Source organism: Streptomyces sp. MCA2, assembly GCF_023544705.1.
GTDB lineage: Bacteria > Actinomycetota > Actinomycetes > Streptomycetales > Streptomycetaceae > Streptomyces > Streptomyces decoyicus.
The window spans coordinates 57,672-101,609 of record NZ_JAMJFM010000034.1 but is presented as its reverse complement, the minus strand read 5'-3'; the positions used below and the strand labels follow the sequence as shown (position 1 = coordinate 101,609).

Genomic DNA, 43,938 nt, shown 5'->3' with positions numbered 1-43,938 from the left:
CGCTCCGCGGGAGCGTTCGCGGGATGCTTCGCATCCCGCACAACCGGGCCGCTGCGCGGCCTGGTTGACGTTCCGTTCGCTTCGCTCCCTGAACGACTCCGGGGTGGCCCCAGTGAACGGGGATTACGCTTCGCTTCAGCCCCTGCCGGACGGGTCGCTGCAACTCCCCGCCCAACAGTCCTTCCGGCTTCGCCTCCAGGACCTTCAAAACCCGCTGGCGCGGGCCGGCTGGCTACGGGGGTGGGGGGCGCTCGTTCGTGGCGAGTTCCAGTGTAGTGCATGCATCACGGAGATGCAGCATGTAGCCTTTGTGGAAACAAGGCACACCCTCCAGCAGCCTGGAACGCTCCCTCACCTTTCGAGAGGAACGACCGCAGATGAACGGTCACAGTGAATCTACCGGAGAAAAATCCGTGCTGAGCAGTGATTCCGTGCGCAGGGTGACGCAGTACCAGGCGGCGGGCACCAACGCCCGGTTGAAGCTGTTCGCACTCCTGAAAGCGCAGGGCGTGTCCGTGGCGGAGGCGGATGACCTGGTGGGCATCGCGGACCGGAATTGGTCGCGGCGTGGTGGCCGGTCGGCCGGGGCCGCTGAACTGGCTGTACATATCGCGGACGTGAGGCAGTGTGAGCGGGCCGGACTGGTGCGGTTTGAGGCGTTCGTCCGGGGGACCGGGCTGCTGCGCGCGCACCCGAACACCACCAAGCGGCGCCGGGTGCTGGAGGCGCTGGGTGAGGCCGGCGGTCTGTGCACGGTGCGGACGGTGGAGATGTCCAGCGGTGACGTCATCCTCTGCACGCGCGAGGCCGGGCACTACGACCCGGACGACCTGCCGGGGTTCAAGCGCGGGAAGTCGGATGGGACGCCCGGCGGCTGGCATCTCGCGAGTGGGTCGATCTGGAGTGACGCCGGTGCGGCTTGCTATCCGCACGCGGCCGTCTGGAAAACCACGGGATTTTAGGCATCGGGGAGGCGCGGAAATGTCAGCGATTCCGCTCAAGGAACACCAGGTAGACCAGAAGTCGAGTTTCCGGAAGTGGGTTGGATTCCCTGCAAGATCTTTTGTGCCTCCGGGGGGAGCGCGTGCCACCGGGGTGTCTGCGACCGGGTCTGGGAAGACGATCACGGCCGCTGCGAGCGCGCTGGACTATTTCCCCGAGGGTCGGATTCTGGTGATGGTGCCCACGCTGGACTTGATCGTGCAGAGCGCGCAGTCCTGGCGCCGGGTCGGGCACCGCTCCCCCATGGTCGCGGTGTGCTCGGTGGACAACGACCCGGTGCTGAATGAGCTCGGGGTGCGCACCACCACCAACCCGATCCAGCTCGCCCTGTGGGCCGGCAAAGGGCCGGTCGTCGTGTTCGCCACGTACGCCTCCCTGGTGGACCGTGAGGACCCCACCGACCCTACGGGGCAGCGGAAGGTTCGTGGGCCTGTGGAGACGGCCCTGGCGGGCGGAGAGGGGCTGTACGGCCAGTCGATGGCAGGGTTCGACCTCGCCGTCCTGGACGAGGGGCACATGACGGCCGGGGACATCGGCCGGCCCTGGGCGGCGATCCACGACAACGCCCGCATTCCCGTCGACTTCCGCTTCTACCTCACCGCGACTCCGCGGATCCTGGCCGCACCGCGGCCCCAGCGCGGCCGGGACGGCCAGGAGCTGGTGATCGCCTCGATGGAAGCCGACTCCCGCACCTACGGCACCAGAATCTTCGACCTCGGGCTGGCGGAAGCGGTGGAACGCTCGATCCTTGCCGGTTTCGAGATCGACGTGCTCGAGATCCGCGACCCGGAGCCCATTCTGGGACTGTCCGAGGACGCGCTGCGTGGCCGACGCCTGGCGCTGCTGCAGGCCGCGCTGTTGGAGCACGCCGCCACTCGAAATCTGCACACGGTCATGACCTTTCACCAGCGGGTGGAGGAGGCGCGGGCGTTCGCCGAGCAGATGCCGGCAACCGCCGCCGAGCTGCACGCTGCGGACGCCTCCGCAGCCGCTCTCGCCCACGCGGACGAGCTGCCAGACTCCTCCATCGACGCCGAGCTGTACGAGCTGGAGGACGCCCGGCACGTCCCGCCGGACCGTGTGTGGGCCGACTGGCTGTGCGGCGACCACCCCGTCGCCCACCGGCGGGAGGTCATCGGCCGGTTCGCCAACGGCATCAACGCCGCCGGCAAGCGGGTCCACCGCGCGTTCCTCGCCTCGGTGCGGGCCCTGGGCGTCGGGGTCGACATCACCGGGCTGCGCGGCGTGGAAGCGGTGTGCATCGTCGGTTCCCGCACCTCGCAGGTCGACATCGTGCAGAACATCGGTCGGGCATTGCGCCCGGATCCGGACGGCAGTGTGAAGACCGCGCGGATCATCATTCCGATCTTCCTTGAGCCCGGCGAGGACCCCAAGGACATGGTGGCCTCGGCGAGTTATCAGCCGCTGGTCGACATCCTCCAAGGCCTGCGCTCGCACTCCGAGCGCATGGTCGACCAGCTCGCCTCCCGCGCCCTCGCCCGCGGCACCGAGCACCGGCGTCTCCACGTCCGGCCGGCACCCGGCAGCACAGGGGCAGAGGGGAAGGAAGCGGAGGAGGCCGAGAGCGAGGCGCAGCGGGAGGTGGATCGCGTCGATGCGGTGGTGGTGAACTTCGCCCAGCCCCGCGACGCCGCCGACATCGCCGCCCTCACCCGCTGCCGCGTTATCCGCCCCGAGTCGCTGGTGTGGCTGGAGGGCTACCAGGCCCTGCGCCGCTGGCGCGCCGAGCACGAGATCACCGGCCTGCACGCCGTGGCCTACGACGTCGAGACCACAGCGGGAACCACCGACGCTTTTCCGCTGGGCCGGTGGGTGCACCAGCAGCGGCGGGCACTGCGGGCCGGCGAACTCGACCCCCACCGTAAGGAGCTGCTCGACGAGGCCGGCATGGTGTGGGAACCCGGCGAAGAAGCCTGGGAGACCAAGCTCGCCGCACTCCGCTCCTACCACCGAGCCACCGGGCACCTCGCCCCCCGGCAGGACGCCGTCTGGGGCGAAGGTGAGGCGATGGTGCCCGTCGGGCAGCACATGGCCAACCTCCGCCGGAAGGGCGGCCTCGGGAAGAACGCGGAGCGGGCGGCGCAGCGCGCACAGCAGCTGACCGCGATCGACCCCGACTGGAACTGCCCCTGGCCACTCGACTGGCAACGCCACCACCGCATCCTCGCCCACCTCGCCACCGACGAACCGGGCGGTGTGCTGCCGGCCATTGAGCCCGGCGTGTTCTTCGACGGCGACGACATCGGACGATGGCTCACGCGGCAAAGAGAAGCGAGCACCTGGGCCCAGCTCTCGCCCGAGCAGCGGGAACGGCTGACAACGCTGGGCGTGCAGCCCGCTGAAGCCCCGTCTCCTGCCCCGGCGGCAACACCTGCGGCGAAGGGGCCGGGCAAAGCGCAGCAGGCGTTCCAACGCGGCCTCACAGCCCTCGCACAGTGGGTAGAGCGGGAGGGTGCAGGCCGGCCCGTACCGCGCGGCCATGCTGAGGAGATCGCAGTCGAGGGCGAGACGGAGCCAGTGGTCGTCAAGCTAGGCGTGTGGGTATCGAACACCCGCGCGAGGCGGGACAGGCTCACCGGGGAGCAGTTGGACGCGCTACGGGGGCTCGGCATGGAATGGGCGGCGTAGAGGCAGTTGGAGGCCTGTGCCAGTCGCGCACGCCGGTGAAGCTGTGGAGTGGCAGGTGACGGATCCGTTTTCCCCGAGGCAGGTGGCTGGTGTCGTCCGGCTGGCCCCGCTGACAGGTGAAACGACGTTGTCATTCGTGAACCGGCTGGCCGCTCACTACAGCATCACCGTGACGGGCTTGTTGTCTGCGGTGGCGGGCCCTGGCGTGCGTGGTGTTTGGGGAAAGGGCTGTCTCGTCGGCGAGGTGTTCCTGGCGTCCGCGGTGCGGCGCCGGCTGGCCTCCCTCTGCCAGGTGCCGGAGGCGCATCTGTCCCGCGCGCTGCCTTCCTGGGATGAGGGCACTGACGTGAAGGCGAACGGTGGCCAGCTGAACGTGCGCTTCGCCTCTGGCAGCACAGTTTCTGCCGTCATGCTGGGATGCCGACTGTGTACGGCGGCCCGGACAGGCGCTCCGTGTTCTGCCCGTCTGTACTCCGATCTGCGTTCAAGGATCTGCATCAGGCACCAGTGCTGGTCCCTCGACTCACTGGCGCTGGACAGGGTCACGCTGGTCGAAGGCCAGGTGAGCCTGGCCGGGCTACCGGAGGTGATCCGTGCGCACCAGCGCCTTCTGCCGATGCTGTGCCGTAGGGGCTCGTGCGAGAGCGCTTTTGCCGTGGCCCAGGCGGTCGTTGCCTCCTGGTGGGGCGTCGACCGACGGGACGAAGTGATCTGGCCGGCGCGTCTTGGCCGTGTCTGTGCCGACCTTCCCGAGGGTGAGGTAGCGGTGCTCGCCCGGGACGTGGTGACGTATCCCGAGGCTGTCGCGGTCACGATGGTTCTATGTGACCGGCTGTGGCGACAACGCGTATTAGAGGACACGCATGGTCAGATGCCGCACACGCTGGCCGAGGTTCCCCGTCTGCTGACCGAGCTGGCTCGCCGTCTGGGCCGCCCGTGGCTGGTGGAGCAGCTTGCCTCCTCCAGCGCAGGAGCCTTGTTCGCGTGGGTGCGGGCGTGTGTGCGGCGGGAGCGCGGAGCAGTGCCCGAGGAAGACGTGTGGGCGGTTCCGGTCGCGCATCGGCCTCGTGGGCTTGCGGCGCAGCTGCGGGAGCTGCGTCTCCAGCACGTCGGCGGTGCTCCGGTGGGAGGAGGGCCGTCCCGTGCAGAGCAGGCGTATCAGGTCGGTTTGGCACACGCCCGTTCTTACGCGGCGCGTCACGGGCATCTCGCTGTTCCCAAGTACGGCCGTCACGAGGGTTTTGCTCTGGGAGCGTGGCTGGCCAATCAGAGAACCGGAGTAGCAGCGCTCCCCGTAGAGCGGGCACAGGCGTTGCATCGCATCGATCCCTGGTGGAATGGTCCCTGGCCCATCTTCTGGCGACGGACGTACCACCGCGCCCTGGTACACGTTCGAAAGCATGGCCTCGTCGACGCCACGGCGGGATTCCCTGGCACCAGTCTCGCCTTGGGCGAGTGGCTCTATGAGCAGTGTTCCCGGTACGACGACCTCCACGTGGGCCAGCAACGCCTGCTCGCAGATCTCGGGATCCGGCCCGCGCACGCGCGCTCAGCACGCCCTCGCCGTAACAGCCTTGCTCAGGCCTTCGCGGTCGGCCTGGACTACGCCCGAGCCTTTGCTGCCGTCCACGGCCACCTCGCCACGTCCAAGAGCACGCGGCAGGATGGTTTTCCTCTTGGGCAGTGGCTGATGAGCCAACGCAGCCGGGCCCGTATGGCGGAGATGGAAACCGACCGGAGCCGTGCGCTGTCCGCCATCGACCCGTGGTGGAACCCGCCGTGGCCCATGGCATGGCAACGCGCCTACCAGCACGCCCGCAAGCAGTGCGGCAGCAGTCAGCTGCTGGTGCCGGGGGATGGTTTCGCCGGAGTGGGGGCGTCTGCCGCATCGTGGCTGTACGCGCAGTGCGCCCTATTCGAAGAGCTCCACCCTCGCCAGCAAGATCTACTGCGGGAGATCGGCATCACCGCCGAGGCCACACAAGCAAGGCAGACCGCGCGGTACCGCCCCGCCGGCGCCCGGATCGACTTCGCCGTGGGCTTGGCCCATGCCCGGGACTACGCCGGCGTTCACGGCCACCTGGCGCTGCCGCACCCCGTCCAGCACAACGGGTTCCCTCTGGGCAGGTGGCTCACCAGCAAACGCGGAGAGGCTCGAGCCCACGCGCGCCGCACACCGGCTCCATGGCCGGGCATGCAGGCCCTCGCCGCTCTGGATCCGTGGTGGCTCCCTCCGTGGGCGTTCGCCTGGCAGCGCGACTACCACCGTCTGCGCCTCCTGCTCACCGCCGGCCTCGAACCACCGCCCAGGCTGCGCTCCTGGTTCAGCGAGCAGCTCGCTCAACGCCAGACCCTGTTGCCCGGCCAGCAGCGGCTCCTGCAGGAACTGAGAACCTTCCCGGTCTGACCACGGGTACAGGAGCTCGGCATCGCGACCGCCGTTCACCCGTTCGGGTGGCGGATCCGGATCACGGCGTTCAGCAGCCCGCCATGGACTTGGCTGTTGAGTGTGGAGGGGCACGAGCACAGCAGGCGGGTGCAGCAGGCTGCCGCAGGGGGCGACGGTGCGGGAATCGAGGCCGCGTTCGTCGCGGCCTCCGGGCGGTTGACGCAGTTGCCGTGGGATCAGGCGGCGTCGGTGCGGTTCGAGGACCTGGAGCCGGTATCCGCGTTTCCGGTCGTTCCGGGCCGCCGGTGGGGGCCGGGCTGGTGGTGGTCGGCGACCACCGGACGGCACGTCGTACACGGTTCGGCAGCAATGCGCACCCAGCTGATGGTCCTGGACCGGAATCCGGACGTGACCGGCCTGTCCGCTCGTCCGGTACGGCTGCTGTGGCGGGACGCGGCCGACGGGCGGGTGCGCTCGTGGGTGCCTCAGCTGTTTGCCCGGTATCCCGACGGCGCCGGCCTGCTCGCCGACTGCCCCTCCAGCCCGACTGCCGGTGGAGACGGGGCGCAGCGGGCGCGGATGGTCCTGGAGGCGGTGTGTGCCCGTGTGGGCTGGGCATACCGGCGCCTCGAGCCGCCTCCAGCGGTGGTGGCGGCGAACTTGCGGTGGCTTGCCAGCTACCGCCACCCACGCAATCAGGGCCCACCCGGGCTGCGGGCCGCACTGGCCGAAGCGTTCGCCGGGCCCCGGCCGCTGGCCGACGGCGCAGCCGCGGTGGGTGATCCTCTGCAAGTGCTGCCGGCTGCCTATCACGCGCTGTGGTGCGGGCATCTGACGACGTCTCTTGATGAGCCGCTGCACGAGGAGGCGTTGGTCTGCGCTGATGCAGAACGTGGTGAGGGCGTCGAAGAGCGGCTGGGCGCCGGGGGCGGCCGAGGGAGGGGTGAGCGCAGTGGGCGGCACACACGGTAAGGGCCAGCGGCCGGTGGTGGAGGTCGGCGCGCACGTCGCCTACCGGGGGCAGACCTGGCAGGTCGCCGCCCTGCAGGGCCAGCAGGTCTACCTGCTGCAGGAGGACGGCACCGAAACGAGACTGCTGCTGGGGCGGTTGTTCGCCGACCCGGGCTTCGAAGTAGTGGGCGCGCGGGCGCCGGACGCGGTGCCGCAGTGGGGACTGTTCGAGACCGTTCCGGTGGCGGCCCAGCAGCGGGCGCTGGCCTGGCTGCCCCACATCCGGGAGGTGGAGACCGGGTGGCCGCACCCTGAGGGTGGCCGTGACGGCCAGACGATGCGGCCGGAGTACGACCCCGAGCGGTGGACCCTGGCGCTGCGGGACGCGGCCAAAGCGAAGGAACTGGCGGCGCTCGGCTTCGCTCGGGTGACGCGTACGGCCGTCCTCGAGGACGGCAGCCTAGGCCGGCCGGAGCTGACCATCGCCGTCGACGTCGCCACGCGCTCCATCCTGGCCGCCGTCCTGCGCCCACACAGCACCAAAGCCGTCGATGCCGCCCTCCTCCTGGCGGAAATGGCCGTCCCCCACCCTGCCCGTCCCGGTTGGCCCAAGTCGCTGCATCTGTCGCGGGCCGAAGTGCCGTATCAGCGGATGCTGTCGCTGGACGAACGACTGGAGGGCGCAGCCGCCCGCCCGGTGATCGTGCCCGAGACGATCGTCGTCGACCGCGGGAAGATTTACCTCTCGCAGGGCTTCGTCGCCGCCTGCGAGACGCTCGGGGTGAGCGTGCAGCCCGCTCCACCGAGGCGGCCGCAGGCCAAGGCCGTGGTGGAGCGGACGTTCGGCTCGATCAACGACCTGTTCTGCCAGCACGTCGCCGGCCACACCGGATCCAGCCCCCAGCGCCGCGGCTCCAAGGCAGCGGCCGAGGCCCGGTGGACGATTCCGCAGTTGCAGGACTTCCTCGACGAATGGATCACCTGCGGCTGGCAGAACCGGCCCCATGACGGACTGCGCCACCCCGTCCTGCCCAAAACCGCCCTCACACCGAACCAGATGTGGGCCGCACTGATCACCATCAGCGGCTACGTGCCCGTCCCGCTCACTGAGGCCGACTACCTCGAACTGCTGCCGGTGCGCTGGCAGCCCATCACCGAACGCGGCATCCGCCTCGACTACCGCACCTATAACCATGACATCCTCGACCCCCACCGCAGCGAGCGCTCCCCCGTCGAGGCCAAGGACGGCAAGTGGGAGCTCCACCACAATCCCCACGACGCGCGCCAGATCTGGGTCCGTCTCACCGACGGCCAGCTCCACGAGGTCCCGTGGATCCATCGCGACCACGTCCACCAGCCCTTCAACGACAGCGTCTGGCGCCACATCCAGACCGAGGTCGAACAACGCGGAGACCGCGACCAGCACGAAGCCGACCTCGCCGACGCCCTCGACCAGCTCCTGCGCCGCACCCGCAGCTCTGCCGGGACAGAACACGAAACCGGCCGCCGCGAAAAACGTCGTGCCCGCAGTATGGCCATGCAGTTGCCAGACCTGCCCGGGCAGCGGCGCCCCCTCGACACGGAGACCACACCGGCTCCGGACCCTGACTGGAGCGAGAGCCTCGACGACCTCATCGGTATCGAGGTGGCAGCCGATGCCGGCACGAGCGAGCCGGAGGGCGCGAGCATGCGACTGCCGGCCGAGGCAGGCGGGTACGGACTGTGGGACGCCGAAGCAGAGGCCGAACAATGGTGAACACCCCACCGGACACGGACGAGGCGCCGACCACCAGTTCCCCGCCGACGGACCACTCTCCCGACGCCGCGGCCAGCACCGCCAGCGATGCCCTTGAGGCGCAGCGGCAGTCAGTGACCACCTGGGACGGCTTCCAAGCCTTCGCCACCACACCTGTGGCAGCCCCTCCCCCGCCAGGCGCGCCACCCCGCAGCCTGGAGGAACGCCTGGCCTACCACTCGCGGTTCGTCACCGTGCGCACCCCCGCCATCGACACCCTCGCCAAGAACGTGCGCACCCTGATGATCCTCGGTCGCCACCAGACGGTCACCGCACGGCCGTCGCTGATCGTCACCGGCCCCGCCGGCGCCGGGAAAACCACCGCCCTGCTCCAGGTCGGACGCGCCTGCCACCTCGCCCACACCCGCCGCCACGGCACTGCGGCAGCAGCCGGACAGGCCCCCGTCGCCTACGTCCTGGTCCCGCCCGCCGCCAGCGCCAAAACCCTCGCCATCGAATTCGCCCGCTACCTCGGCATCCCCGTCACCGCAGGCATGTCCCAGGCCCAGATCACAGGCGCCGTCTGCCACACCTACACCGCCGCGGGCGTCCAGCTGGTGATGATCGACGAGATCCACCGGCTCAACCCCCGCACCACCACCGGCGCCCAGAGCGCCGACCTGATCAAAGACCTCACCGAACGCATCGGCGCAACCTTCGTCTACGCCGGCATCGACGTCACCACCACACCCCTGTTCACCGGCGTACGCGGCGCGCAGCTCGCCGGACGCGCCTCCCTCATCGACTGCACCGCCTTCCCCGCCCGCCTCGGCGACGAAGAACCCTTCCGTAACCTCATTACCGCCATGGAGAGCGCACTAGACCTGCGCCACCATCGGCCCGGAGCCCTCCCCCGGCTGGCCCCGTACCTGCACGAGCGCACCGGCGGCCGTATCGGCAGCCTCGCCCGCCTCATCCGCCAGGCCGCGATCACCGCCCTGATCGACGGCACCGAACGGATCACCAAGACCACCCTCGACGCGATCCGCCTCGACCACCTCGCCGAACAGCACTACCGCCCCCACACGCGGCCGCGAAGCCGGAGTACCAGCACGTCGTGAGCCGGTCAGACGTCACGACCCGCGCCGCAGCAGGGGCTCACGCCGCACGGCGCATCGTCGTCGCGGGGGCATGGCTGCGGATCCCGTCAGCCGCTCCGGGCGTGCTCCGTGTACGGCCACTGCCCGGCGAAGCAACCGCCTCCTACACCCAACGCCTCGCCGACACCTACCGGCTGACTTTGCCCCAGCTCCTCGATAGCACCGGTATCACCCTTCACCGCCACGGCACCCTGCCCGCAGCCGAACTCCACCTAAACCACAGCGCGGCCCAGCACCTCGCCGTCCTGGCCCGCACCCCACTCCCCCACCTGACGCGCGCCCTGCCTCACCTCGCCCTGCTCGGCGACGCCCACGGCACCGGGGCAGCCGCGCGCTGGAAGCGGCTCGAGACCGAGCAGCAGCCCGTCCGCGCCTGCACCCTGTGCACCCGCCACCGCAGCCACGACGCCACCGACACCGCCTGGGGCCACCCGGCGCCGCACCGGCTGATGTGCCCACGCCACCAGCAAGCAGCCCCCGACCCACGACTCACCTCCACCGTCCACACCCAAGGCGTGCCCGAACTCGCCGCCGCGCACCACATCCACCAGCGCCTGCTACGACACCCCCGCGCCGCCACCGCCTGGACCACCGCGCGCGCTATCACCACACGCTGGTACGACCACCAGCAACACCTCACCCACCGCTGGCACACCCGCCTCACCCGACTGATCAACGACAGCCCCCACCTGGCCGCCACAAGCAGCGCCTCCCCCGCACTCCTGGCACGCGACCTGGTGACCTACCCGGAAACCGTTGGGCTGGCCCGCACACTCGCCGCGCTCCCGAACCGGCCACGCCACACCACCGACGACGCCCTCAACCTCCTCGCCCATCAACTCGGGCTCCCACACCTGCCCCTCAACGCGAACGATCCCCTCCGCATCTTCCTCACCCACACACGCCACTGACCGCCAAAACGAACCCCAAAGCCCGCAGAGAACACAGCCGCCTATAGACGTGCCACCACACCTACGAGAAACCCAAGATCAATCCCCCATATCTACCGGACCACAGGCCAAGCGCCCGAACAACCAAACCGAACACACCCACCAGCCCACGCCCATCACACCAGAACGCAACCGCTTCAGCCGCCCTGAGTCCCACCCAAAAGACGGAACACCAGACCAGAACAGCCCAACCACCTGAAGATCACTGGCCCGTCACAGCAGCAGGAGGGAGCCTTCGCCGACCCGCTGGTCGTCGCGGGGGTGGTGGCCGCTGCCGTCGACCGGCTGACAGACAACTATTTCGCCGTGGTCCTGCCCGCCAAGAACGCCTGCACAGATGCGGGTTCGGCCCTGCTCGCCGAGGCCGGCACGCTGCTGAGCGCCCAGGAGTTCTCCGACGAGCTGCAGATCATCGACAATGCCCTGGCCGCTCCCGAAGAGGCCGCGCAGCGCGTGCGCAGCCGTCTGCGTTCCCTCGCCCGCCATGGCGGGCGAGCGGCGTGGGACGAAGACGACGAGGAGCTCACCGCGCGGACGGCTGCGGTGCTGCGGGTGGCGCTCGAGGAGTTGTCCGAGCACCTCTGGCAGGACGTCGCCGCCGTGGGTGATGCGCCTCTTGGGCGGGGCGAGGGCCGTGTCCTGGGCTTGTTGCCGCCGATCACCTTTCGCCAGGATCAGCAGTGGCGGCGGCAGATGGCCCGCTGTTTCGACGACCTGGCCGCCGAACTCGCCGAGACGGGCACCGTCCGCCCGGGCTGCACCGGTGAGGAGATGGCCCTGCATCTGGGCATCGACCGGGCCAAGTCGCTGACGCGGGACCGGCCGCGCCTGGTGGCGGAAACGGTGGAGGGTCTGGGTGAGGACCGCCGTGACTTCGACTGGGACTGGTGCTCGACCGTGCTGTTCGAGGACCACGACGTCCTGATGCTCTTCGACGCCTCCCTGGACGGGATCGAGGACAGCGGCAACGAGATCAGCCAGAGCCTCGGACTTGCCAACCTCGCCGCCGCGGACTGGTTCGTGCCCTTCCGTCCCGGCCAGGCCCGCGACCCCGACCGCGGCTTCCGCCATTCCTGACCCCGGCTCGCCACCAGGCCCCGGGCTGTAGAGGGCAGCATGCCGCAGGCCGAGCCTTCCGCAGCAGTGCGGTTCTCCGGCTCAGCTGCAGGGGCCGGGACGGCTACGCTCGGGCTGCTGATGCGACCGGGCGGGGGAAGTGGTGGATCGTGGCCAAACGCGATGTGTGGGTACGCATCGGGGACGACCTGGTGCGTGGCGACACCATCGTGGGCATCAGCGTGAGCGATCCGCCCTACGGCTACGAGACGTTCAAGATCATGCTGAAGGTCACGGGGCACCGCGACCTTGTGTGGCTCGACTCCGGTGTCTACGAGGACGAGGAAGGTGCTGGGCGTGAGCAGGTCAACGCGCTCGCGGATGGCTTTGTCGACACGCTCGCGCGCGGTGCGGCGATGCCGTCCGGCGCCCTGATCCGGCTCGGTTCGGACGAGGACGACTCTGCATGGGTGTTGTCGTCTCTGGGATAGCGGCGAAGGGATCCGGGCGCCCATGGACGCACCCTGCGGCCCGGGCGGGAAAGTGCAGAGGTATGCACTGACAGCAGCCAACCTCAGGAGGCATCCTGGCCCCGCGCGGTCCAACCGGCCTCTCCGGCAGCACAGTTGACGGTTACCGGCTGGTTCGCCTGCGCGGCGTGGCCGGTATGACGTTGTGTGGAGTACGTGATCTTCGACAGCAGCCAGGACAGCGCCCAGTCCGGCTTACCCGCCGTCGCGCCCAGCGCCTGCCGGGTGCCGGAGCCGGGCGCGGTGGAGGCGGAGTTCGCCGGGTCGGACGGCACGCTGGTGCAGCGCCGCTGGACGGAGGCCGCCGTCGCGGTGCGTTTCGAACAGCTCCAGCCGGTCGCTGCGTTCCCGGTGGTGCCCGGTCGGCGATGGGGGCCGGGCTGGTGGTGGTCGGCCACCACCGCCCGGCATGTCATGCACGGCTCGCAGGCGATGTGCACGCAGCTGATGGTCCTGGACCCGCGATCCGCGTGTGGTGGGCCTGTCGGCTCGGCCGGTGCGGCTGATCTGGCGCGATCCGGGCAGCGGGCGGACGCTGACCTGGGTGCCGCAGCTGTTCGCCCGCTACGCCGAGGGCAGCGCCCTGCTCGCCGATTGCCCCGCCGCGGCGGGGCCCGCGGCAGGCCGTGCGGCGCGGGCGGCCGCGGTGCTTGCAGCGGCGTGTGCGGCGGTGGGGTTCACCTACCGGCGCCTGGTGCCGCCGGACAAGGTGGTGGCGGCGAATGTGCGGTGGCTGGCCGGCTACCGCCATCCCCGTCACCGCGACGCCGGCGGACTTGAGCAGGCGGTGCTGGAGGCGTTCACCGAACCGCGGCCGCTGATGGCCGGGGCCGCGGCGGCGGGCGAAGTCCTGACTGCGCTGCCGGTGCTTTACCACGCGCTGTGGAGCGGACGGCTGACCGCGGATTTGGAGCGGCCGCTGGGCGAGCACACCCTCGTCTCGCCCGGCCCGGCCGCAGGCGAGGCGGAGCAGGAGCAGCACGCAAGTTGAGCAGAGATGGTGCAACCACCCCTGGTGGGCGGTGTGTTGAGGTGGGCGCGCAGGTCACATTCGAGGACCGCAGCTGGCAGGTGGCCGCCCTGGCCGGGGGCCGGGTGTACCTGGCGGCCGATGACGGAGCCACCGCCTGCCTGATGGCCGCCCATCTGGTGGCCGCGCCCGGCTTCTCGGTGATCGGCACGGCCGCCGCGCAGCCTGTCGCCCCAGCACTGTGGGAGACGGTTCCGCTGGCGGCTCAGGAGCGGGCGATGGCCTGGCAGCGTCACATCCGCGAGGTCGAGACCGGGCTGCCCGGCGGCCCCGAAAGCGGCGCGCCGAGGCCCGAGTACGACCCGCAGCGCTTCACCCTCGCAGAGCGCGAGCACGCCAAGGCGCAGGAGCTCGCAGGGCTGGGCTGGGCCAGGGCCAGCCGGACCACGGTGCAGCGGATGCGGCTGGCCTACCAGCGCCAGGGACTGCTGGGGCTGGTGGACAAGCGGTCCCTGCGCGCCTCCTCCCCCAAGCGCCACAGCGAGTTCACGCACCCGCGGTTCAACGGACGGTAGCGGAGTCAACCCCTCCGACGTGGGGCTCCACTCGCCGTCGGCCACGCTCTTGAAGGTCCCAACTCCGAGCAGAAGTGGGCTCGTACGCCGTCGGTGGAACAGCTATGGGCAGCTGTCGGTTTGGCTCCGCCGTCGCGTGTGCGGTGCCGCATGCCGTTGGCTTCCAGCGCCGGGTCTGTACGGTGGCTGGTGTAACTCCCGAGTTGGAAGCGGCAGTTGGTGGCTGGCGTGTCCGGACCCACACAGAGAAGCAGGGAAGAACCATGATGCGTGTTGAGGTCGACGTTCCCAGGTGTGTTGCCTCGGGCCAGTGTGTGATGCTCGCCCCCGATGTCTTCGATCAGCGGGACGAGGACGGCTTGGTCGAACTCCTCGATGACACTCCGCCGTCTGAACTCCATGACGTCGTACGTGAGTCGGCCACGATGTGCCCGGGGGCAGCGATCCGGCTCGGGGAGGCGGAGGTGTCGTGACCGCCATTCCCGGTCGAGTCGTGTGTGCGGTTCAGCGTCCGCGCCGCCTCATGTAGAGGTCGAAGACCCGGTAGACCATCGGGCGCAGCGGCAGGTCCCACTCGCCGACGTACCGCGTCGCCTGGCCGCCGGTGCCGACTTTGAACTGGACGAGGCCGACGTGCGGGTCGTCGGCGTCGAGGGTGGGGGTGATGCCGCGCAGGTCGTAGACGTCGCAGCCGGCCGCGAGCGAGTCGCGGATCATCGCCCACTGGCAGGCGTTGGAGCCGCGCACCTCGCGCTTGGCGGTGGCGGAGGCACCGTAGGCGTACACCGCGTGGGCTCCTACGCGGACCAGGATGGTGGCGGCGACCAAGTCGCCCTGGTGGTGGGCCAGGTAGAGCTTGATCCGCTCGGGGTCCTCGGCGCTCAGCGCCGCGAACATGGTCTCGAAGTAGCGTAGCGGCCGGGGTGTGAAGTGGTCGCGCTCGGCGGTGTGGACGTAGAGGTCGTGAAACGCCTTCAGGTCTTGCGGACTCCCGTCGCCGGCCGTGACCTCGACGCCCTCCTTGGCCGCCTTCTTGATGTTGCGGCGCCACTGCTGGTTCATGCCCTTGAGCAGCTCGTCCTCGGTCTTGCCTGCCAGCGGGACCTCGTACTTGAACTGCGGATGTCCGACCCCGAACCCGTCCAACGGGTTCTGCGGCAGCCAGCCCGCGTCCTTCAGCCTGCTGCTCACGCGGGCGCCGACCGGGTCGCTCCCCTGTCCCGGCAGGTCGGTCAGCCGCCGGATGTCCGGGCCGGAGATGCCCTCCTTGACCTGGGCGGCGCTCCAGGTGTCCGTGCGCACCGGCGGGCCGAGCCGGATCGCGAACGCGCCGCGGGGCTTGAGATGGGCCGCCAGCGGATCGAGCCAGGCACCGATGTCGCCGCTCCAGTCGATGACCGGGCCCTCGGGTAGATACGCCAGCGTGTAGCGGTCGAGCCGCGGCACCGGGCGGTGCAGTACGAGCCCAGCACCGATCAGGCGCCGACCCTCGAACCAGCCGAGGGACTCGCTGCGCCACTCGGTCTTGACGCGAGCCCACGCCGGGGTTTGCAGAAAGCTGACCGACCGCTGGGCCCGCACGAACGCCAGGTGGTCGGCGGCGCTGATCGGCCTGACGACCGGCTTCCCGGCCGCAGGTCTCATGGGTTCGCTGGAGGGGGTGAGGGACATGGCACCAGTCAATGTAGTGGGGTGTTGCCCGGGCGTATGCGATTCTCGATACGCCGACGATATGTCACCGCCCGGCGGCTCACCGTCGGGTTCTGGCCACCACCGGTCGGCGCTGTTGTCGTCAGGGGGGGTGGTGCCGGTGCCGGAGTGGGCGCTTGGCTGCCGAGGTGCGTCTCCAGGTGTTTCGGGAGCGCCCGGCGGTACAGGGGCAGGGCCGCGGCGCTCGTGATGACGGCGACGATGACGAGGATCGAGAACACCGGCTTGGTGATCAGGCCCTGCGACAGGCCGATGTTGATGAAGATGATGATCATCATGCCGCGGGCGTTCATCAGCCCTCCCACAGCGAACGCCTCGCGCCAGCTGAAGCGGAGTGTCTTCATGGCCAGGGCGCTGCCGAAGTACTTGCCCGCGAGTCCCGCCAAGAGCGCGGCGACGCCGAACAGCAGGGTGTCGGCCGAGACGCTCCGCAGGTCGGTGGTGAGGCCGGACAGGGCGAAGAAGATGGGCACAAGGAGCGTGGAGACGGTGTCCATCATCCGGCTGTGCAGCGCTTGGCGGAACTGTGGGTCACGGGGCATGGCCAGGCCGGCGATGAAGCCGCCGAAGACCGAGTAGATCCCGATCAGGTCGGTGAGGTATCCGCAGACGATCGGGACGATGACGACGACGTACATCACGCCGGGGCTCAGCGTGCCCTGTCGGCCGGCGTGCCGCGCCAGCGGCCGCAGCAGCCGGGACACTCCGAGCAGCATCACGGCGGTGAACAGGATGCTGTAGCCGATCATGGGCATCGGGTCGGCGGCCCCGGAACCGGTGTGCACGGCCGTCAGCGTGGCCAGGAAGCACCAGGCCACCGCGTCGTCGATCGAGGCGGCGACCAGGGACAGCCGCCCCAGGCGGGAGTTCTGCAGACCCCGTTCGTACAGCATGCGGGCCAGCATGGGGAGCGCGGTGAGGGACAGCGCACCGCCTACGAAGAGGGCGAACTCCCACCGGCCGACGTCCTCGCGCGAGACGTCGTCCCACATCAGCAGGCCGACGAGACCGCCGAGGACGAGGGAGGGCAGGAACCCCGAGGCGGCAAGGACCGCCGGGTGGTGCTTACGATCGGACTCCGGCCGGCCGTGGTCGAGACCGGCGCCGACGAGGAACATGTAGAGCGTCAGCCCGATGGTGCTCAGGATGTACAGCACCGACCGTGCCTGCGCCGGGAAGACCTCCGCCTGGAGATCGGGCGCCAGCCGGCCGAGCAGGGTCGGACCCAGCAGGATGCCGGCCACGATCTCGCCGAGCACCCGCGGCTGTCCGAGCAGGACCGCGAGCCTGCCGAACACGGCCGCCGCCAGCAGGATGACCGCCAGCGCGGGCAGCACGTCGAGTGCCAGTTCGAGGTTGCGGTCGCTCGCGGCCAGGGACGTATGGTCCTGCATGGGAATGGGGTCTCCCTGAGTCGGGTGCCAAAGGCTGTCGTCAGTGGCGGATCACACAGAGATCGTCAGTGGCGGATCAGACAGAGATCAGACAGAGAACGGCCAGGGATCAGTCGGCGTCGTGCCCTGGCCGCACGCTGCGTCAGGTCGAGGGCCGTTGTGCGCGGACGGGGCCGCTCCCTGTTGCGGGCGCAACAGGGAGCGAGCGGGTGCACCACAGTTGGGTCTTTGCCGGATCAGGGCAGCCCGGTCCTTGATGGGGCGGCGTGGTCCTTCTCGACGTACTGGATGCGGTTCATGTCCGCGTCGCGGCGAACCGGCCCACCTTGTCGATGACGTCGGTGCCGTACAGCCGCAGTGCCTGCTGGAGCGCGAACTCCGCCATGTAGCGGCGGAATTCCTCGGGTGGTTCGTCGGACAGATTCAGCATCCGGCGGTTGGCGAGCACCGCTTCCCCGCCCAGCCGTTCCAGGGCCCGCTCGATCGCGGCGTCCAGGTCGGCGGGTTCGGCGACCTCGTCGACGATCAGACGGGCGTCCGGCTCGCTCGCCCACAGCCGTCGGCCGCCGAGGATCACCTGCCGGGCGGCGCGCGGGCCGACCGACCGGGTGAGGCGGAAGTTCGCGGCACCCGGGATGATGCCCTCCTTGGCGGCGGGCAGGCTGAGGAATGCGTCGGACGCGGCCAGCACATGGTCGAAGACGAGCAGCAGCTGGGTGCCGCCGCCGATCGCGAACGTATCGACGGCGGCCGCCCACGGCTTGGCCGCGTACGGCGGCCGCCAGTCGCCGTCGTCCAGGCGGAGCCCGCGAACGATCTTGTTGATGTAGCCGAGTTCGCGGCGGAGCAGGAACCCGACGAGCGGGATGTCGCCCGACGACAGGTACTTGAGGTTGATTCCGGCGCTGAACACGCGCTTGCCCCGGTAGCGCGGATGGCTCATCTCGCCGCCGCGTACGAACCCGACCTTGACGTCCTCGTCGAGGAGCGCCAGGTCGACCGCGGTCTCCATGTCCTCGACCTGCTGTTCGTCCTCGGCGTTGAGGCGGTCGCCGCGGCACATCGTCAGGTGGGCGACGCCGTCGCGCCGCTCAAGGCGAACGGCCTCGGTCTCCATCAGGCCGGTCCGCTGGAACTCCGGGAGCAGTGCGAGCGCCCGGGCGGTCGGTCGGAGCATCGCGTCGACCAAGTGCGGGCCCGTGACGGGTGAGCCGAGCACCGCCCGCAGGAAGATGCCCTGGTCGATCTCTCGGCCTTCCTTGTCCGCCTGGATCCGCGACCGCTCGTCCGCGAGCTGTGCCGCCGTCGGGACCAGGCCGGGGAAGACCTCGGCGGCCTGTGTGACCAGGGCTTCGATCCGCAGGTGGCGGCCGCGGGTGAGCCGGGCGTAGACCTCCTCGACGTGCTCGGCCAGGAACCGCGCGCGCAGTCGGCGCACCTCGTCCTGGGCGGCGGCGGCTTCGGCCCGCTGGCCGGGGGTCCGTCGAGTCGGCTCGGGCAGGGCGGCGAGCAGGTCGCCGACCCGCTCGGCCGCCTTGTGCAGTGCCTCCCCGGCGGCGGCGAGAGGGCCCGGAAGCGTGCTCGCGCTCGTCATGCGGAAGGTCCCCTTCGGCGCAGGGTGCGGTCGCAGGCGGCGAGGTGCCTGCCGAGCGCGTCCTCGAAGGTGGTCGAGCCGGCTTCGAAGATCAGTTGCCTGCGTATCGCCAGCTCCGTGCCGTCCACGGCTCCGGCCGCCTCGGCCAGGCCGGCCAGCGTCGGCGCCGGGTCCTCACTCACCTCGTCGACCAGGTTGAGCGCGAGCGCGCGGTCCGCCTCGATCGGAACGCCGAGCAGCACGGCCCGCCGGATGGCTGCCGCACCGGCCTGGTGGGTGAGCCGGTGCACGGTCATCCCCGGCCAGGTGGCATCGCCTGTCCAGGAGGGCAGCAGCCGGGTGCCGGGAGCGACGATGCGGACGTCGGCGGCGAGGAGGACGTCCAGTGCCGTTCCGGCGCAGTCGCCCGACGCCACCACGACCGTGAGCCGGCCGAGCCGTTCGAACCGGCGCACCGCCCGTTCCCATTTGGAGACCACGCCGACTGTCAGCTCCGTCCACCAGTCGGCCGGTGGGACACCCGTGGCGTGGACGGTGACCGGGCCGGGTTCCCGGTGGTCCTCGGCGCGGTCGCAGAGGTCGTCCATCTCCTTGACCGACTCGGCCGACAGTGGCTGGGTGCCGTCCAGGCGCAGCATCAGTTCGCCATCCATTTCCCCGCGCATCACCATTGGATCAGCGCCGTTTCGATCGAAGAGCCGGGTCCCATGGTCATCAGCACGCCGTAGTCGCCGGGCCGGGCGACGTCCTCTTCGGCGAGTCGCTCGTAGGAGAAGATGAAGGAGCCGCTGGAGAGATTGCCGTAGTCGCGGAGCACACCGGTGGTGTGCCGGGCGTCGTGCCGGCTCAGGCCGAGGTTGACCACGACGGCGTCGATCACTTTCTTGCCGCCGGAGTGCACCAGCCACTGGCTGATGTCGCTGCGGCGCAGCCCTGTTCCGGACAGCAGGCGGTCGACGACGATCTCGGCGTGCGCGCCGACCACGTAGGGAATCTGCGGGTCGAGGAAGAAGCTGAACCGGTCCTGGTCCCGGTCCCATTCGTAGCGCATCGCGTCGATCGCGTCGGTGATGATGTAGCTCGCGAACTTCAGTACGCGTGGACCGGGCACCCGCCCGTCACCGGAGGTGACGGCGAGGGCGGCGGATCCTTCGCCGAACAGGCTGTTGACCACCGAGGTCCGCATCGTGCCGTCCAGGGCGTACGCGGCGGAACATGCCTCGCTGCACAGGACGACGCCGAGTTCGCCCGGGTGTGCCGCGGACCAGCCCGTGACCACGTTGAGCGCGTTGAGACCCGCGTTGCATCCCATTCCCACGATGTCCGAACGGCTGCAGTGCGGGTCGATGCCGAGTTCGCGGATGATCAGTGCGCTCAGGCCGGGGGTCAGGTAGCCGGTCGAGGTGACGCAGCACAGGTGGCGCAGGTCTTCAAGCGTCGCTCCCGCTGACTTCAGGCATGCCTCGAGCGCACGGCACCCCATGTCAACAGCGATCTTCTTGTGTTTGTCCAGCAGATCACCCTGGGATTCCGCTACGCGCACTCCGCCGGGGCCCTGAGGCGGAAGCGTGAGAAAGCGCCGGTCGATCGCGCTGTTCAGGAAGACCGATCGGACTCTGGGATCTTTGATGTCGAGGATGTCGAGCAGCTCGGATTGAGAGTACGACGTGTCGGACACCGCGGTCCCGACCCCTGCGAACCTGGTGATCTCGGTCAGTCCGGTCAGAGCGGAAAGATCCGCGGCCGGAGCGATACTGGTAGTCATCGATACATCCAGCCCCATGTCCTGATCTTGCTTCGGAGCACTAGCCTTATCTGTGACGCGGTCACCAATCTCACCTTTCGTGAGTATTTTCGCGGGTATTTTTCGCGGGTATGTCGCCGTCGTGGCCGGGAGGGGCTCTGTCGCCGCCGGGCCCCTCCCGCGGAGCATCAGCCGGACCGGGGCCCTCTTGTGCTCAGCCCACCGATCGCGGGTACCGACTCGCAGCCCGCCAGGCCCATCGCGTCCCGGAGTTCGGCGGCGAGCAGGTCGAGCACCTGCCGGGCACCGTCCTGGCCCGCTGTGGCAAGGCCCCACATCACGGGCCGTCCGAGCAGCACGGCCGACGCGCCAAGGGCGACGGCCTTGAGGATGTCCGTGCCACTGCGGATTCCGCCGTCCAACAGCACCTGACAGCTGTCGGCGATCTCGGCGGCGATCTGGCCCAGTACCTCGATTCCGGGCACGGCGCCGTCCAGCTGACGGCCTCCGTGGTTGGACACCACGATGCCGCTGACACCCGCCTCGACGGCACGGCGGGCGTCCTCGACAGCGAGGATCCCTTTGAGTACCACCGGCAGGTTCGTGCGCGCGCACACCGCCGCCACGGAGTCCCAGTTGGCCGGGGCGAACTCGCGCGCGGTGTGGTCGGCCACGGCCGACACCCCTGGGGTACGGCGGTGCGCGGCCGCGGATGCTTCGAAGTTGGCAGCCCTCACCCACTGCGGCAGCGCGAAGCCGTTGCGCATGTCCCGCAGCCGCCGTCCCATCCACGGCACATCGGCGGTGAACACGATCGCCTCACAGCCGGAGTCCTCCGCCCTGCGCACCAGCTCCAGAGACCGTTTCTGGTCCCGCAGCCAGTAGAGCTGGAACCACGGCCGACCACCGACGGCGGCGATCTCCTCCAGAGGAACGCTGCTCATGGTGCAGATGGTGTACGGCACGCCGGCGTCCCGGGCCGCGCGAGCCGCCGCGAGTTCGCCCTCGGGGTGGAACAGCCGCTGGTACGCGATCGGCGCGACCCCTATCGGCAAGGCGGCGCGCTTGCCGAGGACTTCGGCCCCGGTGCTGCTTTCGGTCAGGTCACGCAGCATCCGGGGCACCACGAAGGTCCGCTCGAGCGCGGTGCGGTTGGCCACCAGGGATGCCTCGGTGCCGCTTCCCCCGGCGAGGAAGTCCCAGACCTGGCCGGGGAGGGCGTCTCGGGCGGCACGTTCGAACTCGGCCAGGCACACGTACGTCATCGCCGGACGGCTCCAGGCTCGCTCTGCCCGGTGCGTCCCAGCTCCACGGCCTCGTACAGGGCCTTGATGTTGGCGCTGCCGAACGTCTCCGCCCCCTGCCTCTCGATGATCTCGAAGAAGAGCGTCCGTCGCGGATGGGTGGAGGCGGTGAAGATCTGGAACATCTGGCCTCCGTGATCCTCGTCGGCGAGCACGTTCGTCGCCCGCAGATCGTCCAGTTGGTGCGTCTGTAGCGCGATCCGCTCACCGAGCATGTCGTAGTAGGCCGCCGGTGTCTTCAGGAACTCCACCCCGCGCCGGGACAGCGCCTTCACCGAGCGGACCGCGTCGTCGCTGTTGAATGCGATGTGCTGAACACCAGCCCCGTGGTGCTCCTTGAGGAAGTCGTCGATCTGGCCCGGGTCGGCCCTCCCGTCGGGCTCGATCAGCGTGAGGGTGACCGCTCCCGACGCGCTCTGTACGACGATGGAGTTCATCGCCTGGTCGCCGACGACGATGTGCTCCTCGAATATCTGCTGGAACCCCAGTGCCCGCTCGTAGAACTCCACCGTGGGGCCGAGGTCGCCCCCGTTCAGGCAGACCGCGAAGTGGTCGATCCCGAGCAGGTCCACCTCTGCATCGCGAGGGCCGTTCGCGTGCGGCGATGCGGTGGTGTCGTCGCTCTGGACCAGGGTGTGCACCGTATCGCCGTAAGCGACGATGGCGGCCGTGACGGCCGGTCCCTGCGGCTCCGCTTCGTTGAGCTGTGCCGGCTCTCGGACAGCGACTGCCCCGCCCTGCACGGCAGCCTCGAAAGCAGCGGCCGCGTCCGGGGTACGCAGCGCGATATCGGCCACACCGTCGCCGTGCGCCTGCAGGTAGACCGTCGCCGGATGACGATCCGACGTCGGCTCGGTCAGGACCAGCTTGATCGGCCCCTGGCACAGCGTGACGCTCCGGTGGTCCGCCGAGCGGCTCGTGCCGGCGACGGCGAAAGCGTAACTGTCCACCCAACCGAACGCGGCCTCTTCGAGATTCCCGACATACATTTCCACATATTCGATCTCGAAATTCTGCACAGCGCTCAAGACTTCCTCCATGAAATGGAACGGATAGATGCGCATTCACAGCATGACCGCACGTCAAATTCGCATCAACAGTGTCAACTTGACGCCTCCGGGGCACAGACGCCATGGATACCGGTGCCGTGAAATCAACGCGCCGTGAATCGCACCGGGAGTTCCCGGTATCCCTGTACGGCGAGCGCGCGCAACCAGGTGGGCTCCTTCACCAGTTCCACCCGTGACACCCGCTCGGCCAGCGCGCGCAACACGACCGACAGCTCCATCCGGGCGAGTGCGGAACCGAGGCAGTGGTGCACCCCGTGGCCGAACGTGATGTGCCGATTGGGCTTTCGCCCGGGGCAAAAGGCGTCGGGGTCGTCGAACTCGGCGGGATCCCTGTTCGCGGCGGGCAGCCACGCGACCACCGGCGTGCCGGGCGGCAGGTGACGGCCGTTGATCGTGACCTCACCGGTCGTCACCCGGAGCACGTGCATCGCCGGCGAGGTCCAGCGCAGCACCTCCTCCACGACGGTGTCGACGTCCGCGCTCCCCTCGCGCAGGCCGGTCAGCAGGCCGGGCACCGTGGCGAGCGCGTGCACCGCACCGGTGATCGCGTGCCGGGTGGTCTCGTTGCCCCCGATCAGTACGTTGTCGCAGTTGAGCAGAGCGTCGTCGATGGTGAGGCTGTCCTCGGCCACCAGCGTGCTGACGAGGTCGGCGCCGGGGCGCTCGCGGCGCGCGGTGATCAACTCGTAGAAGTAGACGAGGATCTCGGTGTGTGCCTGACGCGGTGTCATCCCGTCGAACATGTCGTCCGCGCCGCCGAACGCGTGCTGGGTCAGCTCGATGAGCATGTCCTGATCCTCGGCCGGTACGCCGAGGATGTCGCACACGACCGCGGCTGGAATGCGTGAGCCGATCGCCGGGGCCACGTCGCACACCCCGCTGTCGAGCGCCTGGTCGAGCACGCTGCCCACCTCGGTCCGCACGCGCTGTGCCAGCCGCTGCGCGGCCGCTCTGGAGAGCAGCGGTCCGACCAGTCTGCGCAACGTGCGATGCTGCTGCTGTTCGGAGACCACCATCATCCGGCCGCCCGAGGTGTCCGGATGGTCGCGGTCGAACCCGATCATCATTCCGTACTCGGAGGTGAACGGCGCGGAGGGCGCGAGGACCGCGGCACAGGCCCGGTGCGAGAACACGGACCAGAAGCCGGTGGGTGAACTGCCCGGATCACTCCACACCAGCGCGTCGTCCGCCGCGAGCGCGCGCCAGCAGGCGTGCCGGTCGAGCGTCGTGTACAGATCGGGGTTGCCGAGATCAGTCACATCGGCGGTTTTCGTCGTCCGCATGGAGGGTCTCCCGGTCACGTCGCTGCACCGTCGAGCACCTTGGCGAGTTGTGCCACGGTCGGCGCGTTGAAGAAGGTCTGCACCCGCAGCCGGACGTTCAGGCTCTCGCGGATGCGGGCCACCAGCCGGGTCGCGAGCAGCGAGTGGCCGCCGGCCTCGAAGAAGCTGTCCTCGACGCCGACGCTGCTGACGCCGAGCACTTCGGCGAACAACAGGGCCAGGTGGATCTCCGTGGGTGTGCTCGGCGCCCGCCCCGATACCGCGCGCCCGGCGCTCTCGGGATCGGGCAGGGCGGCCCGGTCGACCTTGCCGTTCGGCGTGGTCGGCAGCCGCGGCAGGTCGACGACCACGTCGGGTACCAGGTAGGAGGGCAACCGCTTGCGCAGCTGGGCCAGGAGGTGGTCGGCTGCCACCGGCGCGCCCACCGCGGCGACCACATAGGCGACCAGCCTGTTCTCGTGCTCGATCACCACCGCCTGGGCCACTGAGTCCACTTCGAACAGGGCAGCCTCGACCTCGCCCGGCTCGATCCGGTGGCCGCGGACCTTCAGCTGGTCGTCGGCGCGGCCGACGAAGACGAGCTGGCCGTCCGAACGTGCCCGCACCCGGTCGCCGGTGCGGTACATGCGCTCGCCCGGGCTGCCGAACGGATCCGGCAGGAACCGCTGCGCGGTCGCCGCCGGCCGGTACAGGTAGCCGCGGGCGAGGCCGGGGCCGGTCGTGTACAGCTCGCCCACGTCCCCGTCCGGGACGGCCCGTATCCGGTCGTCCAGGACGTACGTACGGACGCCGGTGATCGGCCTGCCGATCGGTGGCGTGCCATCGCCGGTCAGTGGCTCGCTCGCGGTCACCGCGACGGTGGTCTCGGTCGGGCCGTACGCGTTGATCATCACGCGGTCGGTGGCCCAGCGTTTCGCGACCGGTGCCGGGCACGCCTCGCCCGCGACCAGGAGGGTCAGCCCTGCGGGCAGGCCGCCGGCCTCCTCCAGCGGCGCAAGGGCGGACGGCGGCAAGGTGACGTGGGTGATGCTCTGGTCGCGCACCAGGTGGGCGAGTGGCTCGCCCGGGACCAGGTCCGCCGCGGGAGCCAGCACCAGGCAGCCACCGGCCAGCCAGATCGGCCAGAACTCGGCGACGGAGGCGTCGAAGCCGGGGGATGCGAACGCCAGCAACCTGCTGTGGGGCAGCAGCCGTTGGCGGCGCACGTAGTCGGCGGCCAGGTTCGGGATCCCGCGGTGCGTGACCAGCACGCCTTTGGGCCGTCCGGTCGAGCCCGAGGTGTAGATGACATACGCGGGGTGGTCGGGAAGCAAGGGGCTGAGCCGGTCGTGGTCGTCCAGGTTCGGCTCGAAGGGGCGTGGCTCCCGTTGCACGCTCAGGGTGACGGGAGCGCCGGCCACATCCTGCCCCGGCAGGGACACCACACACTGCGCGGAGGCGTCGTCCAGCATCTGCCGCCTGCGTTCCTCGGGATAGTCCGGATTGACGGGCACGTACGCGCCGCCGGCCTTGAGCACGGCCAGGACCGCGATGACGAACTCGATCGACCGCGGCATCACCGTGGCGACCAGCCGTTCCGGGCCGACCCCGTGCTCGACGAGCCGGCGCGCGACCAGGTTGGCCTCCCCGTTCAGCTCGGCGTAGGTCAGTGTGGTGTCACCCATCGCCGCCGCCGGCCGGTCCGGCATCGCCGCGGCGGTTGCCTCGAACAGTGCGGGCGCCGTGGACGGCAGCACGATCGTGCCGGTCATGCTTGCTCCTTTGCGGCAGCGCGGGCGTCCGCGACCGTGTCGGCGAGGCGCCCGGCACGACCCGGGTGACTATCGCGGGCTGACTCAAGGGGTGTCATGCGGTCTCCTCCAATGGCGCGCGGGACTCGGCGCGAAGGAGCCGGATCAGCTCGCGGTTCACCGCTTCCGGGTTCTCCAGGTAGCCGAAGTGCCCGCACCCGGGAATCGTGCGGTGCGTTGCGCCGGGAATCGCGGCGGCCAGCTCCCGTCCGGCGGCCAGCGGCGCCACGAGGTCGTGCTCGAACGAGACGACGTGGCAGGGCACCTTGATCGCGCGGTAGGCCGGGATGCGGTCGGGCAACGCGCTCAGCAGCAGCTGAGCCCGGACGCCCGGACCTCCCGTACCTGACGCCTCGAGCAGGTCGAGCCAGTCGGCGGTGAGGTCGTCGTCGGCGAGCGTCGCGGGCCCCAGGTTGTGCAGGGCGCGAACGGCGGCGAGGTACCCCCGCGGCAGCTCGGTACCGCGTTCGATCAGCTCCGCCTCGGCCTCGGCCAGCGTCCGCTGGACGAGACTGCTCCGGCCGCAGGCGGCCATCAGCACGACCGTGTCCAGGAGTTCGGGGCGGGCAAGTGCCAGCTCCTGCGCGATGTATGAGCCCATCGAGGTGCCGACCACGCGGCACGGCGCCGCGCCGAGGTGCTCGATCAGGGCGGCCACGTCCGCGACGAGGTCGTCGATGGTGAACCCGTCCGTGCCGCCGTCGCTGGGCGGGATCCCGCGGTTGTCCATGGTGATGACGCGAAATCCGGCGGCGCGCAGCGCGGGCACCTGGTGCAGGTCCCACACCGAGCTCGGCGCCCCGGTGCCGGTCAGCAACAGGACGGGCGAGGCATGGCCCTGGTCGTGGTAGGACAACCGGATCCCGTTCTCCGTTGTCATCAACATGCCGGTCCTCCCCCGCCCGCCGCGCATCCACTGCGCGGCAAAGTTCTCGTTTCCCCGCAACGGTGTGACCGTACCTTCGGATATCGAGAATCTGGAAGAGCGGCCATAGACATCCGCAATTTCGGACGTGCTAAGCACATCTCAGCGGGAATCGCCGTCGATTCACATCCATGGCCGCTGCTTGACAGCTCGACCGCGCATGAAAAACCCTAGCATTCATGGATTCACACGGTCTTTCCACTCGCCTGAGCCTGGAAACTCTGCACGGCTCGCTCGCCGATCCGGCCATCTCGTCGATGAACCTGCTCAATGAGCTGATCGGCGAATATCCTGTGGCCATTTCCATGGCGGCAGGTCGCCCGTACGAAGAGTTTTTCGACGTCCGTCTCATCCACGAGTACATCGACGCCTACTGCGAGCACCTGCGAAACGATCGGAAGCTGGACGAGGCGGAGGTCACCCGCACGCTCTTCCAGTACGGCACCACGAAGGGCGTCATCAGCGATCTCATCGCCCGCAACCTCGCCGAGGACGAGAAGATCGAGGCCGCCCCCGAGTCCGTGGTCGTCACCGTGGGCGCGCAGGAGGCCATGTTTCTGATTCTGCGCGCGCTACGGGCGGATGAGCGGGACGTGCTGCTTGCCCCCGCCCCCACCTACGTCGGCCTGACCGGGGCCGCGCTGCTGACCGACACCCCCATCTGGCCGGTCCGGTCCACCGAGAACGGCATCGATCCCGAGGACCTCGTCCTCCAGCTGAAACGTGCCGAAGAGCAGGGCAAGCGCGTGCGGGCCTGCTACGTGACGCCCGACTTCGCCAACCCCACGGGCACCAGCATGGACGTGCCCGCCCGCCGCCGGCTCCTCGAGGGCGCCGAGGCGAGCGGCGTCCTGCTCCTGGAGGACAACGCGTACGGGGTCTACGGATCCGAGCGCCTGCCCACGCTGAAAGCACTCGACCGGTCGGGGACCGTGGCCTATATCGGCTCCTTCGCCAAGACCGGCATGCCCGGCGCCCGGGTCGGCTACGTCGTGGCGGATCAGCACGTGGCCGGGGGCGGCCTGCTCGCCGACCAGCTCTCCAAGCTCAAGGGCATGCTCACGGTGAACACCTCGCCCATCGCGCAAGCGGTGATCGCCGGAAAGCTCCTGCTCAACGACTTCAGTCTGATCAAGGCCAACGCCAGGGAAATCGCTATCTACCAACGCAACCTCCAGCACACCCTTGGCGAGCTCGCCCGCAGGCTCGGCGGCTGCCCCGGGGTCAGCTGGAACACACCGAAGGGCGGGTTCTTCGTCACCGTCACCGTGCCCTTCGGCGTCGACGACGCGTTGCTGAAACACGCCGCCGGCGACTATGGCGTCCTGTTCACCCCGATGCATCACTTCTACGGCGGCAAGGACGGGTTCAACCAACTCCGGCTTTCGATCAGCCTGCTCACACCGGAGCTCATCGAGGAGGCCGTCTCCCGGCTCGCCGCACTCATCACCGCACGCCTCGCCTGAGCCGAGCTCAGCGGGTCATGCGGAATCGCTCCGCCATGACGCCTCCAGCAACAACGCGTCATGGCGGCCGCTGCCCCCGGCGGACCTGAACGAAGCCGGCTCCAGCACGTCGAATCCGGCCTGTTCCAGTTCCCGTACCACCTGATCCGGCTCCAGGAGCCTGAGACGACTCGTGCAGATAACGAAGGGGTCCGACGTGTCGTCGGCGGGGTAGACGGTGATGTCCTGGATTGCTTCCGCCGGCGACCGCCGCACGTGCAACACGTACCGTCGGCCGCTCCGGCCTGACAACTCCTGATCGCGCTCCAGCGAATCCGACCTGCCCGTATGGGACATGCTGATCAGGAATTTCCCGCCGGGCTCGAGGTGCTCACGAACCGACCCGTACAGGCCACGCCTGTCGGCGTCGTCCAGGAGGTTGATCGAGCCGTAGCTGATGACCACGGCTCCAAAGCGCTGATCCAACGCGAAGGCGCTCATGTCTCCTTGAACCACCGTGCACCGGCCGCGCACATCTGCCGACTCGTCTTCCAGCTGCCGCCGAAGGGCGGCGACCATTGCGGCGGACAGCTCGAGTGCGGTCACCTCGTACCCGAGCGTCAGGAAGGGGAAGGTCAGCCGGCCCGTTCCGGCAGCGAGTTCCAGCACCGGTCCGGACGCAGGGCGAATGCGGGCGGCCATCTCCTTCGCTTCCGAGACACCGTCCGCATCCTGCATCAAATCGGACCCGACGCTGTCCTCATAGAAACTGCGCAGAACGCCTCGCTCACCTACGGAGGCCAGCAAAGCGTCCGCGCGAGTCGTCCGAATCGGGCCATGCTCCAGCTGATTACTCATGAGGCCAACCTCCTGGTCGACATTCGTCAGACAACAGCCCAGGTCTTTTCGCCGTATCCACCGTGTGGTGAGCTTTCCCGAGCATGCTTTTCCAGCTGGGCGAACAAATCCTTGTCCGGCCCGTTGAGCATCAACATTTGGGACGAATAGCACTTCAGGGCTTCGACTTTCCGCGCCCATGTCTCCGTGGTGACGGAGCTGAAATCGGGAGGACCGAGATGAAATCCCCCCGGCAGTTCGACGGCATCCAACCCGAAGACCGCATGCGGAAGGTCTTCCCACAGCCGCACCGGAATGCCCTGCTCGTGCGCCACGAACAGCGCGGCATCCCGTGCGATCTCGTTGTCGATATGACCGTTGGCGGCCGCACAGGTGACGATCAGCGTCGGAGTGCACTCGTCGACGACCGACTCGATGTCAGCCTTTACTGCGGAAAACAGATCCGAATCGCCCTGTGACGACTGTCTGTTGATTGCCACCTTCTGGCGGCCTGGCACGTTGTCAGCCAGCCATTGGCCATCCGGCGACTTGCGATAAATGGCGTCAAGGAATCGGCCGTGCCGGTGGTCGACCCCCAGGTGGCCGAGAGCGGCGATGTCTTCTTTCCGGCGATACGGTGATGCGTCTTGATCCGGCGAGATGCCCCAGATTCCGCGCAATCGCTGCGCCGCCGGGGAGTAGGGAGGTGACGCGGTGCCGGCAAATACCGTGAAGACGGTCGCCTGCACACCGTCCCGCGCCGCCTGGGCGAGGCCGGCCCCGAAGGACAGGACCGCGTCGCTCAAATGAGGGGATATCACTAGTAATCGGGTCTGCTCAGAGCCGTGAAACATGGCGGTCAATCTATGGACGGCATTTCCGCGTCGCAACGAGTGAGGACTGGACGGACCGGTGTGGTTCATGCGGGAACAGTCGACTTGTCTTGGCCGGCCGCATGGAGCAGCAGTTCCGCGGCCACCCTTGGCCCATCGCTGCGGATCGTGCCTGCCGCCGCCGCCGCTCGCGCGCGGGTTTGTGGGGCGAGGGCCGCGCCGAGCGCGGCCGCCAGGGAGTCGAACGTCGGGGCCGGACCGTCATGTGCCACCCCGATGCCCAGCTCGGCCACCCGGCCTGCGTAGTACGGCTGGTCCGCGATCTGGGGCACCACGACCTGGGGGGCACCTGCCCGCGCGGCCACGTGCGTCGTGCCCGCGCCGCCGTGATGGATGACGGCGGCCACCCGGCCGAACAGCACCTGCTGGTTCACTTCTCCGATGGTCAAGCAGTCCTCCCAGTCGTCGGGCAGGATCAGATCGGCCCATCCACGGGAGAGGATCACCCGGTGGCCATGGGCACGGACCGCCTCGACGGCCACCCGGACGGCGTCCGCGGGCGCGCGCAGGCTGCCGAAACCCACGTACACCGGCGGTGACCCGGCAGCCAAGAACGCCTCCAGCTCCGCCGAAAGGGGGCGTTCGTCCGGCAGGATCCACGCACCGGTCTGCACGGCGTCGAGGTGGGTCGGCTGCAGCGGGGCCAGGACCGCGTCCGCCGCCAGCCAGGGATGATCGGTGTAGCCGAAGGTGAGGATGTCCTCCACCGGTGGCAGGCCGATCGCGCCCCGCCTGGCGTTGAGCGGGCCGCCGTACCGCCGGTAGGCGCTCTGGTTGTTCCGGTCCCACAGCGCCCCGATGTCGCTCACCTCCCGTGCGGGCGGCTCGCCGAGGGGCGGTGGCGGCGGGTAGTACGGCGACGGCACGTAGATCGGGCAGTGGAAGGCGTAGAAGTAGGGGATGCCCAGCTTCTCGGCCACCGACCGCACCCCGATCGCAACGGGCAGCAAGCCGGTCGTCACCACCACGTCACACCCCTCGGCGGCCGCCGGGAGTTGGTCGAACTGCGTGGCGATCGCCTCGGCCGAGAACCTGGACATGTCCTCGGGCGACGGCGGCGCCGTTCCGTGTCTCGGCGTGCGCGCCGACGGGCCGAGGGGCACATACGGCACATCGGCCTCGGCCAGCCGCTCCGCGCAGTCCGGCGGTGCACACACCCGCGCCTGGGCGCCGAGCTCCCGCAGCCCCGCCGCCAGTGCCACCAGCGGTTCGACGTCTCCGCGGCTGCCGTACGTCGACAGCAACACACGCATTTCGCTCCCCTGTTCCGTAGGGCTTTGAGCACCGGCGGACTGCCCGAAGTGCTCAGGGTTCACGCCGGTTGCTGAGGCAGCCACTTCATTCCGTCGGGCGAGGCCACGAGGCCGCCGGGGAACAGCGGCAGTTCGGGCTCGGCGTCCTCGCCGAGCAGCGCCTTCATCTGCACCTGGCCGGCCTCCTGCATCGCCTGCCTGACCACCTGTGACTTGAACATCGGCACCATGTTTTCCTGGTCGCCGCCTGCCATCTGATCCACGGCCGCGGCGAACTCGGCGCTGCGCTCGGCTATCCTGTCCGCCGCCGTCAGCGCCGTCTCACCGGACGACACCCCACCGATGAGCTCCACGAACGACTCGATATCGGTGGTGTTCTGACTGTTCGTGACCTTCTTGGCCCGCCAGAAATACGAGTCCTCGTTCACGTTCATCTGGTAGAACGACATGAGGAATTCGTAGAACACCTGGTACTCGCGGCGATATCGCGCCTCGAACTCGGTCAGTACCGTCTTCTCATCCAGCTCGCCCGCGAGGACGCTGTTGATCGACCGGGCCGCGAGCAGCCCGCTGTAGGTCGCCAGATGCACCCCGGAAGAGAACACCGGGTCCACGAAGCACGCGGCATCGCCGACCAGAACCATCCCCGACCGCCAGAAATTCGTCTGCTGATACGAGTAGTCCTTGCGGATCCGCAGTTCCCCGTACGTGCCGGTCGTCACCCGGGTCGCGTCCGACAGGTATTCCGAGATCATCGGGCACTCGGCGATCAGGGAATTGAGTGCCTTCTCCCGATCTCCTTGGACCTTTTCGGCGTCCTCCCTGCGGACTACCGCGCCGACGCTGGTCAGCGTGTCGCTCAGCGGGATGTACCAGAACCAGCCGCTGTCGAAGGCCACGCTCAGGATGTTGCCCGAGGCCGGCTCGGGCAGCCGCTTACCACCTTCGAAGTATCCGAACAGCGCCAGGCTGCGGAAGAACTCCGAATAATTCCGCGTGCCGCCGACGTTGGCATGCAGCCGGCTCTTGTTGCCCGACGCGTCGACCACGAAGCGCGCCGACACCGCACGCTCACTGCCATCGGGATCGGTGTACCGCAGACCGGTGACACGATCACCGTCTTCCACCACCTCGGTGACCGCGCAGCCCTCCCGCACGACCACACCCTTGCGTTTGGCGTTGTTCAACAAGATCTCGTCGAATCGCGCCCGCTCGACCTGATAGGCGTACGACGTCGAGCCGGCCATCCGGGCAGAGATGCCGAAGTGGAACGTCCACGGCTCCGGGCGAGCACCCCAGCGGAATGTGCCACCCCGCTTCATCGGGAAGTTGGCATCGGCCAGTTCGTCCGCGACGCCGAGCATCCGGCACACTCCGTGCACCGTGGCAGGCAGCAACGACTCACCGATCTGGTACCGGGGAAAGTTCTCCTTCTCAAGCAGCAGCACCCGATGGCCCTGCATGGCCACGAGTGTGGCCACGGTCGAACCACCCGGCCCACCACCGGCCACCACTACATCGAATTCGTCGACCGACATCTCGCCACCGTTTCCTGTGTTGCGGGTCAATTTGTTGCGGCCAGTTCTCCGAGCGTGCGCCGCTCGATCGCTACCACGTGACGGGCACCTGATCCGGACAGTCGACGAACGCGTTCCGGTACTTCACTTCGCCGATGGGCACGGCAAGGCGCAGCCCGGGGAACCGTCGCCAGAGGGCTTGATAGGAGATGCGCAGCATCGCCCTTGCCAACGCCGCTCCCACGCAGTAGTGGATGCCGTGCCCGAATCCGACGTCCGAGACCGGTTCACGGTTCGCGTCGACAACATTGGGATTCGGCGTAAGGGCCTCATCCCGGTTGGCCATGAGGACCGAGCACAGCACATAGTCCCCCGCCTTGATCAACTGTCCGTCGATGACCACGTCCTTGATGGCCAGGCGGGGATTCGGCCCCTGCACGGGCGACAGATAACGCACCAGTTCGGTGACTACGAGATCGGCCTTCGCGCGGCTCTCGAAAAGCAACGGTAGGTGGTCGGGATGGTCCAGAAGCGCGACGACCCCGAAGCCGATCATTCCCGCGACGGTCTCGACACCACCGAGGATCAGGGCCATGCACAGGCCCTTCAACTCCTCGTCCGTGATGTTGTCTCCGTGCCCTTGCACGACCATGCCGAGGAGCCCCTCGCCGGGGTCCTTCCGCTGCCGGGTGATCAGGTTGTCCAGGTACCGGTTGAACGCCGCGCTGTCGGCGGCCCTCGCCTTGAGCCCGCGGCTCAGATCGACGTTCCGCCTCAGCCGCCGGACGAACTCGCGTCGATCGTCCCGCGGGATGCCGAGCAGCTCACACAGAACACCCGCGCCGATCGGATCGGCGAAATCCCGCTGGATGTCCGCGGGTGGTCCCGCGGCCTCCATCATCTCGAGCCGATCGTCGATGAGGCCCTGTATGTGGGGCTCCATCGTGCGGATACGGCGGACCGTGAACTCCGGTGTCAGCATCTTCCGCAGGCGCGAGTGCTCGGGCGGATCGTACGTCGAGATCTGCCCGACGAACTGGGGCTCTATGCGTTCTGCTGACTCCCCCTGGATGAACCGGGGCCGGGTCGTGAAATTCTCGTGATCGCCCAATATCCTGCGTACGACGTCGTACCCGAACGCCTGCCAAACATAGTCCCTGCCCAGCTGCTCGGATGCCTCCCCGACGATCCGGAACAGCGGGCCATGCGCTCTGAGATCGAAATTGTCTGCATGCGGATCACAGTGCGTTCTCATCTTGAAGTGCGCCGGCTCTCGTAAGAGTGGCGCGACCTCGTCGATATCTGGACTCATATCGAGTGGAAGCTCCTTCACTGACCGGGAGTTCCGGTTGGTTTCGCCTCGACCACGCTGCCGCCTCAGTTTCATCTGTCATCGGACAGGACGTCCAGCGCCTCGCGTGGACAACACGGCTGCCACGGACGATCACCAAGCGACCATCAGTTCGTTCAGTCCATACGCGGGGGTGGTCAAGCGGAAAATGTCCTCCTGGGCGGGATCCGCGAGCCTCAGTCCGGGAAATCGCCGCCACAGAGCGGTATAGACCGTCCGCAATTCGAGGCGGGCCAGAGCAGCTCCCAGGCAATGATGGACGCCGTGCCCGAACGCGACATGCGGGACGGGCTGGCGCGTGACATCGAGACGGTCCGGATCCGGCGTCAGGGCAGGGTCACGGTTGGCCGCCGGAAGCGAGCAGATGACGCTCTCCCCCTTCTTGACCACCTGGTCGCCGATGGTGACGTCCTCCATGGCGATGCGGGGTGTCGGGGAATAGGTGACCGTCAGGTAGCGGATCAGCTCGTCGACCGCCCGTTGCGCCGATCGCTCGTCGCCCCGGAACGCGGCGATCTGTTCGGGGTGCCGCAGCAGCGCCAGCACGCCGAGACCGATCATTCCGGAGATGTTGTCGTCGCCGGCCAGCATCACCTGGACGCAGAAGCCCCTCAGCTCCTCGTCCGTGGCCGCGTCGCCGTGTTCGGCGACGACGGCTCCGATCAACCCCTCGCCCGGGTCCTTCCGTTCCCTGGCGATCATCGCCAACAGGTAGCGGGAGAACGCCTCGCCGGCCGCCGCCCGTCTCTTCTGGCTTCGCGAGGCGTCGAGATGCCCGTGACACAGCTGCATGAACATGGCCCGGTCGTCCCTGGGCACGCCGATCAGCTCGCACAGCACGGCCCCGGGCACCGCCTCGGCGACGGACTCGATCAGATCCGCGGGGGATCCCGCCTGCTCCATGGCGTCAAGACGCTCGGTCACTATCTGTTCGATGGAGGGCTGCAGACGCTGCATCTTGCGCAGCGTGAAGCCGGGCGTCAGCTTCTGCCGCAGCCGGGTGTGCTCCGGCGGGTCGTAGTCCATCAGGTTGCCGACCAGCTCACGCGGCCGGAAGATGCCCTCCCCGCCGATCTCGTCCCGCCGGTCCCAGCGCCGCCGGGTGCTGAACCTCTGGTGATCGCCCATCACCTGTCGGACGACAGCGTGTGTGGTCGCCATCCAGCGGGTCTCGGCGTCCGCTCCGGATCCGGCAGTGACCCTCGTCAGCGGTCCTGCGGCGAGCAGTTCGTCCGCCGGATTGAGGCCCTGCCTGCGCACGTGGACGGGGCGCGAGTCGTCACCACTCAACGGGAAGCTCCTCCCCTGCCATCGATTCTCCTCCCAGATACGGCCTGGATACGGCGCTACCAGTCGAGCCACAGGGCTTCCACGTTGAGCGGCGGCTGCCCCAACGTGATCTCACGATCCGGTTCGGCAAGGCGCAGGGTGGGAAAGCGGTGTGCCAGCGCCGGAATCGCCACCCGGAACACCATCTCGGCCAGCGACCGGCCGAGGCAGTGGTGGATGCCGTGCCCGAACGCGATATGCGTGGGGTTTTCCCTGGTGATGTCGAACCGGTCGTCCGGGCCGGGGAAGTGCCAGCGGTTCGCGGCCAGGAACGAGGGGGTGACGGTGTCGCCCGCCTTGATGGGGCAACCGCTGATCCGCACGTCCTCCAACGCGATGCGCGGAGTGGTCTTCTCGTCGCTGGTGATGTACCGGACCATCTCGTCCAGCCAGTGGTCCGGCGCGGTGTCCGGCCGGTCCCGCAGCACGGCGAACTGCTCGGGCTCCTCGACCATCAGCCATGCGGCCGCCGCGAGGAAGCGAGCCACCTGGTCCCCGCCCGCGCCCATGACGAACGCGGCCACTCCGATCAGCTCCGCGTCGGTGATCTTCTCGCCGTGCTCGCGCACCACGACGCCGAACAGGTCGTCACCGGGGTCGCGGCGGGTTCGCGTCACGACCTGGTTCATGTACGCCCAGAACTTGTTTCCCGCCGCCAGGCGCCGCTTGCCCGACCGTTCGGCCCGGCTGGCGTGCAGGGCACGGGACAGCTCCACCTGATCATCGCGTGGAATGCCGACGAAGTCACAGGTCACCGTCGTCGCGATGGGCCACCCGAAATGCGGGACGAAGTCCACCGGGCCACCGGTGGACTCGATGTCGTCAAGGGTGGCCTCGACGACCTTCTCGACCTGCGGCCGAAACCCCTGTATCCGCCGGATGGCGAAGGGGCTCGTCACCATCCGGCGCAGCCGCGTGTGCTCCGGTGGATCGTACTGAGTGAGGAAGCCGGGGAATATGAAACCGGCCTCGGTGCCGCCGTAGAGCAGCTTGGAGCTGAATTTGTCCGAGCCGAGAACCTGCCGGATCTCGTCGTACCCGGCGGCAAGCCACGCGGTCCGCCCTTCGGGGGCATCCTCGACGCCCAATACGGCCATGGGGCCCTCGGCCATCAAGGCACGTAACTCCGGTACCGGATCGAACCGGTCCCGTCGGTGTATGTCCAAGCCCAGGTGAACGTTGATCTCCTCGAACGAGCCCCGGACGATGTCGTTGTCCTCGAGCACTGCAAAAGGTCCCTTCGCCTCGTCCAGCCCTGGGATGCGGACATGGTGGTCGCGGGACGGTTGGACGAGCGCCGAGCCCGTCCAACCGTCCGCATTGAGCGGCTGGACTCCTTCGCCTCAGGCGCCGACTTCCTGGATGAGGCTCTTAGGCCGGAGGTCCTTCCAGCTCTCCTCGACGTAGTCGAGGCACTCCTGGCGGGTGGCCTCACCGTAGGCACGGGACCAGCCGGCAGGCACTTCCGCGAAGGTCGGCCAGAGGGAATGCTGGCCCTCATCGTTGACCAGTACGAAAAAGGAGCCGCTGTCGTCATCGAACGGGTTGGTCATCGTTGTGTCCTTTCACTCTTCGGCCGGGAATGGAGCTTCTCGGCGACGATGGCTCCAATCTGAGCCAGCGCCGCGGGTTGCACCAAGTCGTAGTGGTTGGACAGGATCTCGTGGGGCTCGACGGTTCCGCTGGTGAAGTCCTTCCAGCTGGCTATCGCCTCCGGTACGGGCAGATGCGCCGGCCGGTCCACCGAGGCGATGAAGAGCAAGATGTCGCTGGCGAAGGGCGAGGCGGTATGCCGCGGCCCGACCTCCCAGAGGTTTCGCATCACCGCCTCGAGGCGCTTCCTGGTGCCGGGCCCTTGGACCATTCCACCGGCGAGCTCCAGGTCCTGCTGCTTGCGCTGTGCCACGGCCTCCTCGTCGCGCATGGCTTCTTCGCTCACCGTGCCGGTCGCGTTCCGTCCCATGTAGACGGGATAGGCGTCGAGCAGGGCGAGCAGGCCGACCTCCCCCCCTTCCGCCTCGAGCAACGCGACCATCGCCTGCGCGATCCGCCCACCGAGGGACCAGCCGAGGAGGTGGTACGGCCCGCTCGGCTGCACAGCCCGGATGTGCTCGAGGTAATCGGCCGCCATCTCCTCGACGCTGCCGGGCAGGGGTTCGGTACGGGCCAAGCCGCGCGCCTGCACTCCGTAGACCGGCTGATTCACCGGAAGATGCCGCAGCAACGGCTGATAGTTCCAGCTCAGGCCGCCGCTCGCGTGGAGGCAGAACAGTGGCGGGCGGTCACCGCCGACGCGCAGCGGCAGCAGGATCTCGTAGTCACCCGTCTTCACCGAAGGGGCCGAGCGGCGCCGCTCGCCTACGACGATGAGGGTCTTGGCGGAGGTCTTCCGGGCGAGCAGGCCCGTGCGCAGCATCTGATGTCCCTCGGTCCCGAACGGGCAGGGCACACTCGATCGAGCGGCCTTGCCCGCGTCCACGGCCGGCCCTGTGACGTAGAGATGGCCCACGGCCCCGGGAGGGACCGGGCACAGCCGGTCGTCGAGCAGAAGCGCGCCGAGCGGACCGGCCTCGGCCAGGCCGGCGAGCGCCGGGGGCACGGCCCCGGCCCACCGCGCCGGTGCGATGACCGGACGGCTGCGTTCGAAGTCGTCCAGGAAGACGTCCAGGTCGCTGATCCGCCGCCGGGGATCCTCCGCCACCTGTTCCAGGACGCGGACCAGGCGCCGGGCCACCGACTCGGCCGTGTCCCGGTCGAACAGGTCGGTGGCATAGCGGAGGACGCCTTCGATGCGGTCCTCGTCGTCGGGGCGGTCGGTGAGCTTGAACGCGAGGTCCAGCTCCGTGGCTTCGGCGCCGCCGGGTTCGACATTGGTGCGCAGGCCCGGCAGTTGCATCGCGTCCCAGGTGCCGAGCCCTTCCTCCACCACCTCGAGGCCCACCTGGAACACGGGGTGGCGGGAGAGCGAGGCGGGCAGGTCGAGCAGCTCGGTGAGCCGCTCGAAGGGCACGTCCAGGTGCTCGTGGGCGGCCTGGGCCTCTTCCTGCACGCGGGTGACGACGTCCAGGAAGGTCGGGTCGCCCGAGACGTCCGTGCGCAGGGCGAGAGGCCGGGCGCACGGCCCGATCATCGGCTCGAGGTCGATGAGGTCCTCGTCCCGGGGCAGCGTCGTACCGATCACCAGGTCGTGGCCCGCGCCCAGTTTCGTCAGCAGCATGGCGAGCGCGGCGTGCACCACCTGGAACGCGTCCGCGCCGGCCGACTCCGCCGCGTCCATCAGCCGGGCGTACGGGCCCGCGTCCAGCCGCAGCTCGACCGTCCCAGCCCGACGCGAGGGGACAGCCGACCGCAGGCGGTCGAACGGCAGCGCCGTCTCCCCGTCGAGGCCGGCCAGGTTGTCCCGCCAGAAGGCGACCTGATCGTGGGGCAAGCTGCCCGGCTCACTCTCGTCCGCGAGCAGTCGCTGCTCCCAGATCGCGTAGTCGGCGAACTGCACGGCCAGGGGCGCGCGCTCGGGGACCCGGCCCTCGCGCCGTGCGCCGTATGCGGCCGCCAGGTCGCGGAAGAACACGTCCAGCGAGTCGTCGTCGGCGAGAATCCGGTGCATCCGCAGATGCAGTACGTGCTCCTTGTCCGCGAGTGCGAAGAGCTCACATCGCCACGGCACGTCCTCGGTGAGGTCGAACACCGACTCGCGCCGCTCGGCGAGCAGGTGGTCAAGGTCCTCCTCGGTGGCCGGGACGGGAGTCAGCTCGACCGCAAGGGCGTCTTGAATGTGCTGGTGGACGCTGTGTGCATCGCCGGGGAAAGTCGTACGGAGGATGTCGTGCCGGGCCGCGACGTCGCCGAGCGCCGCCGCGAGCGCGGACACGTCCAACCGGCCGCGCAGGCGCAGTGCGACCGACGCGTGCAGGCCCGCCGTCTCCTTCCCGGGGGCGGCAAGCAGCCGGGCGCGCAGCTGCCGGGTGGTGACCGGCACCCGCTCCGGCCGCTGGGCGGCTTCCAGTGCGGGGCGGGACTTCGCGGCGAGCACCCTGGCCAGACCCGCGGGTGTCGGCGAGGAGAACAGCTGCCGGATGGGCAGATCCGCGCCGAGTTCCTCACGGATCCGCGCGATGAGCCGCATGGCGAGCGCCGAACTCCCGCCGAGGTCGTGGAAGGTGTCGTCGCCCCCCACGTGGTCGACGCCGAGGATCTCGGAGAACAGCACACACAGCACCTTCTCCGTCTCGCTCTCCGGCGCCTTCTGTGACGCGTCTCCCGCGAGATCCGGGGCGGGCAGGGCCCGGCGGTCCACCTTGCCGTGGGCGGTGACCGGCAGGCCGGGCAGGGCGACCACCGCCATCGGCACCATGTACGCGGGCAGGACCTGGGCCATGTGCCGCCGGATCTGAGCTGCCCCCACATCACTGCCGTCGGAGACGAAGTAGCCCACCAGCCGCTTCTCGCCCGGCTGGTCCTCCCGCGCCACGACGACCGCCTCGAGAACTCCGGGCTGGGCCGCAAGGACGGCCTCCACCTCGCCCAGCTCCACCCGGTAGCCGCGGATCTTCACCTGGTCGTCGGCGCGGCCGAGGAACACCACCTCGCCGCGGGAGTTCCAGCGCGCCAGGTCGCCGGTGCGGTACATCGGCCGACCGGCGAGGAACGGGCACGCCACGAACCGCTCGGCGGTCAGGCCCGGGCTTGTGAGGTACCCGCGGGCCAGCCCCGTACCGGCGATGTACAGCTCGCCGACCACTCCCGGCGCGACCGGGCGCAGGAAGGCATCGAGGATGTAGATCTTGCGGTTGGTCATGGGGCGGCCGATCGGCAGCTCCCGCCCGAGCTCCTCGCCGGGCTCGATCGGCTTCCAGGTCGCGCACAGGGTGGTCTCGGTCGGCCCGTAGGTGTTGCGCACCCGCAGGCCGGGCTGGGCCCGCCGCAGGTTCTGCACCGACTGCGCGGGGACCACGTCCCCGCCGGTGCCGATTTCGACCAGACCCGCGAAACACTCCGGGGACGTCTCCGCCAGGGCGCGGAAGGTACCGGCGGTGAGGTGGACGGCACTCGCGCCGCGTTTGACGGCCTGGCGCACCCCGGCCGCGTCAAGGACTCCCGGCTCGGTGAGCAGGACGCGGGCGCCCATGGCGAGCGGCACCCACATCGCGTAGAGCGAGGGGTCGAAGACGTGCGTCGCGTGCATCAGCACGCCGTCGCCCGGACCGATCTGCCATCCCGCGTCACCGGCCAGGCCGGCCACGGCCCCGTGGGGGATGCCTACGCCCTTGGGGAGGCCGGTGGATCCGGAGGTGTACATCACGTACGCCAGGTCGTCGGCCCTCGGCCGGCTCTCAGGCGCCGTGGCGGCACAGCCGGCGACGGCTGCCCGCGTCTTCGGCGCGTCGAGGACGATCGCGTCCTTCGGCGCGACGCTGCTGGTCGCCTCGGTGCACAGGACGGTGGAGACCGCGGAGTCCTTGAGGATGAACGCGATCCGCTCGGCCGGGTACTCGACGTCCACCGGGACGTACGCCGCACCGGTCTTCCAGATCGCCAGGAACGCGATCAGCAGGTCCGGCGACCTGTCCATGGCCACCCCGACCCGGTCGCCGCGGCCGACGCCACGAGCGGCGAGGTAGCCGGCCAGCCGGTTCGCAGCTCTCTCGACCTCGGCGTAGGTCAGATCCGCGCCGTCGGCGTCGGTGATCGCCACCGCGTCCGGTGCCTCGGCCACCCGCCGCGCGAACATCGCGACCACGGATTCCCCCGGCACCGGTCCCGCGGTGGCGTTCCATTCGTCCACCACCAGGGCGCGTTCGGCCTCGCTCAGCAGCGTCAGGCGGCCGATCGACACATCGGGCTCGGCGACAAGACGCTCAAGGACGCGAGCCAGCGCGCCCACGACCGATTCGGCGACCGCGTGGTCGAACAGGCCCCGGTCGTAGTCGAGGATGAGCGGCATCTGCTCGCCGGGTCCGGTGATCAGGGTGAACGGGTAGTGCGAGGAGTTGCGCCCCCGCTTGATCGGGCGCAGGGTCAGGCCGTCGTCCGGCTCCTGGCCGAGTCCCTTGCGGGGGAAGTTCTCGTAGATGATGAGCGTGTCGAAGACCGCTCCGGGGCCGGCGACGGCCTGCACGTCCTGCAGGCCGAGATGGTGGTGGGCCATGAGGGCCGACTGGTCGCGCTGCAGCTCGGCGAAGAGGTCGACGGCCCGCCGCCCGCCGTCGAGCCGGACCCGCACCGGCAGGGTGTTGAGCAGCTGGCCGACCATCGACTCCACCCCGGGGAGGTCGCCGGGCCGCCCCGAGGCGGTCGCGCCGAACACCACGTCGCTGCGGCCGGCCAGTTGCGACAGCACGACGGCCCACGCGCCCTGCACGATGCTGTTCAGAGTGAGGCCGTGACCGCGCGCAAGACCGGCCAGATCGTCCGTCAGTTCCGTGGGCAGCTCGAGCACCACCGTGTCGATGTCCGGCACGCGGGCCGGATCGGCCGGGGCGACCGTGGTGGGCGTGTCGAGCCCTGCGAACTCCCCCCGCCAGGCTGCCCTGGCCGCCTCCTTGTCCTGCCGGCCGAGCCACGCGAGATAGTCCCGGTAGGACCCGGTGGGCGGGAGTGTGGACGCGTCCCCGTCCGCCGCGTAGATCGCGGCCAGTTCGCGGTGGATGATCGGCATCGACCAGCCGTCCACCAGCACGTGGTGAAGGGTGTGCACGAGCCGGTGGCGCTCCGGGCCGAGCCGGATCAGGTGCAGTTTCATCAGCGGCGCCGTCTCGATGTGCAGCCGCTCGGCCACCTCGTTCGCCGCGAGCCGGTCCACTTCGCTGTCGACGATGTCGTCCGGCAGCGAGGAAAGGTCCGTCTCGCGCCAGGGGATCTCGGCGTCCCGCGCGATGACCTGCACCATCCGCGCGCCGCTGACATAGCGGAAACAGGCCCGCAGCGCGGCATTGCGGTCCACGACGGCCTGCCACGACGCCCTCAGCCGGGCGGCGTCCAGCGGGCCGTCGATCCCGTACACGGTCTGCACGGTGTAGGTGTCAGGACCATCGCCGTCCAGTGCGGTGTGATAGAGCATCCCTTCCTGCAACGGCGAAAGGGGCCATACGTCCTCCACGCTGGAGCGGGGCTTGGGGCGGGTGCCGTCAACTGTCACGGTCTGCTCCTTACAGCGCTTGTTCATCGGCCAGTCCGGCCTCGAGTTGGTCCATCTGGTCGGACGAGAGATCGACGAGCGTGCCCGCCGGGGATGGAGGCGCCGCGGTGGCATCGCCGCCGTCGGCGGCGAGTTCCGTGACCAGCAACGCCAGCCGTTCCGGTGTCCTTTCTTCGAACACCTGCCACGGGGTCAGTTCAAGACCGCCCCGGCGGGCTCGAGCCGACAGCTGCATCGAGATGATCGAATCGCCGCCGAGTTCGAAGAAGCTGTCGTCAACGCCCACCCGGTCCAGGCCGAGTACCTCCGCGAACAGTTCGCACAGCCTCGCCTCCATGGGCGTGCGCGGGCTTCGCTTCGAGGACATGCCCACGAAATCGGGGGTCTGCAGCGCTCGGTGATCGAGCTTGCCGTTCGGGGTGAGGGGCATGTGCTCCAGCGACACGAAGGCCGCGGGCATCATGTACTCCGGCAGGCGTTCGGCTGCCAGCTCGCGCAGCGCGGAGGACAGCGTGCCGTTCCCGGCGGCGGTCGGCGTGCCGTTCTCGCGGGCGGCGTCGGCCGACGGCACGACGTACGCCACCAGCTGCTTGTCGCCGGGGCCGTCCCTGCGGACCGCGACCGCCACCTGGCCGACCCCTGGATGCTCCGCGAGCACGGCCTCGATCTCAGCGGGCTCGACCCGGTATCCGCGCACCTTGACCTGCGCGTCGACCCGGCCCGCGAAGAACAGCTGGCCCTCCCGGCTCCAGCGGAACCGGTCGCCGGAGCGGTACATCCGCTCACCGGGTGCGAACGGACTCGCGACGAACCGCTCCGCCGTCAGGCCGGGGCGTCCGAGGTATCCACGGGCCAGTCCGACGCCCGTGATGTAGAGCTCGCCGACCACCCCCGGCGCTACCGGCTGGAGGAAGGCGTCGAGCACGTAGTGCCGTACGTTGTGAATCGGGCCGCCGAGCGGGACCGCATCGTGTCCTGGGGCCAGCGGGGCGCTCATCGTCGAGCAGATGGTCGTCTCGGTCGGCCCGTATGCCTGGATCACCCGACGGCCCGGCGACCAGCGGTCCACCAGCGCGGCCGGCAGTGCCTCGCCGCCCGTCAACACGGTCTGCAGGGTGTCCGGCAGGTCGTCCTCGCTCGCCAGCACACTCGGCGACACGGTCAGGTGGGTGATGTCCGCCCTGCGGATCGCGTCGCCCAGGGTCACCCGGGGCGGCATGCTCTCCGCGTCGGGCAGGACCAAGGTCGCACCGGCCAGCAGCGTCATGTAGAGCTCGGAGACGATGGCGTCGAATCCGATCGCGGACAACTGCAGGACCCGCGAGGACGACGTCACTGCCATCCGCTCGATGTGCGCGTACCCCAGGTTGACGAGTCCGGAGTGGGCGACCAGG

34 protein-coding genes (1 of these 34 cut by a window edge) are annotated in these 43,938 nt (G+C 69.3%); 13 read left to right on the top strand and 21 right to left on the bottom strand.

The features are described from left to right. The first annotated feature begins 377 nt into the window (after positions 1 to 377). The 9 genes from M8I34_RS25960 (at position 378) to M8I34_RS25920 (ending at position 12,383) form a co-directional block, all read left to right on the top strand. Positions 378 to 962, top strand: coding sequence for a hypothetical protein (locus M8I34_RS25960; RefSeq protein ID WP_250053019.1), 585 nt, complete (start codon positions 378 to 380; stop codon positions 960 to 962). Positions 963 to 981: 19 nt separating this feature from the next. After that, positions 982 to 3,651, top strand: coding sequence for a DEAD/DEAH box helicase (locus M8I34_RS25955; protein WP_250053016.1), 2,670 nt, complete (start codon positions 982 to 984; stop codon positions 3,649 to 3,651). Positions 3,652 to 3,706: 55 nt separating this feature from the next. Further along, entirely contained in the window at positions 3,707 to 6,058 is a 2,352-nt protein-coding gene (locus tag M8I34_RS25950; RefSeq protein ID WP_250053014.1) for a Helicase associated domain protein, read from the top strand. Between the two features lie 102 nt (positions 6,059 to 6,160). Next, on the top strand, positions 6,161 to 7,012 hold the full coding sequence (locus M8I34_RS25945; protein WP_250053062.1) for a TnsA-like heteromeric transposase endonuclease subunit: 852 nt from the start codon (positions 6,161 to 6,163) through the stop codon (positions 7,010 to 7,012). Next, complete coding sequence (locus M8I34_RS25940) at positions 6,993 to 8,747, top strand: hypothetical protein (protein ID WP_250053012.1); 1,755 nt, start codon at positions 6,993 to 6,995, stop codon at positions 8,745 to 8,747. The genes M8I34_RS25945 and M8I34_RS25940 overlap by 20 nt, the downstream gene beginning before the upstream one ends. Positions 8,748 to 8,860: 113 nt before the next feature. Next, complete coding sequence (locus M8I34_RS25935; RefSeq protein WP_250053056.1) at positions 8,861 to 9,847, top strand: ATP-binding protein; 987 nt, start codon at positions 8,861 to 8,863, stop codon at positions 9,845 to 9,847. Further along, positions 9,844 to 10,797, top strand: coding sequence for a TniQ family protein (locus M8I34_RS25930; protein ID WP_250053010.1), 954 nt, complete (start codon positions 9,844 to 9,846; stop codon positions 10,795 to 10,797). The genes M8I34_RS25935 and M8I34_RS25930 overlap by 4 nt, the downstream gene beginning before the upstream one ends. Before the next feature lie 300 nt (positions 10,798 to 11,097). Next, a complete protein-coding gene (locus M8I34_RS25925; RefSeq protein ID WP_250053008.1) occupies positions 11,098 to 11,913 on the top strand; it encodes a hypothetical protein in 816 nt (271 codons plus the stop codon). 149 nt (positions 11,914 to 12,062) lie between these two features. Then, entirely contained in the window at positions 12,063 to 12,383 is a 321-nt protein-coding gene (locus M8I34_RS25920) for a hypothetical protein (protein WP_250053006.1), read from the top strand. A gap of 83 nt (positions 12,384 to 12,466) precedes the next feature. On the opposite strand, the gene M8I34_RS41695 is transcribed toward M8I34_RS25920, so the two are convergent. After that, on the bottom strand, positions 12,467 to 12,862 hold the full coding sequence (locus tag M8I34_RS41695; protein ID WP_308372720.1) for a hypothetical protein: 396 nt from the start codon (positions 12,860 to 12,862) through the stop codon (positions 12,467 to 12,469). A 56-nt stretch (positions 12,863 to 12,918) separates the two neighbouring features. Between M8I34_RS41695 and M8I34_RS25915 the strand changes: the two genes are divergently transcribed. From M8I34_RS25915 to M8I34_RS25905, 3 genes are all read left to right on the top strand, one after another. After that, positions 12,919 to 13,413: a TnsA-like heteromeric transposase endonuclease subunit gene (locus M8I34_RS25915; protein ID WP_308372719.1), complete on the top strand. Its 495-nt coding sequence runs from the start codon at positions 12,919 to 12,921 to the stop codon at positions 13,411 to 13,413. 41 nt (positions 13,414 to 13,454) lie between these two features. Further along, a complete protein-coding gene (locus M8I34_RS25910) occupies positions 13,455 to 13,967 on the top strand; it encodes a hypothetical protein (protein WP_250053004.1) in 513 nt (170 codons plus the stop codon). A 266-nt stretch (positions 13,968 to 14,233) separates the two neighbouring features. After that, positions 14,234 to 14,440: a ferredoxin gene (locus M8I34_RS25905; protein WP_250053049.1), complete on the top strand. Its 207-nt coding sequence runs from the start codon at positions 14,234 to 14,236 to the stop codon at positions 14,438 to 14,440. A 31-nt stretch (positions 14,441 to 14,471) separates the two neighbouring features. Here M8I34_RS25905 and M8I34_RS25900 read toward each other — a convergent pair whose 3' ends face one another. The 10 genes from M8I34_RS25900 to M8I34_RS25855 form a co-directional block, all read right to left on the bottom strand. Continuing rightward, positions 14,472 to 15,638, bottom strand: a complete 1,167-nt coding sequence (locus M8I34_RS25900; protein ID WP_284050805.1) for a peptidoglycan bridge formation glycyltransferase FemA/FemB family protein — start codon at positions 15,636 to 15,638, stop codon at positions 14,472 to 14,474. 8 nt (positions 15,639 to 15,646) lie between these two features. Beyond that, entirely contained in the window at positions 15,647 to 17,071 is a 1,425-nt protein-coding gene (locus M8I34_RS25895; protein ID WP_250053003.1) for a cation:proton antiporter, read from the bottom strand. A gap of 295 nt (positions 17,072 to 17,366) precedes the next feature. Continuing rightward, positions 17,367 to 18,665, bottom strand: a complete 1,299-nt coding sequence (dpgC, locus tag M8I34_RS25890) for a (3,5-dihydroxyphenyl)acetyl-CoA 1,2-dioxygenase DpgC (protein ID WP_250053001.1) — start codon at positions 18,663 to 18,665, stop codon at positions 17,367 to 17,369. Next, positions 18,662 to 19,318: an enoyl-CoA-hydratase DpgB gene (dpgB, locus tag M8I34_RS25885; RefSeq protein WP_250052999.1), complete on the bottom strand. Its 657-nt coding sequence runs from the start codon at positions 19,316 to 19,318 to the stop codon at positions 18,662 to 18,664. The genes dpgC and dpgB overlap by 4 nt, the downstream gene beginning before the upstream one ends. Positions 19,319 to 19,329: 11 nt before the next feature. After that, positions 19,330 to 20,430 (bottom strand): 3,5-dihydroxyphenylacetyl-CoA synthase DpgA, encoded by a 1,101-nt coding sequence (gene dpgA / locus M8I34_RS25880; protein WP_250052997.1) that lies wholly within the window; start codon positions 20,428 to 20,430, stop codon positions 19,330 to 19,332. A gap of 167 nt (positions 20,431 to 20,597) precedes the next feature. Continuing rightward, positions 20,598 to 21,674 (bottom strand): alpha-hydroxy acid oxidase, encoded by a 1,077-nt coding sequence (locus tag M8I34_RS25875; protein WP_250052995.1) that lies wholly within the window; start codon positions 21,672 to 21,674, stop codon positions 20,598 to 20,600. Continuing rightward, positions 21,671 to 22,732, bottom strand: coding sequence for a 4-hydroxyphenylpyruvate dioxygenase (gene hppD, locus M8I34_RS25870; RefSeq protein WP_250053037.1), 1,062 nt, complete (start codon positions 22,730 to 22,732; stop codon positions 21,671 to 21,673). Before hppD ends, M8I34_RS25875 begins: the two co-directional genes overlap by 4 nt. Positions 22,733 to 22,866: 134 nt before the next feature. Next, positions 22,867 to 24,066, bottom strand: coding sequence for a cytochrome P450 (locus M8I34_RS25865; RefSeq protein ID WP_250052993.1), 1,200 nt, complete (start codon positions 24,064 to 24,066; stop codon positions 22,867 to 22,869). Positions 24,067 to 24,080: 14 nt separating this feature from the next. Then, positions 24,081 to 25,817 (bottom strand): non-ribosomal peptide synthetase, encoded by a 1,737-nt coding sequence (locus M8I34_RS25860; protein ID WP_250052985.1) that lies wholly within the window; start codon positions 25,815 to 25,817, stop codon positions 24,081 to 24,083. 94 nt (positions 25,818 to 25,911) lie between these two features. Then, positions 25,912 to 26,742 (bottom strand): alpha/beta fold hydrolase, encoded by an 831-nt coding sequence (locus tag M8I34_RS25855; protein ID WP_250052983.1) that lies wholly within the window; start codon positions 26,740 to 26,742, stop codon positions 25,912 to 25,914. A gap of 218 nt (positions 26,743 to 26,960) precedes the next feature. Here M8I34_RS25855 and M8I34_RS25850 point away from each other — a divergent pair, with 218 nt between their 5' ends. Next, complete coding sequence (locus tag M8I34_RS25850) at positions 26,961 to 28,247, top strand: PLP-dependent aminotransferase family protein (RefSeq protein ID WP_250052982.1); 1,287 nt, start codon at positions 26,961 to 26,963, stop codon at positions 28,245 to 28,247. Positions 28,248 to 28,262: 15 nt separating this feature from the next. Here M8I34_RS25850 and mpaM read toward each other — a convergent pair whose 3' ends face one another. The 10 genes from mpaM to M8I34_RS25800 form a co-directional block, all read right to left on the bottom strand. Next, positions 28,263 to 29,084, bottom strand: a complete 822-nt coding sequence (mpaM, locus tag M8I34_RS25845; protein WP_250052980.1) for a daptide-type RiPP biosynthesis methyltransferase — start codon at positions 29,082 to 29,084, stop codon at positions 28,263 to 28,265. Positions 29,085 to 29,110: 26 nt separating this feature from the next. Continuing rightward, positions 29,111 to 29,917, bottom strand: coding sequence for a PIG-L deacetylase family protein (locus tag M8I34_RS25840; protein ID WP_250052977.1), 807 nt, complete (start codon positions 29,915 to 29,917; stop codon positions 29,111 to 29,113). 65 nt (positions 29,918 to 29,982) lie between these two features. Beyond that, positions 29,983 to 31,209: a glycosyltransferase gene (locus M8I34_RS25835; protein WP_250052975.1), complete on the bottom strand. Its 1,227-nt coding sequence runs from the start codon at positions 31,207 to 31,209 to the stop codon at positions 29,983 to 29,985. Between the two features lie 59 nt (positions 31,210 to 31,268). Beyond that, positions 31,269 to 32,747 carry a tryptophan 7-halogenase gene (locus tag M8I34_RS25830; protein ID WP_250052973.1) on the bottom strand — a complete coding sequence of 493 codons (1,479 nt, stop codon included), beginning with the start codon at positions 32,745 to 32,747 and terminating at the stop codon, positions 31,269 to 31,271. Positions 32,748 to 32,817: 70 nt separating this feature from the next. Next, complete coding sequence (locus M8I34_RS25825; protein WP_250052971.1) at positions 32,818 to 34,038, bottom strand: cytochrome P450; 1,221 nt, start codon at positions 34,036 to 34,038, stop codon at positions 32,818 to 32,820. 132 nt (positions 34,039 to 34,170) lie between these two features. Continuing rightward, on the bottom strand, positions 34,171 to 35,367 hold the full coding sequence (locus tag M8I34_RS25820) for a cytochrome P450 (RefSeq protein ID WP_250052964.1): 1,197 nt from the start codon (positions 35,365 to 35,367) through the stop codon (positions 34,171 to 34,173). 56 nt (positions 35,368 to 35,423) lie between these two features. Then, positions 35,424 to 36,632: a cytochrome P450 gene (locus tag M8I34_RS41690; RefSeq protein ID WP_250052955.1), complete on the bottom strand. Its 1,209-nt coding sequence runs from the start codon at positions 36,630 to 36,632 to the stop codon at positions 35,424 to 35,426. 117 nt (positions 36,633 to 36,749) lie between these two features. Continuing rightward, positions 36,750 to 36,959, bottom strand: coding sequence for an MbtH family protein (locus tag M8I34_RS25810; protein ID WP_250052946.1), 210 nt, complete (start codon positions 36,957 to 36,959; stop codon positions 36,750 to 36,752). After that, positions 36,956 to 42,544 carry a non-ribosomal peptide synthetase gene (locus M8I34_RS25805; protein ID WP_250052944.1) on the bottom strand — a complete coding sequence of 1,863 codons (5,589 nt, stop codon included), beginning with the start codon at positions 42,542 to 42,544 and terminating at the stop codon, positions 36,956 to 36,958. The genes M8I34_RS25810 and M8I34_RS25805 overlap by 4 nt, the downstream gene beginning before the upstream one ends. A 10-nt stretch (positions 42,545 to 42,554) precedes the next feature. Further along, positions 42,555 to 43,938 carry the 3' portion of a non-ribosomal peptide synthetase gene (locus tag M8I34_RS25800; protein WP_250052942.1) on the bottom strand. It continues 11,021 nt past the right edge of the window, so only the last 1,384 of its 12,405 coding nucleotides appear in the window; the start codon falls outside the window, past its right edge; it ends in the stop codon at positions 42,555 to 42,557.

Bases quoted from the DNA above. Each gene is read 5' to 3' on its own strand.
- M8I34_RS25810 (WP_250052946.1), bottom strand. From the start codon at position 36,959: ATGACCAACCCGTTCGATGACGACAGCGGCTCCTTTTTCGTACTGGTC.
- M8I34_RS25955 (WP_250053016.1), top strand. From the start codon at position 982: ATGTCAGCGATTCCGCTCAAGGAACACCAGGTAGACCAGAAGTCGAGT.
- M8I34_RS25960 (WP_250053019.1), top strand. From the start codon at position 378: ATGAACGGTCACAGTGAATCTACCGGAGAAAAATCCGTGCTGAGCAGT.
- M8I34_RS25895 (WP_250053003.1), bottom strand. From the start codon at position 17,071: ATGCAGGACCATACGTCCCTGGCCGCGAGCGACCGCAACCTCGAACTG.
- M8I34_RS25900 (WP_284050805.1), bottom strand. From the start codon at position 15,638: ATGTCCCTCACCCCCTCCAGCGAACCCATGAGACCTGCGGCCGGGAAG.
- dpgB (WP_250052999.1), bottom strand. From the start codon at position 19,318: ATGGATGGCGAACTGATGCTGCGCCTGGACGGCACCCAGCCACTGTCG.
- M8I34_RS25905 (WP_250053049.1), top strand. From the start codon at position 14,234: ATGCGTGTTGAGGTCGACGTTCCCAGGTGTGTTGCCTCGGGCCAGTGT.
- dpgC (WP_250053001.1), bottom strand. From the start codon at position 18,665: ATGACGAGCGCGAGCACGCTTCCGGGCCCTCTCGCCGCCGCCGGGGAG.
- M8I34_RS25865 (WP_250052993.1), bottom strand. From the start codon at position 24,066: ATGCGGACGACGAAAACCGCCGATGTGACTGATCTCGGCAACCCCGAT.
- mpaM (WP_250052980.1), bottom strand. From the start codon at position 29,084: ATGAGTAATCAGCTGGAGCATGGCCCGATTCGGACGACTCGCGCGGAC.
- M8I34_RS25840 (WP_250052977.1), bottom strand. From the start codon at position 29,917: ATGTTTCACGGCTCTGAGCAGACCCGATTACTAGTGATATCCCCTCAT.
- dpgA (WP_250052997.1), bottom strand. From the start codon at position 20,430: ATGACTACCAGTATCGCTCCGGCCGCGGATCTTTCCGCTCTGACCGGA.
- M8I34_RS25855 (WP_250052983.1), bottom strand. From the start codon at position 26,742: ATGTTGATGACAACGGAGAACGGGATCCGGTTGTCCTACCACGACCAG.
- M8I34_RS25875 (WP_250052995.1), bottom strand. From the start codon at position 21,674: ATGACGTACGTGTGCCTGGCCGAGTTCGAACGTGCCGCCCGAGACGCC.
- M8I34_RS25850 (WP_250052982.1), top strand. From the start codon at position 26,961: ATGGATTCACACGGTCTTTCCACTCGCCTGAGCCTGGAAACTCTGCAC.
- M8I34_RS25830 (WP_250052973.1), bottom strand. From the start codon at position 32,747: ATGTCGGTCGACGAATTCGATGTAGTGGTGGCCGGTGGTGGGCCGGGT.
- M8I34_RS25825 (WP_250052971.1), bottom strand. From the start codon at position 34,038: ATGAGTCCAGATATCGACGAGGTCGCGCCACTCTTACGAGAGCCGGCG.
- M8I34_RS25835 (WP_250052975.1), bottom strand. From the start codon at position 31,209: ATGCGTGTGTTGCTGTCGACGTACGGCAGCCGCGGAGACGTCGAACCG.
- M8I34_RS25860 (WP_250052985.1), bottom strand. From the start codon at position 25,817: ATGACCGGCACGATCGTGCTGCCGTCCACGGCGCCCGCACTGTTCGAG.